Below are 57,671 nucleotides of genomic sequence, written 5' to 3' on the forward strand. Positions count from 1 at the left end.
CTGATAATACTGCACCTTTCAGGTGTGGAAACGTAGGTCTCTGCCAGCTCTTGAGTTTTGTTTTTACTTTTTACTAAGCCTTTATCTATAACAACTTTTCTCTTGTTATTGATATGGGCTTTTTTTTATCTACCCTTTCTTATCCCCTTTTACTTTATTTACTCTTTTACTTTTTTTATGCTTGTATGTTTGTTTTATTGTATTCTTTTAGTTATTCTTTTCAATGATTTTATTTGTTCTTATTTTTAAGATATTAGTTTTTTTCTTAGAATTTTGTAGTTGTTTAGTATAAGATTTAGAGAAAAAGAATTAATCTTTTTTCTCTAGTATTTCAATTGATACAATTTTATCATTTTGTTTAATATTATCAAGTGTTTCAAAACTTTTATTATCATTATCTTCTATTTCCCCAAATACTGTATGTACACCATTTAAGTGAGGACATTCATCAAAACATATAAAGAATTGACTTCCACCAGTATTAGGCCCAGCATGTGCCATTGATAAGCTACCTTTTTTATGTACTTGTTTATCTGTATCAGTTTCACATTCAATTGCCCAATCAGGACCACCTGTACCAGTACCATTAGGACATCCACCTTGTGCAACAAATCCTGGTATAACTCTATGGAAATTTAAACCATTATAAAAACCGTCTTTTGCAAGTGTAGCAAAGTTTGAAACAGTATTGGGAGTTTCATTTGTAAATAATTTTAACCAAATAATTCCATTTTCAGTTGTAACTTTAGCATATTTGAAAGTATCTAATACTTCTTGAGAATAATCGTATTGTTTAAGTTCTTTTTTGAATCCAAACATTTATTTCCTTTAATTTTTATTTGAAATTATATCTTTTTTTGGTGTAAGATAGTTTAAGTTAATTAAGTTTTTTACAATCTCTTTAAAAATTGGTACAGCAGATTGAGATGCGTAATAATAATACCAATGTTTACCAGTAGAGTTTGGTTTGAATACTGTTACCCCAATTGTATATGAGTGTTTTTTATAATCATTTGCAAATCCAAAAAAAGATGAAATATACTCTTTTTGATAATCTCCACCTCTTGCAATATTTGCAGTACCAGTTTTCCCTCCAATTATTAAGTTATCCATATTTGCAGCTTTTCCTGTACCATATTCTACAGTTTTTATTAACATCCTTTTTAATATATCAGCTGCATGTTTTGATATTACTTTTTCCTTTGAAATATCTTCTGGCATATATCTTTTATTATCCATTTCTAAATAAGAAACTATTTTAGGTGTAACTGTATATCCATCATTATTAAATGCACTATATGCTTTTAAGATTTGCATAAATGTAGCTGTCATTCCTTGTCCATATGAAACTGTAGCTTTATATACATTATCTTCATTTTTATCTTCACCTGCTGATAATTTGTATATTGGTGGTATCTTACCTTTTTTTTCATATGGTAAATCAATTCCGGTTTTTCTTGTAAAACCAAATCTTTTATAACCTTCGTAAATTTCTGCACCTTTTAATCTTTGAATTACTTGAAGTAATCCAATGTTACTTGAATACATGATTATATCATCCAAAGTTAAATAATGCTTTTTAAATTGATGATCATCTTTAATATAAAATCTATCAATTTTATATCTTCCTCTACGATATTCACCTTTTTTATTAGGTCTACCCTTATCATTATAAGCAAAAAATAACTCATCTCTTTTTACTCTATTTTTATCAAGAACTAAGGACATTGCAATAGGTTTTATAACTGATCCTGGCTCAAATTGGTATTCAATTGCACTTACATTTAAAGATGGAATATCTTTTTGTTTTATACTTTCTGGATTAAATCTATTTGAAGAAGCAAGAGATATAATTTTACCTGTTTTACTATCCATTATAGATACAATTATTTCTTTTGCACTTAATTTTTCTTTGTATCTATCTAAAATCATTTCTATATTTTTTTGTAATTTTAATGGAATATTTAATACAAGTTTTGCACCATCTTCTCTTTTTTTAATAATTGAATTTTTATCAAAAGATATATAAGATAATACATCCCTATTACCTTTTAAGATACCATCTTCGGTTTTATTTAATAAAGCATTATATTTTTTTTCTAAACCCTTGATACCTTTTACTTTTGTTTTACCATTATCTGATTCAAATTTTCTTATATATCCAATTACAGGAGTTAGTGTATTATTATAAGAATATATTCTTTTTTCACCACTTTCTATTACATTTAAACCTTGAAGAATCCTATTTCCACTTATTTCTCTTGCTTTAAATACTTTTAGTCTTCTTAGTTTAAATCCTAACTCTTTTAAGTTTTTAGCAGTTCTTGAGTCAATATTATATGATAATACTAAATATCCAGGATGGTATTTTATTGATTCATTTACTTTTCTTTTTAATTTGCTATAAGATATATTACTATAAATTGAAAAAAGTTTTAAAAATAATTCTTTTTTATTTAAATCTAAAAATCGCGTATCAATTGATGCCTTATATAGTTTTTTTGATGAAGCAATTTTAAAATTATCAGAACTAACTATATCACCTCTTACTGCAAGCTCTTTTTTTGTAGTTTTCAGTGAAGGCATTCTTCTATCTTTTGTCATAGTATTAGCAATTGAAAATACTAGTATTAGAAGGAATAGTAAGATTAATAAAAATAAAATTACAATTTTTTTTGTTTTATTAACATTTTCGATATTATTTGAAGTCATATTTATCCATTATATATTATAATAGGAAATGAATTTTAGCAGAAATAACATTAAACCCAAAGTTCAAATAAATAATAATGAGCCAGACTATATACTTTTTTTATTAGTTTCTATTCTAATTACAATTAGTGTTATGTTTTCGTATTCTCTTACTATTTATACTGTTCAATATTTTGAATATAATCAATTTCATTTTTTTGTAAGACAATTATTTGTAGGAGTATTATCCATACTTATTATGTGGGGATTTTCACAATTTAATCCTGAAAAGATTGTGGGTAGAATTAGTATGAGTTTATTTATCATATTTTTTATATTAATGGCAGTTATGCCATTTTTACCCACTAGTTTAGTTACGGAAAGTGGTGGTGCTAATAGATGGATTAGATTACCTGGTGTATCCTTATCTCCTGTGGAGTTTTTTAAAGTTGGATTTATATATTTTTTATCTTGGTCCTTTCATAGGCGTGTTATGGTAATGCCAAAAAAAATGACATTAAAAGAAGAATTACTTCTTTTAGCTCCATATTTTGGAACATTTCTTTTAGTTGTTTTTTTAGTTGCATTTTTACAAAAAGATTTGGGACAAGTTGTATTACTAGGTGTTATTTTGATTGTGCTTTTAGTTTTTGCAAATAGAAGTTTTAAAGTATTCTTATCTTTAGGTGCAGGTGCTCTTGTATCTTTTGTTATTTTAATTATTTCTGCACCACATAGAATAAATAGAATTTATTCTTGGTGGGCAATGAATCAAGATGGAATTTTAGCAATTATGCCAGAGTGGGTAGATAACTATTTAAGAATAGATGAATTACCAGAACCATATCAAGTGTCAAATTCATTAAATGCAATTCATAATGGAGGAATTTTTGGACAAGGAATATCTTTAGGAGATTTAAAACTAGGTTTTTTATCTGAAGTTCATACAGATTTTGTATTAGCTGGAATTACTGAAGAAATTGGATTAATTGGATTATTATTTATTTTAATAATTTTATTTTCTATTATATGGAGAATTTTTATTATAAGTAGAAGAGTAAATAATCCTATATATCATCTTTTTACATTAGGAATAGCATTGATGATTATAATTGCATTTTTAATAAATTCATATGGAATTTCAGGAATTATTCCAATAAAAGGTATTGCTGTACCATTTTTGAGTTATGGAGGTTCTTCTATGCTTTCAATGGCTATTGCAATAGGTTTAGTGTTATCAATTAGTAGAACAATTAGTAAGGAGAAATAAAAAGATGAAAGGTCGAGTAATAATAACCGGTGGAGGAACTGGTGGACATTTAAAAGTTGCAAAAGCTTTTATTGATGAGTTTTACAAAAGAGGAACTCCTACTATTTTTATTGGTTCTACATCTGGACAAGATAAAGCATGGTTTGAAAATGAAAAAAAATTAAAAAAAGCTATTTTTTTAGATACAAAAGGGGTAGTAAATAAAAATATTTTTGGAAAAGTTGGTTCTTTATTTAAAATTTTAAAAGAGACAAATCATTGTATGAACTTTATAGATGAAGCAGAGGTAAAAACAGTAATTTCAGTTGGTGGTTTTTCAGCAGCTCCTGCAACATTTGCAGCTATATTGTCATATGGGTGTAAATTGTATATTCATGAGCAAAATTCAAAGATGGGTAAATTAAATGAACTTACAAGTAAATTTGCAACTGAAGTTTTTAGCTCATATATAGAAGAATCAAAAGTAAAAGATTATCCAGTATCAGAAGAATTTTTTAATAATGCAAGAGTTAGAAATAAAATTGAAACTATAATATTTTTGGGTGGTTCTCAAGGTGCAATTGCTATAAATAATTTTGCATTAAGTGTTGCAAAAAAAATAAATGATTTAGGAATAAAGATTATTCATCAAACAGGTAAAAATGATTTAAGTAGAGTATCAGATGAGTATAAAAAGCTTAATATAGATGCAGATGTTTTTGATTTTACTGATAATATTGCAAGGAAAATGAGTGAAGCTGATTTTGCTATTAGTAGAAGTGGTGCATCAACACTATGGGAATTGACTGCCAATTCTTTACCTACACTTTTTGTACCTTATCCTCATGCAGCAAAAGATCATCAATATTATAATGCAAAATTTTTAAAAGACAAAAAATTATGTTTTGTTTGTAGGCAAAATAATTTAACACCACAAGTTATTGATAAAGTTTTAACTTGTGATGTTCATAGTATGAGTAAAGGCCTTGTTAATGCTATTAATTGTGATGCAATAGAATCTTTAGTTGATATTATTACTGAAAATAACCAACAGTAATATACCAAAAATTATTCTATAAATACCAAAACTTACGAAAGTAAATTTTTCTAAAAATTTTAGAAAAAGTTTTATTGTAAGAAAAGCTACAAAAAAAGCTACTACAAACCCTACAACTAAATTAGTAAAATTTGTTGTATGTAGTAGTTCTTCATGGTGTTTAAGTAAATCATACCCTGTTGTGGCACACATTACTGGAAATGCTAAAAGAAATGAAAATTCAGCACTGGCTTTTCTATTAAACCCAACTAACATAGCTCCAATAATGGTTGAACCTGCTCTACTTGTACCTGGAATTAAAGCAAAAATTTGTGCTAATCCAATAAAAAAAGCTTGTTTATATGATACATCATCTACTTTTGAAACTATATGTTTTTTTTCATCATAAAATTTTTCTACAATCAAAAATACAATTCCACCGATTATAAACATATATGCTACAACTGTTAAAGAGAATAACTCTTTTATTTGTGAAGAGAATATAAAACCAATAATTGCAATTGGTAAAAATGCAATAAAAATTTTTGTCCATAATGTTATGTGTTTGAAATTGAACTTATCTGGATAATTTAATATCACTGCAAGAATTGCTGCAAATTGTATAATGACTTCATATGCTTTATTTATTGACGTTTGTTCTACATTTAGAAAATGACTTGCAACTATTAAATGCCCTGTTGAAGAGATTGGTAAAAATTCTGTAAAGCCTTCAATTATACCAAGTATTATAGAATCGCCAGCTGTCATTATATTCCTTTTTGTTTAGCTAATTTAAAAAATTTCTTTAATGCTCTTTTCTCTTTGATATTAATATCATAATCTATACCTTTTAAATAATGTAAAATATCTTTTCTATTAATTCCAGATCGTCGTTCATATTGTTCTAAAATATATTGAGGAATTTTAATATGTCTTTTCTTGAAATCTTTCATTGTCTTTTTTAATAAAGTACCATTTTTATTATAAGCTAATCTTGCAAAAACAAAAGGTAAATTATATTTATCTTGCCAAGCTTTTGCTAAATCAATAAAACTATCTTTACTATTTTCATGGTAATATTTTAATGCTTTATCACCAATTATTACTTTTCCATTAAGACCTAAGACTTTTGCTAATGCATTTGATGTATCGCTTTGAAAATCTTTTTCATATTTTTCCCCTGGAACTATTATTACTGATTTTACTTCTTTTCTAGCTATAATTCCATAATCTAAGGCTTTTTCTCCTCTTGATGCAATTGAAGAAATAAATGCAGATTCAACTGATCTTTTTTTAAATTTTTTATTTATAGCCGATGGATAAGACTTTTTATATTCAATAATTGCCTTTAATTGATTTGATTTAATATTTTTTTTCATATATACAGTTACAGGCAATAAATTTATAAAATCTATTTTTGCAAACTTCATTTTATTATCCTAAAAATTAAATTATTTTTGATATAATATTAAAATATAGGTAAATAAGGGGTTAAAATGGTTGAAGTAGAATTTTTAGGACCAATAAATAAAGATAAATTAAATTTAGATATATCAAACTTATCTGAATTAAGTGAAATTTTAAAAGAAGATACTGAAATTATTTCATGGTTAGATAAATGTGCAGTTGCAGTAAATGATACATTAGTTTCAACAAAAGATGTAGAATTAAAAAGCGGAGATAAAATTTCATTACTACCTCCTGTATGTGGAGGATGATTAGTGAAAAAGTTACAATTGTTTGATGGTAGTTTACCAGTTGAGAAGATAACTAATGAGTGGTATCAAGAGTTTAGAAACTCAAATTATGGAGCAATAATAACTTTTGTTGGAGTTGTGCGAGATGAAGATAATATTGAAGGATTATCTTTTGATATTTATAAACCAATATTAGAATCTTGGTTTGAGTCATGGCAAAAGAAAGCAAATGATAATAATGCTATTGTGTTGATGGCTCATAGCAAAGGTGATGTATTAAATCATGAAAGTTCATATATTGCAGCAGTTTGTTCTCCAAAAAGAAGAGTTGCTTTAGAAATGATTGATGAATTTGTTGAAGACTTTAAAGCAAATGCACCAATTTGGAAATATGATATTAAAGATTCAAAAAGAGTCTATGCAGAAGATCGAAGTACGCCAATAAATGGTGCAGGGTTGTTAAAGTAAAACTTATTTAAATTAAATAATAAACTAGGGTTAAAAATGAGAGTTGATTTACATAATCATACAGTGCTCTGTAATCATGCAAAAGGAACAATTGAACAATATATTCAAAGAGCTATAGAATTAAATATTAATTACTATGGATTTACTGAGCATGCACCTATGGATTATGATTATAAATATAGAATGTCTATTAATGAAAAAGAGTTTTATGAAAGTACATTAAAATATTATAAGCAAAAGTATCAAGATAAAATTAATATATTAATTGGATATGAAGTAGATTTTATGCAAAGTGTAAAAATGCTTGATGGAATACTAAATGCAAATGTAGATTATTTAATAGGTTCTGTGCACTTTTTAGAAACTAAAAATGATGATACACCATGGGGATTTGATAATCCAGAATTTATAGGAAAATATAAAAACAAAAATATTGATGATATATGGATTGATTATTTTTATGCGATAGAAAAATTAGCAAAATTAAATAAATTTGATATTGTTGGGCATTTTGATTTAATTAAAGTGTTTAAATTTTTACCAAAAAAAGATATTAAATCTTTAGCAAAAAATGCATTGATACAAATAAAAAAATCAAATATGGTTGTAGAAATAAATTCAGCGGGTTTTAGAAAGCCAATTAAAGAGCAGTATCCTTCAAAAGATTTGTTAGAATTATGTTTTGAACTTGATATTCCAATTACATTTAGTTCAGATGCACATGCAATTGAACAAATAGGGTTTAAATACGAAGATACATTATTACTTGCAAAGCAAATAGGTTATAAAAAATGTGCAGTTTTTAAGAATAGACAGTTAGAATTTGTTGATATATATTAAAGTTTAAAAAATATCAAACTGTATATTTTTTATACAATTGATTTATTTTATTTTTTTAATATTCTGATACAATACATAAATAAAAATTTCAAGGAGTAATTGATATGGGTAAGTTTGTTAACGGAACAGATGAATTTTTTAAATATTGTGAAGAAAATGAAGTAGAATTTGTAGATTTTAGATTTTCTGATATGAAAGGTATGTGGCACCATTTAACATATACAATGGAAGCTGTAAGTGCAGATCAATTAGAAGGCGGTATGCCTTTTGATGGTTCATCAGTTGATGCATGGCAACCAATTAATAAATCTGATATGCTTTTAAAACCAGATGTTGATACAGCATTTTTAGATCCATTTACTGCAGACGTTACAATTATTGTAATTTGTGATGTATATGATATCTATAAAGGTGAGATGTATGAAAAATGTCCAAGATCTATTGCTAAAAAAGCATTATCTCATTTAAGTGAATCAGGACTTGGAGATGTTGCATATTTTGGACCAGAAAATGAATTCTTTATTTTTGATGATGTAAGAATTAAAGATGAAATTAATGAATCACACTATAGAGTTGATTCTGAAGAGGGTTGTTGGTCAGATGATAGATCTTCTGAAATGGGAAATACAGGACACAGACCAAGAACAAAAGGTGGTTATTTCCCAGTTCAACCAACAGATTCAATGGTTGATTTAAGAGCTGAAATGATGCACGTATTAAAACAAGTAGGTTTAAAAGTTGTTCTTGGACACCACGAAGTTGCACAAGCACAAGGTGAAATTGGTATCGTATTTGGTGACTTAATTGAAGCTGCTGATAATGTACAAAAATATAAATATGTAGTTAAAATGGTTGCACACTTAAATGGTAAATCTGCAACATTTATGCCAAAACCATTATTTGGTGATAATGGTAATGGTATGCATGTTCACCAATCAATCTGGAAAGATGGTAAAAACTTATTTTATAAAGAAGGTGAGTATGGAAACCTTTCTGAAATGGCAAGACACTATGTAGGTGGTATCTTTAAACACGCAAGAGCAGTTGCAGCGTTTACTAACCCATCAACTAACTCTTATAAAAGATTAATTCCAGGATTTGAAGCTCCTTCAATTTTAACTTATTCTTCTCAAAATAGATCTGCATCTTGTAGAATTCCTTATGGTGCAGGAGAAAAAGCAACTAGAGTTGAAATGAGATTCCCAGATTCAACTGCTTGTCCATATTTAGCATTTGCTGCAATGTTATGTGCTGGATTAGATGGAATTAAAAATAAATATGAACCTATTGGACCAATGGATGATGATTTATTTGAATTATCATTAGATGAAATTAGACAAAGAAAAATTCCTCAAATGCCACATACATTAAGAGGATCATTAGAAGCATTAATTAGAGATAATGAATTTTTACAACCAGTTTTCTCTCAAGAAATGATTGATACGTATCAACATTATAAATTTGAAACGCAAGTATGGCCAGATGAAGCAAGACCAACTGCATTTGAATTTAAATCAACTTACTCTTGTTAGTATAATCTAAATATAGAAATAAAAAAGGGGTTAAGAGTTTTATACTCTTAGCCCCTTTTTTTATATTAAATTTTAAAATATAGAATTTAAAATAATAAATAGAGTTTAATTAAAACTCTATTTGATTATCTTTTTGAATACTCAATGCATTTACAGGCAATTTTGAAGTGTTTGTATAGTACTCTTTTTTACCATTTATTATTGCACTTTTAACTCCTGAAGGAACTTCAAATTTTCTTTCAAGTTCAGGGTGAAGTTTTAAATAATTAGTATAAAAATATGAAAATGCTGGACCACCAGATCTACCACCAGTTTCAGTTCTTCTCATTGGTTTATTATTATCATTCCCAAACCATACTATAGTTTGAATAGTAGGAGAGAATCCGCAAAACCATGCATCAACATTACTATTTGTTGTCCCTGTTTTTCCCGCAATATCAATGTTTTTAACTTGTGCCATTCTTCCAGTTCCTCTTTTTACTACATCATGTAGTATATCTTTTATTAAAAAAGTTTGATCTTCATCTGTTATATATGTTCTTTTAGGTTCAAAATTTATTACACTTCCATTTCTATTTTCAATTGAATTTATAATATATGGTTCAACTCTTACTCCGTTATTTGAAATTATAGAATACTCTTCTGATAATTTTAAAGGAGAAATTGCAAAAGAACCAAGCGTTATTGAAAGGTCATATGGCATACCACTAAAACCAAATCTTTCTAAGTTTTTATAAACAACATCAATTCCTATGTCTGAAACTAAATTAATTGTCGCAAGATTTCTAGAGTGAACTAAAGCTTCTCTTAATGGAATTAATCCTTTATATTTACCACTATAATTTTTTGGTTGCCATTTTTTCTTTTCATCTGAATCTTTTATATCGTATTCATATGTTCTACTAATATCAGTTAATTGAGAAGCCGGTGAATAACCTAAATCTAAAGCTGTTAAATATATAAATGGTTTTATTGCAGAACCTGGTTGTCTTTTACTTTGAATTACTCTATTGAAATTTGACTTTTTATAGTCAATTCCACCAACTAAAGATAAAATTTTACCTGTTTTTGATTCTATTGAAATTAACGAACCATTTAATGTATTTACAAATCTATTAGGGTCTAATTCATTACCATCTTTGTCAAACTCTTTATCAATACCTCTTTTTTTATTTAACTTTTGGAAATATTGGTCTCTTTTTAGAATCTTTTTATATGCTAAATCTAACCCTTCTTTAGCTATTCTTTGTGCATCTAAGTCTACAGTTAAGTTGATTTTATATCCACCAGTTTTTAAATCTTTTATATCTTTTTTTAGTAATTTTGTTACATAATCAATAATATATGGTGCTTTATTTTTAGTCAATGTTTGATCGTATACTTTAGGTACATATTTCATTGATTCTTCATACTCTTTTTTATTTATCCAACCAAGAGTATTCATTCTTTTAATTACTTGATTTCCTCTTACTAATGCAAAGTTTAGATTTCTTGTTGGGTCATAAAAACTTGGTGCCCTTGGTAAACCAACTAACATTGCTATCTCTTTTAGATTTAATTCATATAAGTTTTTTTTGAAATATCCTAATGCTGCAGTTTTAATTCCATAATATCCATGCCCAAAATAGACTTGGTTTAGATATCTTTCTAATATTTGCTCTTTTGTTAGAATTGTTTCTAATCTTAAAGACAATAATGCTTCTTTAATTTTTCTTATTAGTTTCTTTTCTCTTGTAAGAACAAGTGTTTTCACAAGTTGTTGTGTTAATGTACTTGCACCTTCAACTAATGCACCTGCTTTAATATCTTTTATAATTGCTCTACTAATTGCGTCAGGATTTATACCTTTATGTTCAAAAAATTGAGTATCTTCAATTGCAACAAGTGCTTCAATAACTCGTGGTGGAATATTTTTATATTTTACATATAATCTATTCTCTTTTGAAAATGTATTTGCAATTAGTTTTCCATTCTTATCAAAAAACTGTGTTGTTAATCTTGGTTTATAATCTACAATTTTATCAAGTTCAAACCTAATTGAAGAGTATAAGTAGAGTAACCAACCAAGAAATGCTAAAGCTACAATAGTAAAAAATCCGAATATATATTTCATATTACTCCCTGAAGTTTCTATTTTTAAAATTTGATTCTATTAATATCTTTGAATAATCTTTTTTAGGATTATTTAAAATATCTGAAGTTTTTCCCTGTTCTATTATTTTACCTTTTTTTATAATAATTATATTTTCACAAACATTAATTATAGATTCTATGTCGTGTGTAACATATAAAATTAATATATTTAGTTCAGAAATTAAATCTTTAATTAGTTTTTTTATATTATTTTTATTAGTTTCGTCTAGTGCTGTTGTTGGTTCATCTAATAATAAAAGTTTCAAATCCTTACTTAATGTAATTGCAATAATTACTCTTTGTAATTGTCCTCCACTAAGTTGTGTAGGGAATCTATTTAAAACCCAATCTTCTAAACCAACTTTTTTTAACATTTTTATTTTTTTTTCATTAGAACAGAAAAATTGATTTTTTATTTTTGTCATTGGAGATAATGAAGTAAAAGGATTTTGAGGAATTAATCCTATATCATCTTTTGTTAAGTTTACTGATGATTCAATATCTATTTTTTTTGTTAAGTTTTTAGGTAATAAATCTAAAAGTGCTTTTAAAGTCAAAGATTTTCCACTACCACTTTCACCAATTATTGCAGTTGATGAGGTAATATTGAAATTTATATCTACTAAATTAGTATCATTTAAATCAATCTTTAATTTATTTATTTTTACACTATTAGACATATTTATTCTTAATTAAATTAATGGTTCATCCATTTGTTCAGGTATATCAATATTCATAAGTTTTAAAACTGTTGGAGCAATATTATTTAGTCCACCAGTTTTGACTTCTGATACTTTATCTGAAATAATGAAACAATAAACATCACCAACAGTATGATTAGTTAGTGTTTTTCCATTTTTATCTTTCATCTCTTCACAGTTTCCATGATCACTTGTTAGTATTAAGTTATATTTTAAATCTTTTGCTTTTTCTATAATTAATCCAAGTTCTTTATCTACTGCTTCAACAGCTTTAATTGCTGCATCAAAAACACCTGTATGTCCTACCATATCGCCATTTGCAAAATTGACAACTATAAAATCCTCTTCTTCTTCCATTGCTTTTCTTACAACAAAACCAACTTCTGCTGCACTCATTTCAGGTTTTAAATCATATGTTGCGACACTTGGAGAAGGAATTAAAACTCTTGTTTCATTTTCCACTGGTTCTTCAACTCCACCATTAAAGAAAAATGTAACATGTGCATATTTTTCTGTTTCTGCTGTGTGTAGTTGAGATAGCTCATTTTTAGCAATTACTTCTGCAAGGGTATTTTTGGGAGCATCTTTTGGAAATAGTATTGGAAGAGGTAAGTTTTTATCATATTCTGTCATTGTTGCAATATTTACATCTATATCTTTTGTTTCAAATTCATTAAATGCTTTATATGCATAAACTGAAGAAAGTTCTCTCATTCTATCACTTCTAAAATTACAAAAAATTATTGCATCGCTATTTTCCATTCCATTATAATCATTGAATGAAATTGGGTCTATAAATTCATCAAAAATTTCATTTTTATATGATTCCTCAATATATTCAAGTATAGTTTTATCAGTTTTATTATTAGCAAATGTCATAGCATCATAAGCTTTTTTTACTCTATCCCACCTACTATCTCTATCCATTGCATAATATCTTCCACTTATTGTTGCAATTTTTATAGTATTTGTACAAATGTCTAATAATTGTTTTATATATTTACTAGCACAATCAGGAGCTACATCTCTTCCATCTGTAATAACGTGAATAAATACTTCTTTTCCCATGGCTTCACAAATTTTAGCAATTGCAATAATGTGATTAATATGAGAATGAACACCACCATCACTTATTAATCCAATTAAATGTACTCTACTAGAATCTGTAACTGTATTTACAAGAACACTGTTTTCTTTAAGTTTTTCTTCTTTTATGGATAAGTTTATTTTTACTAAATCTTGATATAAAACTCTTCCACTTCCTATTGTCATGTGTCCTACTTCACTATTACCCATTTGTCCTTCTGGTAATCCAACAAAGCCTCCATATGTATGAATTAAAGAGTTAGGAACATTCTCAAATAAATAATCATATGTAGGTGTATTTGCTTGTGCAAATGCATTATATTCATTTGAACTATTATGTCCTATTCCATCTGTTATAATTAAAACAGTTTTTTCTACCATTTTTCTAACCTTTTTGTTTTCCAATAAAAATTTTATTTAAATATTTGGTAATTTATAATATAATCGGCCGATTATATCCAAACTAAGGTTTAAATTTGTTTTACTGGTTTTATAGACATCTAGATATTAATATATTTCAATATATATCAGTTCGTGCTGGTATTGGTTTTTTTATTTCATTCTCTCTTACAATGTATTTAATGCCAAAATTCATTAGATGGGCAAAAAATAAAAAAGCTTCTCAACCAATTTATGAATTAGCACCTGAAAGTCATAGAGTGAAAGTTGGTACTCCTACGATGGGAGGAGTTGTATTTGTTTTTTCTTCAATTATTGCAGCAGTCTTAACTATTAAACTAAATAATTTTTATGTTGTAGGTGGATTACTTACATTAGCTTTATTTAGTCTTATTGGAATTAAAGATGATTTTGCAAAAATTTCTAGCAATAAAAATGATGCAGGTTTAACTCCTAAAATGAAATTAATTATGCAAATTTTTTCTGCTGCTATTGTAGTTTTAACTCTTTATTTTTATGGACATACAACAGAAATATATACACCATTTTATAAATTACCAATATTTGATATTGGATTTTTTATAACATTGTTTTGGGTTTTGGTTATTGTTGCTGCATCTAATGCTGTTAATTTAACAGATGGTTTAGATGGATTAGCAACTGTACCTTCAATTATGGCATTTTGTACTCTTTCTATTATTCTATATATAACTGGTCATGCAATATTTTCATCTTATTTATTATTACCTAATTTAAAATTAACTGGTGAATTAGCAATTTTAGGAGCTTGTTTTGTAGGCTCATTAATTGGATTTTTATGGTTTAATTCTCACCCAGCACAAATATTTATGGGAGATAGTGGAAGTTTACCTGTTGGAGCATTTATGGGATACATGGCAATAGTAGGTAAATCTGAAATATTATTGATTTTGATTGGATTTATATTTGTACTTGAAACTGTATCTGTTATTTTACAAGTCGGATCATATAAATTAAGACAAAAAAGAGTTTTTTTAATGGCTCCTATTCACCACCATTTTGAAAAAAAAGGTTGGAAAGAAAATAAGATTATTGTTAGATTTTGGATTATAGCTTTTATGACAAATTTAATTGCATTGATGAGTTTAAAGGTAAGATAATGATTAGAGTATTAGGAAAAGGTTTAACAGCAAAAGCTTTAAAAGATTCTTTGGGTGATGTAGAATTATATGACGATGAAAATTTTGATGAGTATAATTTAAATAGTGATGAGGTAACAATAGTAAGTCCAGGAATACCTCCTTTTAATAATATGGTTAAAAATGCTAATAATTTGATGAGTGATTATGATTATTTTTCTTCATCAATGCCTTTTTCTATTTGGATTAGTGGAACAAATGGTAAGACAACAACAACACAAATGACTCAACATTTACTAGAAGAGTATGGAAGTGTGTGTGGAGGCAATATTGGTACACCAATTTCTAAATTAGATAAAAATTCAAAAATATGGATTTTAGAAACATCATCATTTACTCTTCATTATACAAATGTTGCAAGTCCAAACTTATATATTTTATTGCCAATTAGTGAAGATCATATAACTTGGCATAGCAGTTTTAAAGAGTATGAACTTTCAAAATTAAAACCTCTTAATCTTATGAAAGAGGGCGAAATTGCAATAGTTCCAAAAAAGTATGAAAATTATAAAACTAATGCTCATTTAATTACATATGAAAATAGTGATGATTTATGTAAAATATTTGAAATAGAAAAAAATAAAATTAATTTCAAAGAACCTTTTTTATTAGATGCAATATTAGCAATGAGTAGTAAAAAAATCATTTTTGATGAAATTGATTATAATAAGATAAATAGTTTTAAAGTAGATGCACACAAAGTAGAAGAAGTTAAAGATAATTTTGGAAGATTGTGGATAAATGATAGTAAAGCAACAAATGTTGATGCAACAATTAATGCTTTAGTTCCTTATAAAAAAAATAAAATACATTTAATACTTGGTGGAGATGATAAAGGAGCAAATCTCAATCCACTTTTTGAGGTATTAAAACAGTATAATGTAGAAATATATACAATTGGAACAAATAGTGATAAATTAGAACAACTTTGCAAAGAGTATAATCTAGAATGTAACAATTTAAAATATTTGAATAAAGCAGTAGAAAAAATAAGTTTAAAACACGATAAAAACGCTATTGCGATATTATCACCAGCAGCAGCATCACTTGACCAATATCCTTCATATGCACATAGGGGAAATGAATTTAAACAATTGATAAGCGGTTTAAGCTTAGATTAATAATGTTCTGTGTATAATTTCACTCCAATTTAGGAAATGGCTCGGTAGCTCAGTCGGTAGAGCAAAGGACTGAAAATCCTTGTGTCGGCAGTTCGATTCTGCCCCGCGCCACCATTAAATTTAGGACGCTGGTGTAGCTCAGCTTGGCTAGAGCAGCTGATTTGTAATCAGCAGGTCGGGGGTTCGAGTCCCTTCACCAGCTCCATTTATTTATTGTCGTGCGTAGTCTTTAAAAGATCAGCGCTTGACCAGATTAATAATTTTCAACGGTGAGGTTGGAGAGTGGTCAAATCCAGGAGACTGTAAATCTCCCGCCTATGGCTTCGAAGGTTCAAATCCTTCTCTCACCACCACGTAAATGATTGCGGGAATAGCTCAGTTGGCTAGAGCTTCTGCCTTCCAAGCAGATTGTCGCGAGTTCGAGTCTCGTTTCCCGCTCCATTTAATTATTTATTGATACTGGGAGCTGAGTTATAAGCACATGTATATAACTCTGATATTTATGTAATCTCCCTGTAATAATTTATTTGATACAATACGAATTTAAAATTCATACAGCTTAAGAATTTTGCTTGGCAAACTTAGGTATAATTCTTAAGCTGTATGCGATAATAATATTAAAACCCTCTGAATAGAGAAGCTATTAAGGCTTATCTACTCAGAGGGAATTTTTAAAATCTTTAAGGGGAATTTCAATGGCAAAAGAAAAGTTCGAACGAAGCAAGCCACATGTTAACATTGGTACAATTGGTCACGTTGACCACGGTAAAACTACATTAACAGCTGCAATTTCAGCAGTATTAGCAGTTAATGGTAGTGCTCAACTTATGGATTATGATCAAATCGATAATGCTCCAGAAGAAAGAGATAGAGGTATTACTATTGCTACTTCTCACATTGAGTACGAAACAGAAGCTAGACACTACGCTCACGTAGATTGTCCAGGTCACGCAGACTACGTTAAAAATATGATTACTGGTGCTGCACAAATGGATGGAGCAATCTTAGTTATTGCTGCTACAGATGGGCCAATGGCACAAACTAGAGAGCATATCTTATTATCTAAACAAGTAGGTGTTCCATATATCGTTGTATTTATGAACAAAGAAGATCAATTAGATGATGAAGATAAAGAAGAGATGTTAGAATTAGTTGAAATGGAAATCAGAGAGTTATTATCTGAATATGATTTCCCAGGTGATGATACTCCTATCGTTGCAGGTTCAGCATATCAAGCATTAGAAGAAGCAAAAGCTGGAAGTATTGGAGCATGGGGAGAAAAAATCCTTGCTTTAATGAATGAAGTAGATAACTATATTCCAACTCCAGAAAGAGATGTTGATCAAGATTTCTTAATGCCTGTAGAAGATGTATTCTCTATCCCAGGAAGAGGTACTGTTGTAACTGGTAGAATTGAAAAAGGTACTATCAAACTAGCAGAAGAAATTGAAATCGTAGGTATGAAAGATACTCAAAAAACTACTGTAACTGGTATTGAAATGTTCAGAAAAGAAATGGACCAAGGTCAAGCTGGTGATAACTGCGGTATTTTATTAAGAGGTATCAAAAAAGAAGATGTAGAAAGAGGACAAGTTCTTATTAAACCAGGAACAATTACTCCACATACAAAATTTAGAGGTGAAGTTTATATTCTTTCTAAAGAGGAAGGTGGTAGACATACTCCATTCTTCAGCGGATATAGACCACAATTTTATGTAAGAACAACAGACGTTACTGGTTCAGTTACATTACCAGAAGGTGTAGAAATGGTTATGCCTGGTGATAATGTAGAAATGACAGTTGAATTAGTTGCTCCAATCGCTCTAGAAAAAGGTACTAAGTTTGCTATTAGAGAAGGTGGTAGAACTGTAGGTGCTGGAGTTGTTGCAGAAATCATCGAGTAAGGATTGATTAATGGCAGCAGTTAGAATAAAAATTGGATTAAAATGCGAGGAGTGTGGTGATATTAACTACACTACTTGGAAAAACCCTAAAACTCACAGTGAAAAGTTTCAGGTTAAAAAATATAGTCCAAGATTAAAAAAACATACAATTCATAAAGAAGTTAAGTTAAAGTCTTAGTACTTTAACTTAACTCTTTTTCCTACAGGTCAGTAGCTCCAATGGTAGAGCGCCGGATTCCAAATCCGATGGTTGGGGGTTCGAATCCCTCCTGGCCTGCCATATAAATTTTTTTTAAAGATAGTAATTATTTACTTTTTTCAAAAAAATTTATAAGCTTAATAACATACTGGAGTCACTTGTGAATAAATTCAAAACTTATTATAAAAATGCTAAAGAAGAACTTTTTAAAGTTATATTTCCAATCAAAGAACAAATTAGAACTGCTTTCTTATCTGTTTTTGTAGTTGTTACTGTTATTACATTGTTTTTAGCATTAATTGATACAGTTATGTCTTTAAGTATATCTTCAGTAATGAATTAAGGATAATTATGGCACATAAATGGTACGCAATACAAACTCACTCAGGTAGTGAGTTGACAGTAAAAAAAGCATTAGAAAAACTTGCTGATGAAATGGGAGATGATAGAATTGCAGAAGTTCTTGTTCCTACAGAAGATTTAATTGAGATAAAAAAAAGTAAAAAAGTAATAGTTGAAAGACCACTTTATCCAGCTTATGCTTTTGCAAAACTTGATTTAGATACAGCATTATGGCATAGAATTCAATCAATGCCAAAAGTTGGTAGATTTATTGGTGAATCAAAAAAACCAACTCCATTAGCAGATAAAGATATTAATCTTATCTTAGAAAAAGTTAATAATAGATCTGCTGCGAAACCAAAAGTTTCATTTGATGAAGGTGAAATGGTTAGAATCAATGAAGGACCATTTGCTAACTTTAATGGTGTTGTTGAAGACTTTGATATGAGTGCAGGAATATTGAAATTAAATGTTTCTATATTTGGTAGAAATACACCTGTTGAGATCTCTTATACACAAGTAGAAAGAGTAATATAAATATAAGTTGTAGGCATTAGGCAATATCAACTTGCTTCTTTTATAGTTGTATTGCCTAATGCCTATGGTTATAATAAATTTAGAAAAGGAATTTTAGATGGCTAAAAAAGTAGAAGGTACACTTAAACTTCAAATACCAGCTGGAGCTGCAAATCCATCACCTCCTGTAGGACCTGCATTAGGTCAAAGAGGTATTAATATTATGGAATTTTGTAAAGCTTTTAACGAAAAAACAAAAGATAAATCAGGATTTACTATACCAGTAGAAATTACTGTATATTCTGATAAAAGTTTTACATTTGCATTAAAACAACCACCAATGACTGACTTAATTAAAAAAGTTTCAGGAATTAAAAAAGGTTCTGACAATCCACTTAAAAACAAAATTGGAAAGTTAACTAAAGAACAAGTTTTAGAAATTGTTGATATGAAAATTGCTGATTTAAACACAGATGATAAAGAGCAAGCATCTAAAATTGTTGCTGGTTCTGCAAGATCTATGGGTATTGAAGTAGAAGCATAATTTCTTAAAAGTCTAACCACCAGACTTCAAAAACAGGCGGTAGCAAAATAAATAAATTGCGGAGTAAAAAATGGCAAAAGTTTCAAAAAGATATAAAGCATTATCTGAAAAGATTGAAGATAAAAACTATTCGTTAGCGGAAGCTTGTTCTCATTTAAAAGAACTTAAATCTGCTAAATTTGATGAGAGTATTGAAGTAGCTCTTAACTTAAATGTTGACCCAAGACACGCTGATCAAATGATCAGAGGTGCAGTTGTTCTTCCTCATGGTACTGGTAAAACTGTAAGAGTAGCAGTTTTTGCAAAAGGTGCAAAAATGGATGAAGCAAAAGCAGCTGGTGCAGATATTGTTGGAAATGATGATTTAGCAGCAGATATTCAAGCTGGTAACATCAACTTCGATGTTTTAATTGCAACACCTGATTGTATGGGTATTGTAGGTAAAGTAGGTAGAATCCTTGGGCCAAAAGGTTTAATGCCGAATCCTAAAGTTGGTACTGTAACTATGGATGTAACAAAAGCTGTTAGTGATGCTAAAGGTGGTCAAGTTACATATAGGGTTGATAAAAAAGGTAATATGCAAGCAGCAGTTGGAAAAATTTCTTTTTCAGAAGATGCTATTAAAGAAAATATTATAGCATTTGTTTCAGCTATTAATAAAGCTAAACCAGCAAGTGCAAAAGGTAGATACATTGGAAATGCAGCAGTTTCATTAACAATGTCACCATCTGTTAAATTAGATACTACTGAATTAATGGATATCAAATAATTAAGTAAGGCTTTGCCTTATTTAATTAACATTCAATAGTAAGGATTTTTTAGTCCTTATGTTTGAGTGTTAATCAAAGCACTGACTTAAAACTGAAGACAGCCGGTTAAGAGCGCCTCCGTTCTTTGTAAAACCTGCTTAAGTTCATCATGTTTTGAAAGGAGGAATATAATAATGACTAAACAACAAAAATCTGAAGTTATTGATTTTTTAACTTCTGAATTTAAAGAGTCTCAAGCAATTGTAGTTTGTGATTATAAAGGTCTTACTCATAAACAGTTAGAATCTTTAAGAATCTCTGCAAAAGAAAATGGGGCTAAAGTTCAAGTGGCTAAAAATACTCTTGTAACTGTTGCAGTTAAAAATGCAGAGTTAGGAGATGTTGAATTATCAGGAACAAATATTTTCTTATGGTCTGAAGATCAAATTTCTGCTTGTAAAGTTGCAGATAAATTTGCTCAGGCTAATAGTGAAAAATTTGCTATTAAATCTGGTATTATTGAAGGTGAGATTGCAGATCTTGATAGAGTTAATGCATTCGCTAAATTACCATCTAGAGAAGAACTTCTTGGTATGCTTGCTGCTACATGGATGGCACCAGTTACTAACTTTACTATTGGGCTTGATGCTCTTAGAAAGAAAAAAGAAGAAGAGGCTGCGTAATTTAGATACGCATTTATTATAAAAAATTAAAAATAAATTAAGGAATATGAAATGGCAATTTCTAAAGAAGACGTATTAGAATACATCTCTGGTTTATCTGTATTAGAATTATCAGAATTAGTAAAAGAATTTGAAGAAAAATTTGGTGTATCTGCACAACCTGTTGCAGTTGCTGGTGGAGCAGTTGCTGGTGGAGCTGCTGAAGCTGCTGAAGAAAAAACTGAATTCAACGTTGTGTTAAAAGACGCTGGAGCTAAGAAAATTAACGTAATTAAAGTAATTAGAGCGTTAACTGGATTAGGATTAAAAGAAGCAAAAGCAATGGCTGAAGAAGCTGGTGCAGTTGTTAAAGAAGGTGCTTCAAAAGAAGACGCTGAAGCTGCAAAAGCTGAATTAGAAGGTGCTGGAGCTACTGTAGAATTAGCATAATTTTACGCACTACCTAGAATACGTATACAAGGCTCTTTGCCTTGTATAAGATTAGCATCTTTGAGGGCTAAGGTTAGAATTTTAAATAGAAATTTAACCTTATCCTTTAGGGATGCTTTTGCGCTTTATATAAAAAGCTAAAAAACTAAACCAAATTTATTAAGGTCGACAATGTTAAACTCTTTAAAATCTGGTAATAGACTTAGAGTTGATTTTGCAAAAAATCCACAACAAATAGAAATTCCAAATCTACTACAATTACAACAAAACTCTTATGAAAATTTCCTAATGATAGGGAAAGAAGAAAGAGTTGATGCAGGTATCGAGAAAGTTTTCAAATCAGTTTTCCCAATTCATGACTCACAAAATAGAGTAACTTTAGAATATATAGGTTCAGAAGTTGGAAAACCAAAATATGATGTTAGAGAGTCAATGGTAAGAGGTCTTACATACTCTATTCCTTTAAAAATCAATATTAGATTGACTTTATGGGAACTTGATGAAAAAACTGGTGAAAAAATCGGTGTTAAAGATATGAAAGAACAATCTTTATTCATCAGAGAAATTCCTTTAATGACTGACAGAACATCATTTATTGTTAATGGTGTTGAAAGAGTTGTTGTAAACCAATTACACAGATCTCCAGGTGTTATCTTCAAAGAAGAAGAGACTAATACTTCAGGTAATAAACTTATTTATACTGGTCAAATTATTCCAGATAGAGGTTCTTGGTTATATTTTGAATATGATGCTAAAGATGTATTATATGTAAGAATTAACAAAAGAAGAAAAGTTCCTGTTACAATTCTTTTTAGAGCATTAGGTTACTCTAAAGAAGATATTATTAAACTTTTTTATCCTGTTTTAAATATTAAAGTTAAAAATAATAAATTTTTAACAACATTTAATCCTGATGATTATGCAGGAAGATTAGAATTTGATTTAAAAGATGACAAAGGTAACTTAATCTTAGCAGCTGGAAAAAGACTTACTGCAAGAAAAGCAAAAGCTTTAGTTGAAGGTGGTCTTGATTTAGTTGAATATCCAATTGAATTATTAATGGATAGATATACAGCAAATACTATTTTTGATCCAGAATCTGGAGAAGTATTATTTGATGCACTTACAAATTTAGATGAATTAAAATTAAAAAAACTTTTAGATTTAGGTTTTGATTCTTTTGATATTGCAAATGACTTAGCAACAGGTGTTGATGATTCTATTATCAATGCATTTAAAGCTGATGCAGAGTCTTTAAAATTATTAAAACAAACAGAACAAATTGATGATGAAAATGATTTATCAGCAATTAGAATTTATAAAGTAATGAGACCAGGTGAACCTGTAACTAAAGAAGCTGCTAAAGAGTTTGTTAGAAAATTATTCTTTGATCCAGAAAGATATGATTTAACAAAAGTTGGTAGAATGAAAATGAACCATAAACTTGGTGTTACAGTTCCTGAATATGTTACAGTATTAACATATGAAGATATTATTAAAACTGTTCAATACTTAGTAAAAGTTAAATCTGGTCATGGTCATATTGATGATAGAGATCACTTAGGTAACAGAAGAATTAGAGCAATTGGTGAGCTTTTAGCAAATGAGTTACATTCTGGACTTATTAAAATGCAAAAAGCAATTAGAGATAAAATGACTACATTAAGTGGAACATTAGAAGATTTAATGCCACATGATTTAGTTAACTCTAAAATGATTACATCAACAATTACTGAGTTCTTTACGTCTGGGCAATTATCACAATTTATGGACCAAACTAATCCATTATCAGAAGTTACTCATAAAAGAAGACTTTCTGCACTTGGTGAAGGTGGTTTAGTAAAAGAAAGAGCTGGATTTGAAGTAAGAGACGTTCACCCAACACACTATGGTAGAATTTGTCCAGTTGAAACTCCAGAGGGTCAAAATATTGGTCTTATTAATACTTTATCTACATATGCTAAAGTAAATGATTTAGGATTTATTGAAGCTCCATATAAAAAAGTTAAAGATGGTGTAGTTACAAATGAAATTATTTATATGACTGCAACATTAGAAGAGGGACTTGTAATTGCACCAGGTTCAACTAAAGTTGATGAGAATGGTAAAATTATTGAGCCATTAATTGAAGCAAGACAAGATGGTGAAATTTTACTTATAGAAAAAAGTAAAGTAGATTACATTGATATCTCTTCTCAAATGGTAATGGGTGTTGCTGCATCACTTATTCCTTTCTTAGAGCATGATGATGCCAACAGAGCACTTATGGGATCAAATATGATGAGACAAGCTGTTCCATTGTTAAGACCAAATGCTCCAATTGTTGGTACTGGATTAGAAAAAACTGTAGCAAGAGATGCATGGGAAGCAATTAAAGCAAATAGAGCTGGTATTGTTGAAAAAGCTGATGCTAAGAATGTATATATTAGAGGTGAAGATAATAGTGGTGCATTTATTGATCACTATGAAATTAGTAAAAATGTAAGAACTAATAATAATACGTCTTTTGGACAAAGAGTTGCAGTTAAAGCTGGTGACAAAATTGAAAAAGGTCAAGTAATTGCAGATGGTCCTTCTATGGATAAAGGTGAGTTAGCTGTTGGTGTTAATGCAATGGTTGCATTTATGCCTTGGAATGGTTATAACTACGAAGATGCGATTGTTTTATCTAGAAGATTAATTAAAGAAGATGCATTTACTTCTGTTCATGTTTATGAAAAAGAAGTTGAATGTAGAGAGCTTAAACATGGTAATGAAGAGATAACAAGAGATTTACCTGGTGTAAAAGAAGAATCAATTTCTCACTTAGATGCATCTGGTATTGTTAAAGTTGGTACTCATGTTCAACCAGGAATGATTTTAGTAGGTAAAGTTACACCAAAAGGTGAAATTAAGCCAACTCCAGAAGAGAGATTATTAAGAGCAATTTTTGGTGAAAAAGCTGGGCACGTAATTAATAAATCATTATATTGTCCAACTTCAATGGAAGGTATTGTTGTTGATGTAAAAGTATTCACTAAAAAAGGATACGAAAAAGATGAAAGAGCAGTAGCAGAAATTGAATCTGAGAAAAATGAACTTGATGTAAAACATCACGATAAACTTTTAATGTTAGATAGAGAAGAGATCTTAAAAATCAATGATCTATTATCTAAATCAGCATTAGATAAAGATGTAGAAGTTGATGGTGTAACTTATAAAAAAGGTGATAATATACCTTTAGATGTTTTATCTAATGTAAATAGATTTGCAATGAAAAAAGTAGTTGCATCATATGATAAAGATGTTCAAACAGAATACAATGATATTAAAGAGCATTTTATTAAACAAAAATCTACATTAAGAGAAGAGCATGAAGAAAAACTTCAAGTTCTAGAGCATGATGATATTTTACCTAGTGGTGTAATTAAACAAGTTAAAGTTTATGTAGCAACTAAGAGAAAAATTAAAGTTGGGGATAAAATGGCTGGTAGACACGGTAACAAAGGTATCGTTTCTAATATAGTTCCTCAAGTAGATATGCCTTATTTAGAAGATGGTACAACAGTTGATGTTATACTTAACCCATTAGGGGTACCTTCAAGGATGAATATCGGGCAAATTCTAGAAGTACATTTAGGATTAGCTGGTAGAAAATTAGGACTTCAAATTCAAGAAATATTTGATGCTAAGAAAGATGAATTTATTACTGAACTTAGAACAAAAATGACTGAAATTGCAGAAGTTGCAAAATTAATGAATGGGAAAGAATTTATGGATTCTTTAACAGATGAGCAACTTATTGATTATGCACAAGACTGGTCAAAAGGTGTAAGATTTGCTACTCAAGTATTTGATGGTGCAAAAGAAGCAGAATTTGAAAGATTATTCGAATTAGCTAAAATTGATAGTGATGGAAAAACTGCACTTTATGATGGTAAAACTGGTGAAAAAATGAAAGAGAGAGTTAACGTAGGTTATATGTATATGCTTAAACTTCATCACTTAGTTGATGAAAAAGTTCACGCAAGATCTACTGGACCTTACTCACTAGTTACACAACAACCAGTTGGTGGTAAAGCACTATTTGGTGGACAAAGATTTGGGGAAATGGAAGTTTGGGCACTTGAAGCTTATGGTGCAACAAATGTATTAAAAGAGATGCTAACAACAAAATCAGATGATGTTGAAGGTAGAACAAGAGCTTATAGAGCAATAGCAAATGGTGAAAATGTTCCTAGTTCAGGAGTTCCTGAAACATTCTTCGTATTAACTAAAGAGCTAAAAGCTTTAGGTTTAGACGTTGATATTTTTGAAGAGGTAGAAGAGAATGAGTAAAACTGAAAAAGTATTAGAACCTATCGAAGTAAAAGAGTTAGAAAGACCACAAGATTTTTCTGCTTTTCAATTAAGACTTGCAAGTCCAGAGAAAATTCTTTCTTGGTCTTCAGGTGAAGTGAAAAAGCCAGAAACAATAAATTATAGAACTTTAAAACCAGAAAGAGATGGTCTTTTTTGTGCAAAAATATTTGGACCTATTAAAGATTATGAATGTCTTTGTGGTAAATATAAAAAAATGAGATATAAAGGTGTCGTTTGTGAAAAATGTGGTGTTGAAGTAACATCATCAAAAGTAAGAAGACACAGAATGGGTCATATTGATTTAGTATCTCCTGTTGCACATATCTGGATGGTATCTTCTCTTCCAACAAGAATAGGTACATTACTTGGAGTTAAATTAAAAGACTTAGAAAGAGTATTATATTATGAAGCATATATTGTAAGTGAGCCAGGTGATGCTTACTATGATAATGAAAAAACTAAAAAAGTTCTAAAATATGATATTTTAAATGAAGAACAATATAGAACTATTTCTGATTTATTTGACCACACTGGGTTTGAAGCTAATATGGGTGGACAAGTAGTTAGAGATTTATTAGAAACTTTAGACTTATTTGAATTATTAGATAGTTTAAAAAATGAAATGTCTGGAACAAAATCAGAAGCAAAAAGAAAAACTATAATTAAAAGATTAAAAGTTGTAGAAAACTTTATTAATTCTGGAAATAGACCAGAATGGATGATGTTAACTCAACTTCCAGTTCTTCCTCCAGATTTAAGACCATTGGTTTCACTTGATGGTGGTAAGTTTGCAGTTTCTGATGTTAATGATCTTTATAGAAGAGTTATTAATAGAAATAACAGACTTAAAAGATTAACAGAACTTGATGCTCCTGAAATCATTATTAGAAATGAAAAAAGAATGCTTCAAGAAGCAGTAGATGCTTTATTTGATAATGGTAAAACTGCAAATGCAGTTAAAGGTGCAAATAAAAGACCTTTAAAATCATTATCTGAAATTATTAAAGGTAAACAAGGAAGATTTAGACAAAACTTACTTGGTAAAAGGGTTGACTTCTCAGGTAGATCTGTAATTGTTGTTGGACCTTCTTTAAATATGGATCAATGTGGTATTCCTAAAAAAATGGCTTTAGAGTTATTTAAACCACACTTGATGGCTAAATTAGAAGAAAAAGGTTATGCAACAACTTTAAAATCTGCAAAAAGATTAATTGAAAGTCAAACTAATGAAGTATGGGAATGTTTATCTGAAATTGTAAAAGAGTATCCAATTTTATTAAATAGAGCACCAACTCTTCATAAATTATCAATTCAAGGTTTCCATCCTGTATTAATTGATGGAAAAGCTATTCAGTTACACCCATTAGTTTGTGCTGCATTTAACGCCGATTTTGATGGTGACCAAATGGCAGTTCACGTACCATTATCTCAAGAAGCAATTGCAGAAGCTAAGATTTTAATGATGTCATCTATGAATATCTTATTACCTGCTTCTGGTAGAGCAATTGCAGTTCCATCACAAGATATGATTTTAGGTATTTATTATCTATCATTAGAAAAAGATGGTGTAAAAGGTGAGCATAAATTAATTACTGATATAAATGAAGCAAAAATTGCCCTAGAAATGGGACAAGTTGATATTCATGCAAAAATTAGAACTAAATTAGATAATAAAGTTATCCATACAACAATTGGTAGACTTATTATAAAAGAGATTTTACCTGAATTTGTTCCTGAAAATTTATGGAATAAAATTTTAAAGAAAAAAGATATTGGTGGATTAGTTGATTATATTTATAAACATGGTGGATATAATGTTACACCTAGATTTTTAGATAACCTTAAAAACTTAGGTTTTAGATATGCAACAGATGCTGGTATTTCTGTATCAATTGATGATATTAGAGTTCCAAAATCAAAACCTGGACTTGTAGCAAAATCTAAAAAAGAAGTTATTGAAGTTCAAAAACAATTCTCTCAAGGTTTATTAACTGAGCAAGAAAGATATAATAAAATTATTGATATCTGGACTGAAATTAATAATACACTTGGTACAGAGATGATGGATATGATCCAAAACGATAAAAATGGATTTAATTCAATTTATATGATGGCCGATTCAGGAGCTAGGGGTTCTGCTGCTCAAATTAGACAACTTGCAGGTATGAGGGGTCTGATGGCTAAACCAGATGGTTCTATTATTGAAACACCAATTATTTCAAACTTTAGAGAAGGTCTAAATGTACTTGAGTACTTTATTTCTACTCACGGAGCTAGAAAAGGTCTTGCCGATACTGCACTTAAAACTGCAAATGCGGGTTACTTAACAAGAAAATTAATTGATGTATCTCAAAATGTGAGAATTACTACTGAAGATTGTGGTACACATGAAGGTATTAGAATTACTGATTTATCATCAGGTAATGAATTAATTGAGTCATTAGAAGAAAGAATTACAGGTAGAGTAATTGCTGAAGATATTATTGACCCAATTTCAAATGAGATTTTATTTACTGAAGGAACTTTAATTACTGAAGAAGATGCAAAAGTTGTTGCTGAAGCTGAAGTAAAATCTGTTGTAATTAGAACACCATTAACTTGTAAAGTTGAGCATGGTTTATGTTCAAAATGTTATGGTCTAAACCTTGGTGAACAAAGAAAAGCAACTCCTGGTGAAGCAGTTGGTGTTGTTGCTGCTCAATCAATTGGTGAGCCTGGAACTCAGCTTACACTTAGAACTTTCCACGTTGGTGGTACTGCAAGTGCAACTCAAACAGAAAGAGAACTAAGAGTAGATAAAGAAGGTTTCATTAGATATTACAATATCAAAACATATATTGATAGAGAAGGTAATGCAATTGTAGCTAATAGAAGAAATGCAGGTATTTTATTAGTTGAACCAAAAATTAATGCACCATTTAAAGGTAAAGTTACTGTTGATACTATTCACGAAGAGACAGTTTTAACTATATCAAATGGAAAAGAAGAGAAAAAATATTACTTAAGAAAAACTGATGTTGCAAAAGCAAATGAACTTGCAGGTGTATCTGGTAAAATTGATGGTAAATTATATCTTCCTTATTCTGATGGTGATGAAGTTGAAGAAAATGAATCAATTGTTGAAATGATTAAAGATGGATGGAATGTTCCTAACAGAATCCCATTTGCATCAGTATTAAAAGTTCAAGATGGTGCACCTATTACATCTCACCTTACAGCAAAAGCTAAAGGTAATGTAAGATATTACAAATTAAAAGGTGATTATTTAGAAAGAAGAGAAGATATAAAAGCTGGTGAAGTTGTAAAAGACAAAGGTTTATTCTCAGTTATTGTTGATAATGAAGGAAGAGAAGCTCTAAGACATTATGTATCAAGAGGTTCTGTAATTCAATATGATAATAATACTCCTGTTGATAAAGATACAGTTATTGCTCTTCCTGCGACTGATGAACAAGTTGTTATTGCAGAATGGGATCCATATGCAAATCCATCTATTGCTGAAGAACCTGGTATTATCTCATTTGAAGATATTATTCCTGGTGTTACTGTTTCCGAGCAATATGATGAATTAACAGGTACATCAAAATTAGTTGTTAATGAATATATTCCTGCAGGTTATAAACCTACAATTATTCTTACAACAGATAAAAAAGAGTTACTAAGATATGCACTTGAACCAAAAACTTCATTAAATGTTAGTGAAGGTCAAAAAGTTGAAGTTGCAGATGTATTAGGTAAAACACCAAAAGCAACTCAGAAATCAAAAGATATTACTGGAGGTCTTCCAAGAGTATCTGAATTATTTGAAGCTAGAAGACCTAAAAATATCGCAGTACTTGCATCATTTGATGGTATGGTTTCATTTGGTAAACCACTTAGAAATAAACAAAGAATCATCATAACTGGTGAAAATGGTTCTAAATCTGAATATTTAGTTGAAAAATCTAAACAGATTTTAGTTCACGAAGGTGAGTTTGTTCATGCTGGTGAGGCATTAACAGAAGGACAATTAGCATCTCATGATATTCTAAGAATTTTAGGTGAAAAAGCACTTCATGGATTTATAGTTTCTGAAGTACAACAAGTATATAGATCTCAAGGGGTTAATATTGCTGATAAACATATTGAAGTTATTTTATCGCAAATGTTAAGACAAGTATCTATTCTTGATGGTGGAGATACTAAATTCATCATAGGTGATATGGTATCTAAGAAAAGATTTAAACAAGAGAATGATAAAATCATTAAACTTGGTGGAGAGCCAGCAATTGCAGAACCATTATTACTTGGTATTACAAGAGCAGCTGTTACATCTGATTCTATTATCTCAGCAGCATCATTCCAAGAGACTACAAAAGTTCTTACAGAAGCAGCAATCTCTGCTAAAATGGATATGCTAGAAGACTTAAAAGAAAATGTTGTAATTGGTAGAACAATTCCAGTTGGAACAGGACTTTATAAAGATAAGAAAGTTAAATTTTCTTATGGAGAAAGTAATAAGTAAGGATTTAGTCCTTACTTAAACTTATCATGGATATACTATCGCTTTTTTTTATTTTTATTGCTGTTGAATTATTTGAAACCAATTGGCAAAAATCAGATACAATCTATGGATTACTCAATAACAATTTAAATATTTTTAATAAAAGCATCTTTTTTTACTTCTTATTAAATGCAAGTTTTATTTACTCTATTTTTTTAACTATTTATTTAAACAATTACAATTTACTTATGTTAAGTATAGTTGCTATAAAATTTTTTGATATTTCATTTAAAATATCAATACTACAAAAAATAAACAATGGATTGTCTTTTGAAGAGATAATGCCAAATGTACAAATCTCATATTTACTTAGATATTTTAATGTATTTGCATATCCTATAACATTCTTATTTGCTAATAACTTTTTTCAATACTGATAATTATTATCTTAAGTCTTTTTATGTTATATTTCCAATATGAATATGAAAGAATTTAAAAATATAATAATAGAAGCTGATTATTATACAAAATATGAAGCAATAATAGATATTAATACAACTGATGTTTATGCTTATGAAGCATTGTCCAAATTTGAAATTGACAACAAAATTATTACAACAGAAGAGATATTTCGTTACTTACACCATAATAATGAACTTTTTTATAAATTAGAGAAAAGAAATAAACAATTACAAATTCAAAATTTCAATATGAATACAAAACTATTTCTTAATTTTGATGCAGATATCTGTGTTAGTGAAGAACAAGAAAAATATTGGGAAAATTTTTTAATTAAAAATAAAAATAGTATTGTTGTTGAAATAACTGAAAATGGAAGTGATGATGAAACTAGTGCAAAAATCATGAGGAATTTCTCTACATGGTTAAGTGATAAATCAATCGATACTGCACTTGATGATTTTGGTCAAGATGGTTCTATGTTCTCTTTTTTTATGATGAATGGCAGTAAGTACATTAAAATAGATAAATCATTTTTACAACAAATAAAATCAAATAGAAATTTTATATATTATTTAAAAGGTGTTCTTCATACAATAAAACTCAATGGACAAAAAAGTATAATTGAAGGTGTAGAAACAAAACAGGATTTAGAAATTGCAAAGAGTTTAGGTTGTGATTATGTGCAAGGATACTATTTTGATGAGTATAAAATAATAAAATAGTATAATTTTAAATTATATCAATATTATCTTATTATGATATAATTTAATAATATAAATATAATAAAGGACTAAAATGCAATATTTAGTAATTGCTTATGATAATGATAATGCTTTAGAAAAAAGACTTGAAGTAAGAGATGCACATATGCAAGGCGCAAAGAAATTAATGGCTGAAGGTAAAATAATTAATGCAGGTGCATTGATAGAAGAAGATAAAATGGTAGGATCTACACTATATGTAGATTTTGAGACAGATGATGAATTGAATGAATGGTTAGAAAATGAGCCATATGTAAAAAATGATGTATGGAATATGGATGAATTCCAAATCGTTCCTGTGAAACTACTTCCTAAAGATTAACAAAACTTCTCAAAACTAGCCTATAAATCGAACTTTTATGGGTTTTAGTTTTGCAAAACCTTCCTAAAATTTTCCAAATTTTTTAGAATAATTACAGTATTTTTACGGTACCAAGAAACTTTTAGAAAGTCAGTACCGTAATAAAATGGCAAGAACTGTTAAACCCCTGAATGATACGCAACTTAAAAATGCTAAAGTTACAGAAGTGATATAAGTACTATATTTATCTTTAAACTACTTCCTTATGTATTTGTTAGAAGTGAAAATATAATATTAATGAGATGGAATGAATTAAATTTAGAAGAGGGTTATTGGGCTATACCAAAAGAAAAGATGAAAATGAATATAGAATTTGTTTGTCCATTGCCCATCAAGCTATTAAGCTTATGAAAGAAATAGAGCCATATTTAAGAAATAGGAGTGAATTTGTATTCCCTTCTCCACAAAAGAGTGATAAGGTGTATCAGGTGTAACCCTAAGTGATACATTAGTAAGACTTGGATATCAAAATAGACATACAGAACATGGTTTTCATTCTGATATTATAGAAGCATGTTTAGCTCATAAAGAGAGAAATAGAGTAAAAGCTTCATATAATGGAGAATCAAAGTTTAAATATTTTGAAGAGAAGAGGGAGCTTATTCAATGGCATGCTAATTGGTTGGATAATATTCTTGATCAATATTAATTTATGATCCTTTTTTACTTAATATTATATAGAATAACTTCAAAGTTTAATTAGAATCCTTTTTTTGCAATATGATGTCAAAAAAGCTTCTTTAAATACTAATAAAGGTTAATAAACTTGACTTTTTTGCAAAAATATGTCAAAATATGACAATTGATTAATAAAAAGGTTAAATCTATGCTAATTGAGTTTAAAGTTAAAAATTATCGTTCTATAAAAGAAGAACAAACATTGTCAATGGTAAAGTCAAGTGCTAAAGAGTTAGAAGATACTAATACATTTCCTACGCCAGAAAAGAAGAAACAAATAAAACTGCTTAATAGTGCAACTATTTATGGCCCTAATGCATCTGGGAAAAGTAATTTATTAAAAGCTATGAAAGCTATGCAAAGATTAGTTTTAGATTCTGGCTCAAAGATAAAAAGAGGAACAAAATTACCAATTATACCTTTTTTATTAGATGAAGAGACAAAAAATGAACCAACAGAATTTGAAGTAGTATTTATCTCTAAAAATGTTAGATATCAATATGGATTTATGTTAAATAGTGAAATGATATTAGAAGAGTGGCTTTATGCCTTTCCCGAAGGAGTTTCTCAAACTTGGTTTGAAAGAGAATATAAAGAGAATGAAAAAGATACAAATTGGTATTTTGGTTCAAAGTTTTCAGGAAATAAAAAAATATGGAGTGAATCTACTCGTAAAAATGCATTATTCTTATCAACTGCAATACAATTAAATAGTGAACAGTTAAAACCAGTTTACGATTGGTTTAATGATATTTTATATGTTCTAGCGACTACTGTAAGTCTTGATCCAGGATTTACATATGAATTGTATGATAAAGATAAGTATAAAAAACTTATCAATGAGTTTCTTAATATAGCAGATTTAGATATCGAGGGATTAAATATTACAGAAGAAGATTTTGATTCATCAATATTACCATCAGATATGCCTGAAGACATTAGAGATAAAATATGTGAAGATATGAAAGATAAAAAAATGCTTGATGTAGCTTCTGTACATAAAAGTATACAGGGAAAAGATATTTATTTTGATTTTGAAGATGAATCAGATGGTACAAAAAAGTTTTTAGCTTTTATTGGTCCTTGGATTGATTCTTTAGAAAGTGGAAATGTTTTAGTAATTGATGAACTTAATGATAACTTTCACCCTTTAATGGTTAAATTTTTAATAGAATTATTCCATAACAAAGAAATAAATACAAGCAATGCACAGTTAATCTTTACGTCTCATGATACTTCTGTTATGACACAAGATATTTTTAGACGTGATCAAATTTGGTTCTGCGAAAAGAATAATAAAGCAAGTGAATATTTTTCATTAATTGAGTTTAAACCAAGAAAAGGTGTTACTGATATTGAAAAAAGTTATTTTAGTGGTCGATATGGAGCATTACCATACTTTAAGAGTATCGTAAATTCTATGAAGGCTAAGACTGATGGGGAGTAGAAAAAGAAATGTAGGGACAAGAAATAAGCAAATTCGTTACACGGGGGATACTGTGTTGATAGTTTGTGAAGGGAAAGAAACAGAGCCAAATTATTTAGAAGAGTTGAAGCACCATTTTTCTTTAAACCAAGCTGCAGTTGTTGTTGACCCTACATCTGGTTCAGCACCAAATTCTCTAGTAAAGCATGCAAAAGATGAAATAAAAAAAGCTTGTAAACTTGGAAACCCTTATGCAAAAGTTTATTGTGTTATTGATAAAGATCAGCATCCAACTTATGCAGCGGCTTTAGAAGATATAAAAAATTTTAACGAAAGTACACGGAAAGAATGTGATACTGTATTATGCGCAATTACTTCTGTGCCATGTTTTGAATATTGGATTTTAATGCATTATGTACAAACTACAAAAAGTTTTGGTACTGGAGGAAGTAGTCCTTGCGGACAGCTTATAAGTACAGAATTAAAAAGACATATCCCGGGATATGAAAAAGCAAATAGAGCGTTAACAAAAATACTAATAGCACAAAAGCTTACAACTGCTAGAGTAAATAGTGCAGTAACATATAATGCAGCAAAAAGTGCAGGTACAGATGACCCTTCTTCTAAAATGCATTTATTGGTAGATGAGTTAGAATATTTAAAACAAAATAAGCATTTTGGAGAAGATAGAAAAAGGTGCCCTCTATGAGATATTTGATATTTAATACAATTTAGTTTTGTATTTATGAGATGATTGAGAAAAAGTAGCTATAGAATATATTACATTTTGCAATATATTCTATGGTTATTAAAAAAAATACTAGAATTAACCATGTTAAATAATGGAGAGTTCTCTAAATATAATTTGATATAAGGAGTATTATGAAATAAGAGCGAGTTGTTGATTTAAGTACTTAAGATTATTGTTTTAAGCATATAACCTGATTGCCGTCAGGTTAGTTTCTATGCTTTTCTATAAATTAAGTGTTACTAAAATTGGTTGTATTAGTACAATTAATCTATACGAAGTTTCAAAATGATTATAGTTTAATGTACATAAAATTAAAATAAATGAGATCTTTAATCTATTATTTTATTCAATATATCCTTTTTAGTAACACCTATGAAAAGGAAAAAATACATGAGTAAAACTCAAACAAATGCTTTACCTATGAAAATAGTTGAAGAACTTACTAAAGGGTTGGATATTTCTGATTCTATGTTTAAAGAAGCAGAGAAAAAGTATTATGCAGTTGCAAAATACTTAGGAGAATCTACAAATCCACTATTACAAGGTGTAGATATATATCTGCAAGGTTCTATGAAATTAAGAACAGTTGTAAAACCTCATAAAAAGGATGAGTTTGATATAGACCTAGTAATACTTTTACCTAATGTAAACTCAAGTCATAATTCTGACATGATTCATAAATTAATTGGTGATAGATTAAAAGAAGATAAATCTCCATACAAAGATATTTGTGAATCTAAAAATAGATGTTGGACAATCAATTATAAAACTAGATTTCATCTAGATATCACTCCTGCAATTAATAATGCTTTTGTAGAAGCAGAAGTATTTCACTATACAGATACTGCAGAATTAGTTCCTGATAAAAAGTTAAAAGAATGGAAAGATAGTAATCCAAAGGGATTAGCTAAATGGTTTTCTGATATTGCTAAGTTAATGCCTATCTTTGTTTTAAAAAGGTTTGTAGCATTTGATTCTGCTCTTTCAGTAAAAGCTATTAATGAGCGTTATACAGTTGAAGATATCCCAGATAATAATGAGTTTAAGGGATTATTGAGAAGAACAATACAACTTTTGAAAAAACATAGAGACTATTATTTTATAGAAAGAAAAGAATCTCCAGAAGAGTATAAACCAATCTCTATATTAATTACAACATTAGCTACAAAGTCTTATGAAAAAATTGTACTTGATAGAGTAGAGTATAGCTGTCCATTTGAAATGATGAAAGATATTGTCGGTCAGATGCATCTGTTTATAAATAAAGAAAATGGATTTAAGGTTGCTAATCCAACAAATGAAAATGAGAATTTTGCAGAAAAGTGGAATGATGATATTGAATATGCTAAAGCATTTGAACAATGGCAAAAAACAGTATTTGAAGAACTTGATGAACTTCAGAAACAAAGTGGTATTGATACGATTGGAAGAGTTCTTGAAAAATCTTATGGGAAAGATTCTTCAAATAGAGTTATTGAATCTTTCAATAAAGAAGTAAAGGATGGTAGAGATATTGGAAAGATTGCTACTGGTATTCTTACTGCAACTGAAGCTACTGCTACAGTAAAAGAAAATAAGTTCTTTGGAGTGCATTAATGGGAGTTGGTAAATTTGGTCATAAAGGTACCCTCTTAGCTAAGCAAAGGTTTACTTTTTTATTAAACTATTTGGATAGAACTGGAATAAAATACTTTAGCAAAGGAGAGGTACAAAAGAAAGTAGGGATAACTAGAAAATTATCAATTATTAATTGGGTAGAGTTTGACTTGCAACCCACACCATTAAGTAGAGTTTATAAAATCTTACTTGTCTATATTGAAGGTTACAGCCCTTATGCTTATGTATTAACCCCTTCATTAAACAAGTTAAAAAAAGATAATACGCTAATCCCTCATCTATACGATCACGAGAGGTATCAATTGTGTTTACACTATCCCCATTCAAATGAGTACAGTCAATATGAAGAGATTGGACAGCAATATGTGCCTTGGATTATTCACTGGTTGTACTATTTTGAAGAATGGCTTTATACTGGAGAATGGAAAGGTGGAGGTGTAGAACCTGGAGATGAAATAGATAGAGAATTGAATCCTAAATATAAAAGGGAAGCTACTGTTAGTTCAAAACAGAAAGATACAAAGAAAGTTGTAAGTGCAGTAGATGAAGCAGATAAAATATATGATAGACGATTAAAGAAGTTGTTAAAGGATCTTGAAAATGAAGTTGCTTAACAAAATTGTAGATTATGCATTTCAATACTTAATGACTAGAAAACTGAGTGTATATAAAGTTGGATTATCTTTAGTTGCCTTTGGAGCTTTGTTTTTTGCAACAGGCACGTTTGACTTTAATACAGAAGATTTTTCTGTTAAATGGGATAATGCAAGTTCAATAGTTGAATATCTGGTTGGTTCTTTTTTAATTATTTCAGGTGTAGTTTTAATATTTAAGAAAAATATAGAAGACTCAAGGATTGCTTCTAAGAAAGAAAATTTCTTATATTATATTAGTGATTCGGAGCTTGATTCAGAAGAAAGTTTTAACAAAAGCTTTCTTCCTGAAGAGGGAAGAACTAATTTGTCAAAAGTTGAAAGAAAAATTAATACATATAAAAAAGATGATGTAATTAATAGTTATCTTAATGATAAAAAGTTTGAAATAAAGCCGAGAAGTAAAAATAAGAATGTAGAGAATACTTATATTGCTGGTCTTGGTGGATTTCCTCATTTATATCTAATTGGAAGTAACTTTGGTAATGCTTATTCATCAAAGGTTTCAGTTTTTGATTTTAATAGAGATAATCATACTTGGTATATTCCAAATCAAGGTGGAACTAAAACAAAGTATAAAGTTAATTTTGAAGATATTACTGTTCAAGAAAAAGTTAATGAATTGAAATACAATGGCAAAGCTGAAGTAGGAATTGCCATATCTAACTCTTTTACAATTGAAAAGGATAGTATCCCTGAAGAATTAGTTGATGATACTTTATTTCTAGTCTTGGAAGATTCATTAGGTATAAATAATGTTGAAGGGCAAATTACTCAAGAATCTCTTTTAGAACAATTGACAAATATAATGGGTGAGCTAAGTAATAAGAAAAGTAAGATTCATTTATTTGTATCAGCAAGAGCATCATTTTGTATAAATTTAGGAACTTATTATATGCCTAAGACTTATCCTACTATTGTATTGCATAATTATAATAAAAATATAAGAGAAAGAGATTGGTGTCTAGAGTTAGTAAATGGAAGAATTAAGGGAGAGATTAAAAGTGAAAGATAGGTTAATTAAAAGTTTTAGAATTATTAGCAAAAAAGATATTATAGGTTATACTCTTTTTATTATGGGAATGTTTTTCATTCTAATAGTACTTATAGGAGGTTATACTGTTAGGTTTAGTCCATTATCTTATGTCATTATTTTTGTAATCACAATGATATTTATTATTTTGCTAAATTTTTTGAAAATGCAGAATTGGATGAAATTAAATTATTTTAATCTTTTGCTTTATTTTAAATTTATGTTAGTAGTATTTTGTATTTTAATTATACAGTTTACTTTTAAAATTGATTATAAAACAGCATTAGAAAACTTTTTAACCGTAATTTTAATATTTTCACTAATCACATTTAGTTATTTTTTGATATTTGCTAGAAAAAATGAAAGAAAAAATATTTTATCAATCTATAGAGTCTATTATTCTATTGTAGTAATGTTGGCATTAATGATTTATTTTACATACAAAGATGCAATAACTTTTTACTCTGATTATTATAAAAATAAAATTGCATATGATTTAACTTCAAATGAAGTTGATAACAGTTTTTCAAAGTATCAAGAATTTTTTGATAAAAATATTATTGTATTTGAAGAAACAGAAATTAAAAATAAAGAAACGGGAAAAACAACTGATAGGAAAACTATTTTTTTTATTAATATTGCTTCTACAGTTATGGTACTAATAACAATATTTTCTTTTACATGGTTTGTGTACGAGATTAATCTAAAGAGATATTTTAAAAGAAAAAGAAATTTAAAAAAAAGAGAAAAGATTGATTCACAAATTTAGAAGTTGTTAGGAACTTTTATTAGTAAATTATTGAGCGTGAATTATAGAAAGGAAAATTCATGGAAATATCTTCACATTACTATGCATTACTTGCATTATGTAGAATTAGAGGTGCAAAAAAAGAAATTGCACATAAAATAGCTTATGCTTCACAATTTGTTGATGATGCAAAAATCAACTGTTTAAGTGCAAATCGTTCCAGTAAAGTTACTTCCTAAAGATTAATAAAAGTCCATTAAAGGACTTTTATTTTAAAAAGAGTATTGAATATTAAGTCTTCCTACAGTTCCAGTTCCTTCACCTTTTGTTCTTAGTGTTCCGTATCTTAAATATGAAACAAGGTTTTTAGACATTTTGTATTTAACTTGTCCAAAAATATTTGTTAAATCTTTTGCATCTTTTCTTGAATCTGAACCATAATTTGCAGTAGAGTAATATATCCCCAAGTTAGTTTTTGAAGTTACATTTGCATTTGTACTTATATAAAAATATTTTGCATCTGCATCATTTGATGCTGTTATTCTCCATGCATAATCCATATTTGTTTTGGCACTAGTGTCAACTGAAACATTTCCACCTTCTTTATTTGTTTCTCCATACGCTGTAAATAATGAATAAATTCCTTTTTTTCCAATAAGTCCTATTTGCCAAAGAGAGTTCTTTTTATCACTATTATCTAAATCTAAAGAGCTATATCTAGCAAAAGGAGAAATAGAAATATCACTAACTTTAAAATTACTATTTAATCCAATAGAGTAACTATCATAAGTATCTTCCAAATCTGAATAAGATATATCAAAATCTACAAAAGGCAATTTTAAATATGCACTTACCAATGCTAAATCTTCTGAACCATTAATTCCTTTTATTCCATTCCATGTACTGATTTCTGCTTGATTGAAATTTGTTTGATTAAAATATCCTGCACTTAAAGTTAATATATCTTTATTGTAAACTGCATATATTCCAGTACCTGTATTTTCATCTCCCATTGCATCTCTTGGAGTTGTCCAAGGTGAATAAATAGCTTGTTTACCAAAAGTAATAGATAAATCTTTTATACCTGTATAAAGAAAATTTACTTCTGATAAATTTATATTAGTATTTTCATCTGCTTGATTTCCTGTATTAATAGAAAATCTTTGTGCTAAAAATCTTGTATTTAATTTAACATCTGCATTTATTTTTTTTGATATATTTAAAGCTGCTTTGTAAAAGTTCTGAGTTTTACCTGCTTTCTTATCTGTTTCATAATCATTATATCTATAAGATAATGTTCCAGAAATATTCACATCTTTTATGAAATTCTCAAGTTCTTGAGCATAAATATTTGTTTGTGAGCATAGGACAATTGTAGTTAATGTTAGTAAAATTTTGTTTTTTTTCATATCCTCTCTTTATATAATAATTTTTTTTAGTATAGATATATTTTTATGAAATATAATTAAAAATAATGTTATCTTATGTATTTTTGGATTTGTTTTTTAGTATTTGTTAAATTAGCAGTATATGAAATATAATACTGCTAATTTGTGTTTATAACACTTTTTTTAAATACTCTTTTATTTTATCTGGGTCTGATGAGTGTTGTATTTTTGCTACAAATTTACCTTTTTTATCAAATAAATATATATACGCAGTATGAGAAACTGAATAACCCATTGCAGAGTTTTTAAGAGGTAGTTTTTTATAGTAAGAGCCATATTTGCTTGTTATGTCATCAATATTTTCTTTATTTGAAGTAGCACCTATAAAGTTTGGATGGAAATATTTTGCATACTCATTTAAATTTTTTAGTTTATCTCTATTGGGATCTACACTTATAAATAATCCTACAAAGTTTTTAGTTTTTTCTTTTTTAAAACTATTTAATGCAGCAGCTAAGCTACTTAATGAAGTAGGGCATACATCAGGACAATATGTATATCCGAAGTACACTGCAAATGCTTTTCCTTTTAGACTATCTTTTGTTATATCTCCATTTATTGTGCTTACTTTAAAGTCATATTTTTTATGCTCTTTATATTCATCTAAAAATGGTTTTAATATTACTATTATAACAGCTGCTATTATAATTATTATGGATATTTTTGTAATTTTTTTCATCATATACCTGTCTTAAATTTAAATCTTGCACCAATACTTTTACTTAATTTATCTATTTTTATATCGGCATTCCACTTCATATCTCCTACTGGACAAGTAGGTAGTGTACCAATTGTCTCATAATTTCCATTTCCTAAGTTTTTTAAATGAAGATTGAATTCACCCATAAACATATTTGTAGCATATATATTTAATGTTAGGTCTTTTAAGTTTGGGTTATTACTTTTAATTGAAAATTTAAGAGGTTTCATTAATGGAATTGATTTTGGATTTATTGATAATTCAAAAGTTGTTCCATCTTGAATTTTGATACTACAACTTTGTTTATGCAAGTCGCATTTGGTATCTTGAGTAATATATTTTGTTTCACCTTTTAGTGATTGATATAATGCATTAAAGTCAATTAAAAAATAACCAAGAACAATAGCAGTTATTCCTGCTATTGCAAATATAATACTTTTTATTTCATTTTTTTGAATAGGCATAATTTTTTAGTTTTTATGTTGCATATTATGATGTTTCATTTTCATACCACCCATAACAGTTTTAATTTTTGCACTTACTTTTTGGCTTTTACCATTTGAAAATTCAAGAGTTAAATCAACATTTTCTCCTACTTTTAAAGGGTGTTTTAAACCTATAAGCATAATATGAAAACCACCAGGTTTAAGTGTTGTTTCTCCTTTTGCTGCAATATCAATTTTAGGAACTTGATACATTTTCATAATTCCATTTTTCATTTGGTGGGTATGTAATTCTACAACTTTTGAAACATTACTTTTAGCTTTTAATAAAGCTATATTCTCATCAGAACTATTTTTTATAGTCATAAATGCTGCTGAATTTTGTAATCCAGGAGGAGTAGCTCTTACATAAGCATCTTCAATTTTTAAATCTGAAGCAAAAATTGCAGATATACTTAATAGTACAAATAAAGTAATTTTTTTCATTGTTATCCTTTTTTATTTGTACTATTTTATAATATGTATGTTAATTAAATGTTAAATTTATCTTTTTACTTCAGTATTTGCAAGTCTTTCATAATATTTAACTAAAGCACTATGATCTAAATTATCTTCACCTTGAACTTTCATCGCTTGCATTATTTCCATAACTGCAGCTGTCAGTTGTGAGGGTGCACCAATTTCATGTGCTGTATCAAGTGCATTTTGTAAGTCTTTTATATGAAGATTAATTTTGAAGCCAGGATCAAATTTTCTATCCATAATAAGTGGAGCTTTTGCATCTAGAACAGTACTTCCAGCAAGTCCTCCTTTAATTGCATTATATACAAGTTCTGGCTCAACGCCAGCTTTTGTGGATAATACTAATGCCTCACTCATTGCTGCAATATTTAAAGCAACTATTATTTGATTTGCAAGTTTTGTAGTATTCCCAGCTCCTACTTTTCCAGTATATACAACAGAATTAGACATAGCTTTTAATAAATCATAATATTTATCAAATATCTCTTTTTTCCCACCAACCATAACTGATAGTGTTCCTTCAATAGCTTTTGGTTCACCACCACTTACTGGTGCATCTAAAAATTCTACATCTTTTTTTTCAAGTTCTTTTGAAATTTCTTGAGAAGCTAAAGGAGCAATAGAACTCATATCAATAACCGTAGTGCCTGCTTTTACTGTATTTATTATTCCATTTTCTCCTAAAACTACTTCTTTAACTTGTGGAGAATTTGGTAGCATAGTAATAATTACATCACAAGCACTTGCAACTTCTTTTGCATTATTGGCTGCTTTTGCACCTGCTTTTACAAGTTCATCAACAGAAGATTTACTTCTATTTGTTACTACAATATCATAATTCGCTTTTAACAAATTTTTTGCCATAGGTTTCCCCATGATTCCTAATCCTATAAAACCAACTTTCATATATTTATCCTTCATAAGAGTTATTTATAATATAAACAGTTTAACTTAAATTAGATTATTGATAAATAAATTAATATTGAAGATTTAACCCAATGAACATTTCATGCAATTATTAATATCATTACAAGTGGCACATGCTGGGGCCGTTTTTCCTATGCAGTTATATAAATAACGTTTCCACCTCATAGTTTCAGGTTTTAACTTTGCTAAAGTAGTAAAGTTATGTGTCATGAGTTTACCCATTTCCCTACGATTTTTTAAACCCAAATCTGAATATAGGTGTCCCATTTTTATTGATGTTTTAGCAATCCAAGGAGCTAATGCATTTTTAGCATAAGAATTATGTGCATGTTTTTGCAACAACTCTAAAATTTCACTTTCCATAATTTCTAATTCATTCATAACTTTCTCCTAATATATCAAGATAGTTTAAATTCAAATTTTCAGGTATTTTAATTTTATTATTGTGTTTTATATATAAAGTTTTTAGGTTATTTAATTTATATATTTTATTTGGAAGAGCCTTTAGTTTGTTATCTTCTAAATCTAACTCTTCAAGTTTAATTAGTTTATCAATATCTTCAGGTAAGTTAGTTAAACAATTTGTACTTACACTCAAAATAATTAGATTATTTAAATTCAAAATGGAGTTTGGTAACTCTTTTAAAAAATTTTCATCAAGTATTAATACTTCAAGTTTACATAATTTTTTGAAATTAATATCTATTTTCTTAAGATTATTATTTGTTAGGTTTAGTTTTGTAAGAGATTTTAGTTCTTCAATTAATTCTATATTCTCTAATTTATTTTCTTCTAAAAGTAGTGTTTTTAACTCTTTTAATTTAGAAAATGATTTTGGTAAATTGGTTAATTTATTAAATGATAAATCAAGATAATATAACTCATTCATCTTTTCAAATATATTAGGGATTTTCTTTATTTCATTTGTATCAAATGATAAATATAATAGTTTGTCAAGTTTTTTCAAATCTTTTGGAATATGTTTTATTTTATTTGCTGCAAGAGTCAATCTTGTTAAATTTGTCAATAAACATAGTTCTTTTGGAATCTTTTTTATTCTATTACCATTTAGATTTAAAATTAAAAGATTTGATAATTTTGATATAGATACAGGAATATCTTCAATCAAATTATTTTCACACTGTAGGTTTTTTAACTTTTGCAACTCTCCAATAGAAGAGGGCAATGATTTGATTCTATTATTTGATAGTTTTAGTACTGATAAGTTTTTTAATATGCAAATACTTTCTGGAATATTTTTGATTTTTTGTTTACTTAAATCTAAAATAGTTATTTTTTCAAAATTATCTATACATATTAAATTTTCAAAATTATTTGATTTTATCCATTTGATAAAATCATTTTTATAATCTTGCATATCAATCCTTTAATCTTTCATTTGCTGCATCAATTAAAAATGAAATTTCTTCATAATCAATTTGCCCAAATTTAACCATATTAAAAAGACTCATTAATGCTTTTCTACAGCAAGTCTTATTACAACCAGTAACCAGTTTTTTAGCTTTTTTATATGGAAGTTCCGTATTTTTAAAAATTTCAATAGCCTCTTGAATAGTTTTTTCACCACATTCACAAATTCTTTTGTTTTTTAAATCTTCCATAACTAAACTTATTTTAAATATGGATGTTCTTCTTTAAATTTATTAACATCATCCATTGCAACTAATATCTCTTCACTAAGTTTAGGTAGTTTGTCATAATCTTGCCAAATTGTATCTTCCACAATATCATGTACTGTTCCTGCAAGCTCTACGACTTTTCTTTTATACTTAGCTAATTTTTTTTTGTTTTGTTTTTGTTCTGGTGTTAAATCACTCATATTTATTCCTTTAAATTGCGTATATAGTTTCAAATTTGATATTTGGTTCTTCATTTAAATACATAAATGAAAACTTCATGTCTTTTTTAAATTTATAATTTTCATAAAGTTGTATTATCTCTTCATCATCACAATAAGCATAAGCAAAAATTTTCTTTAACCCTCTGTAATATAATACACCTCTTAAAAGTTTTTCAGCATCTAAAAATGATTGTTTTTTAATCACCCATGGAGAAATTCTTATAAATTTTTTGTTTACTGAGTAAGAGTTCATAAAAGCTTCTTGTGTACAAAGTTTTAGTGAACTATCAAACATAGTATTTTTCAATAAGTATGATTGTCTATTTTGTGAAAATGTAATTTTGTCTAATTTAACAGATATTTCATCATAGTTTTGTTCATTAATCTGTTTTGCAATAGAGTTTGAAAAGTTAAAAGCAACTGGTTGTGAAGTATGAATATATCTTGCAAAAGAACATTGTTTTTTAAATCCTAATGTTTCAAGTTCATATGAAATCTCATCTTCAACTAATATATATACATTTTCATCTTCAATATTTTTAAGTAATAAACTAACAAGTCTTCTTGCAATATCTTTATTTAAATCAATTACTTTAAGCATATTAATATATAAATAATTATCAAAAACATATGCACTTAATACTCCAATTATCTCTTGCTTCTCATATGCAGCAAAACAAAATTGAGGAAAACTATCATATGTGTTTTTTAATAATGATAATTCAAAAAAATCATCACTATTTGCTAAATTTGATATATTATTTTCAAAGTTATTTCTTAAATATCCAATAAACATAGGTATAACTCTCTTAGCTCATTGTTTTTTAATACTTTTTTTCTTTTTGTAACTATTTGTCTTACTTGTGGCAATAATTTTTCTAAAATATCTTTATTTGCTTCAATTCCTAAAGTTTTTAGATGATACATTAGTGTTGAGGTACCAGAGTGCTTACCTATGGGATAATCTCTTTTTAATCCCACATCAATTGGTGAAAATGGTTCATAGCAAAGATTTGATTTTATCATTGCATTAACGTGTATTCCAGATTCGTGTGAAAAGATATTTTTGCCTATAATTGGTAAGTTTGTATCTACTCTTCTATTTGAAGCACTACTTACTGTTTTGATAAGATCTTTTAAATCCTTAGAATTGATTGTAACTTCTTTTTTTAGAAGTGTTTTTAAACTCATTAATACTTGTTCAAAAGAAGCATTTCCTGCTCTTTCTCCTAATCCAATTACTGTTGTATTTGCACTAATAGCACCTGCTTCAAATCCACTAATTGCATTTGCAGTTGCCATTCCAAAGTCATTGTGAGTATGCATTTCTATATCAAGTAAATTATAATTTGATAACTCTTTTATATTTTTATATGTAGTATGAGGGGTTAATATTCCCACTGTATCACAATATCTAAATCTATTGGCACCTAAAGATTTTCCAAGTTCCATTATCTCTTTTAAAAAACAGTTATTTGCTCTACTTGAATCTTCTCCTCCAATACAAACAAAAAGGTTCTCTTTCTTTGCTTGTATTATTACATTTTCAAGTTGCTTTAAAAGTCTATTCTTATCACCTTTAAATTTAACATCGATTAAAATATCTGATACAGGAATAGATAAATCTACAGCTTTTAAACCACATTTTAATGAAGCTTCTAAATCTTTTAATGTAGCTCTATTCCAACTCATAATTTGCATTGGTAAATTTAAAGCAAGTATCTCTTTTATATCTTCTTGCTCTTTTTTACCCATTGCAGGGATACCAACTTCTAACTCATCAGCACCTACTTTATAAAGTTTTTGGGCAATTTCTAGTTTCTCTTTTGTGTTAAAGGCAACATAAGCAGCTTGTTCACCATCTCTTAAAGTTGTATCATTTACTATTAACATCTTCTTGCCTTTTAAAATTAATATTTATAAAATATGCAAGAAGTGTTCCTTTAATTTACTTCCAACTCTTTTTGTGAAAAGAAGTGTTTTTTAGTAGCTTCGAAAACTGATTTTTCTATTGGTTGTAAAGCATAAGAATCATCAGTAATTAAATCTATTTTTCTTAATTCATCTTGTGGGCACTCTCCAATTTTTTCTGTAAGTAATAAGTCTACATCTTTAAGAGTATTTTTTATCTCTTCAATTGGATATGAACCATCGCAATCTTCTGGTCCTTTACAATAAGCATTTTCTACTTTTCTATGCATTACAAATTTAATAGCTTTATCTCCAGCTTCATATATTAAAAATTCTGTTGCACTACCAAAGTGAAGATTTATTGTACCTTCTCCTGCTGTTGTAACTGCAATTAGTTTTGTTTGATTATTTGAACTTAACTGTTCTTTTGAAGCTTGTTCTATTTTTACTCTTTCATTTGCACCTTCAAGTGCTTTTCTCCAATTTTCAATTAGTTCATGTCTTTGTTTTCTAGCTTTTATATTATAAATATCTTCTAATTCTTCCCATGATTTTGTTTTAAATACATCATCTGTGTATTCATTTGATCTATCTTCACCAATAAGTCCTACTGCATCAGCTCTACATTGTCTACAGTGTGCCATTAGTTTCATGTCCATTCCACATGCTTCTTGTGCTTGCATTACTTCTTGATCTGTTGCACTTTTTTGGCCATTTAGTCCATAATAAGTTCCAAATTCAGGTTTAGATAATAAAGGCATAATATTGTGTAAAAATACATTTAACTCTTTTAGTTTTTTTGCTACATTTGCTACTTCTTTATCATTTACTCCAGGAATTAATACAGAGTTGGCTTTTACTAAAATACCTCTTTGTGTAAGCATTTTTATACCTTTTAGTTGTTGTTCTAAAAGAATTTTGGCTGCTTGTTTACCAAAGATTTTTTTATGATTCCAATGTACCCAAGGATATATTTTACTTCCAATTTCACCTGTTTGATCTACGCTATTTATTGTAACAGTTACATGATCAACATTATATTTTACAATTTCATCAACAAACTCTGGAAGTCTTAATCCATTTGTAGATATACAAAGTTTTAAATCAGGAGCTTTTTCTTGAAGAAGTTTAAAAGTTTCAAATGTTTTTTTAGGATTTGCTAATGCATCACCTGGTCCTGCGATTCCTACAACTGAAAGTTGTTGAATTTTTCCGCCAACGAATAATACTTTTTTTACTGCATCTTGTGGATTTAATTTAGAAGAAGTAACTCCAGGTCTTGATTCATTTGAACAATCAAACTTTCTATTACAATAATTACATTGAATATTACAAGCAGGTGCAACTGCTATGTGGATTCTTGCATAATGTTGATGAGCACCTTCGCTATAACAAGGATGGTTATTGATTTTATCCATTATATTTTGTTCTAAATTTTCTTGTGTACTACTTGATGTACAAGAACAACTCATAGTCTCTCCTTTTTAATGTTGACATATATTTTATTTGTATGTATTAATGCATTTTGTGTTCCGTAGACTTAAAATAGGGGGCTATAAACAAGTGGTATAAATTAATTAGTGATGAGTATAACTTTTATAGTTTTAGTCAAATAAACTGTTATTTTATACTCATCACGAATTGATTTTTAATTCATTGTCATTTCTATAATTTTTCCATTTAGTATATGAGAAAACTCTACACCAAAATCATAACAATCTTGAAGTTCTTCTTCTGTAGGGATTAATTTTATCTTTATATTTTCTATAGGAGGTACTCTAAAATTTAGTGATTTTAATCTATGTATAATCATATCAACGGCTTCTCCACTCCAACCATAACTTCCAAAAGCTGAGCCTAATTTACCTTTTTTTTCTAATAACATCATACAAGATAGTAGTTCCCATACTGGCTTAGGTGCATCTGCATTAATAGTTGGGCTTCCTATTAAAATTCCATCACTATCTTCTAAAATATTAATCATATTAGATTCTTCAATTGATGCTAAATCATAAACATTAGCAATTATGCCATCAACACTTTCTGCACCTTCATATATAGCTTCAGCCATATCTTGAGTATTTTTATAGCTTGTTAGATAAAAAATTGATAAAGTTTTTTTACCATTTGAACTTAATTTATAACTATTTTGACTCCATTTTCTATAATAATCAATATATTTTTTTGGATTATCTCTTAAAATAGGACCATGTAATGTTGCAATAAGATCAATTTCAAGTTTATCATATAGTGTAATAGCATTTAATACATATGATTTAAATGGTCGCATTATATGATCATAATAGTATTTAAATGAATAATGAAAATCTCCAACTAAATCATTAAATAATCTTCTATCATGATAATGACTTCCAAAAACATCTCCAGAGAAAAGAAGTTTATTCTCTTGTACGTATGAACTCATTGTTTCTGGCCAATGTAGATAAGGAGTTGTTAAAAACTTAATTGTTTTATCTCCCATTTTCAAAGATTTATTAGTCCATACAGTTTCAAAATCTATATTTTCATTATGTGTAATTGCTTTTAACATTGCAGTTGCTTGTGGTGAAATTAATACTTTTGCTTGAGGGGCTCTTTTTATTAATTCTGGAATTGATCCTGCATGATCAGGTTCTAAATGATGTGATATTACATATTTTATTTCATTATATGTGCAAAGTTTTTCTACTTTTTGAAAAAAAATATCTTGAAACTCTAATTTTACACCATCTAATATAACAACACCTTCATTTGTTTTGATTAAATATGCATTATAAGAAGATCCATTTGCAGTTTTCATAATTATATCAAATGTTCTAATATTTGGATCAAAAACACCTATAAAGAATATATTTGGTGCTATTTCAATTGGTTCTTCATTTGTTTTATTCATACTATTTTGCAATTATTCTTCTCATCCAAATTGGAGGATTTTCTTGCATTTTTATTAATTTATTTAAAGCATCTTCAATTTTTTCATTTTCATTTGCTGCTTTAATTGGGAAAATTTTAGAATCTTTTACAAGTAATGAAGCTTTTGGACCAATTTGCTCTACATATAAAATATCACTATTATCTAAACATTGAATTTTATATGATAATTTATCTAGTTCATTATCTATTTTATCTTTAGAATTTATTGCTTTTATAAATTTATATGAGTTATTATTTATTTCATATATAAAAAACTTTTTGCACCAACCAAAATGTTCATTTATATAAATATTATCTTTTGAAGCAAATGCAATTTTCATAATATATCCTTACAGTTTACACTTTATATTTATGAATGATGCAATTACTATTCCAAAGAAAATATATAACTATTCTTCTTTGTTTGTTACTTGAGTATTTAACTCTTTTTGTGTTACTAGCTCTTTATTTCTAAACTCTTTTTCATCTGCATTTTTTACAATTAGTTTTGCAATACTATCTGTAACTTTGGAAACTTCATATGTTTCAGTTGCAACAGCTGCATATTGTTGTGTTTGAGAATCTATTTGTGTTACTGCATCGTTAATGTGTTCTATATTTGTAAGTTGTTCTTTACTTACATTTTCTATATCATTTATTAATATTGCTGTTTGAGAAATACTCTCATTTAATTGTGTGTATCCTTCAATCATATTTGAAGCTATATTTTTACCTTCATTTGCTTTAAAAGTAGCATTTTCGACTATATCTTTTATCTCTTTTGCCGCTTGAGCACTTCTTGATGCTAAGTTTCTCACTTCTTGTGCCACAACAGCAAAACCTTTACCTGCTTCACCAGCAGTGGCAGCTTCTACTGCAGCATTTAGTGATAGAATATTTGTTTGAAATGCAATCTTATCTATTACTAATATTGCTTCATTTATAGTAGATACTTGATTATTAATATCTATCATTGCTTCAGAAGTTTTATTAGCAAGAGTTTCTCCATTTTTTGCAGATTGAGTAACTTCATTTGAAAGTTTTGCCATTTTATCAATATTCGAAGTATTACTTCTTATATTTGTAGTAATCTCTTCTAAAGTTGCAGAAGTCTCTTCTAAAGTTGCTGCTACACTATTAGAACTTTGATTAAGTGTATCTACATTTGCAAGTAAAATATCAGAACTTTTATCTAATGTAAGTCCATTTGATTTATTTTCAATTAGCATTTTTGTTGTAGCTTCACCTAAATTATTTACACCTTGTGCAAGTTTTAAAAGCTGTTTTTTTAATCCTGTCTCATCAATAGAATCTAAATAGTTGTAGTTTGTATATTTATCTAAAGTAATTAAAACATTATTAACATTATCTTCAAAGTTTTCAGCCATTTCATTTATTACATCTTTTAGGTGCGTTAATATAGGATTTGAAACATTAGATTTTAACCTTTGAGATAAATCTCCTTGTTCAAAGTTATTTAGAACTTCAATGGCTTCATCTATAAGAACTCTATCTTCTTCTAAAGATTTTTTTGTTTTTATGATATTCTCATTTACTATTTTTGCCATTTGTCCAAATTCATCTTTATTATTCTGTTCTAATAACTCTACTTCTGTTGTATTTTGATTTAAATAATCAAAAAATGACAATAATCCTTTTTTAAAGTTATTAATTGATTTTATAATTGTTCTTGATATAAAAAATGAAACTAAACCAAAAGTAATGAATGAAAAGATTGCTAATGATATTAAAATTATATTTAATCTAAATGACCAACTTTTTTTTGCTTCTATTGCGTGATCATGAATTCTATTTAGTCCATTTTCGATAAATAAAACTAAATTATTCATTTTTTCTAACATTGATTGAGTCTCATTTGTTTCTGTTGTATTTCCACTATATAAATTATCAATTCTTGCAGTAGAGTATTTTTTATATAAATCAAGATAGCTATTTATATTTTCTAAAGTTTTATTTATTGTTTCAATATCCTCTTTTTTTAGCATATTTTGATGATTTTTTAAGCTGTTTACATCTTTAAAAAGTTTTTTAAACTCATCAGATACGATTAGTGCAAAATCTTCATCTAGTTCTGCAACAAACTGCTTAAATGATATTCTTGCATGTAGAACTTTTATGATTGTTTCATCTGTTTTTATCGCAATTTCAACTGAATTATTTGCTTTTTTATTAAAAAAATTAATTGTAGCTGCTGAAATAATAAGAATTGAAAAAAAGATAATAGGAAATATTAGTAGTTTTTTATTTGTAGAGAGTGAAGTCATAATCCAAATCCTTAGAAAAAATTATTGAACTTTACTCTCTTTTATTTACAATATGGTTACATGTTAAAATCAAGAATAAACTTATAAAATGATGATTTTTATTTTTTCATCTATGATTTTTTTCATTGTTTTTGAAATCATTTCATATGTTCCTGTTGAAGCAATAGAACAACCTACACAAGCTCCTTGATAAGCAAGTCTTAACTCAATATCAGGATTATTTATATAATCAATTAATACAATATTTCCCCCATCTTTTAGTAAGATTGGTTTGATAAATCTATCAAGTGAATCTTTGATTTTTGTTAACTGTTCATCTTTTGTAAGAGTTCTAAACTCTTCATTTATTTTCATTTCATTACTTGTTTTTTCTTCTTTTCCTGTAAGTTGAATTTTTGCTAATGTATGACCATTATTTGCAGCTTTTATCATACACTCAAATCCCTCTTTTATATTACTTATTTTATTTCTATCTTGAAGTAAAATTAGTGCTAATCTAAATGCTGCTTGTGTATGATTTTTTTCTACTGCTTTTCTAAAGTATTTAGTAGCTTTTTTTATATCTTCATCAACACCGATTTTTGTTTGGTACATTAATGCAAGATTAAAATTAGCAGATGCATTATCATAACTACTCGCTTTTTCAAACCACTGTTTAGCCAAAGTGTAGTCTTTACAAACACCTTCTCCTTTTAAATACATCAAACCAATATTTGTCATAGCTTGATCATTATTTTTTTCACTCTCTTGTTGCCAAATATTAAGAGCTGTTTCGAAGTCTTTGTTTTTATATGCATTTAAAGCTTCTTGATGTTTCATTTAATATCCTTATTTTTTACTGCATCCACAAGTACAAGCTGAACTATTACCTGAATCAAGTAATAAATTACAATTGTTTTTTGTAACAAGTTTTGTATTATTATTTGAAAATTTTTTATAAATTTCATCAATTGTTAAATTTTGTTTTTCACATGTATAGACTTTGATATTTTTTTTATCTAAAGTTTTAAAAACTCCATCTCCCATATGATAAAAAATTGTACTAGTAACATTTAAATCATCTAAGAAGTTTGCTGTTTCTATTCCATTACCACTTCCTCTATTTTGGCAGAAACTAACATCTCCAGATTTAGAATCTACAAGTGCGAAAAAATTTGCATTTCCAAAATATTGTGAAATAGTATTAGAATCTTTACTATCTATTGGTATTGCTATCATTATCATCTCCTTTTTAAAGACAATATGCAAAAACTATTCCTTTTGTATCAAATTTTTTCTTTATGGAATAGTTTTTGCATCATAATTTACATCTAATAAAAAGGATGCTTAGATGGTTAATAAGAAATTAATTAGAGAACTTCTAAATGAGAGTTCTTGTACTCATAATAAAACAAAAAAATCATCATGTGACAAGCCCAAGCCAGGTGCAACATCAGGTGGTTGTGCTTTTGAAGGTTCACAAATTTCATTATTTCCATTTGCAGATGTTGTTCATTTGGTACATTCTCCAGCAACATGTATTGGTGCATCATGGGAAACAAGACAGACTTTGACTTCTTATGAAAAACAAAATAATACTCTTACTGGTTACACAACAGATGTCAATACTAATGATGTAATCTTTGGAGGAACTAAAAAGTTAGAAGACTCTATTGAGTATATAGTTAAACATAAAAATCCCAAATCTATTTTTGTATATGAAACTTGTGTTACAGCAATGATTGGTGATGATATGGATAATGTCTGTTCTAGAATGGAAGAAAAACATAAAATACCTGTAGTTGTAATTCACTCTCCTGGATTTGTTGGAGGGAAAAATTTAGGGTCAAGACTTGGTGCTGAGTCTGTTTTTCATCAATTAATTGGGACAAAAGAACCAAAAGAGATTCATCCTTTTGGTATTAATTTAATTGGTGAATATAATGTAACAGGAGATATGTGGCAATATATTTCTATTTTAGAAAAAATAGGGATTAAAATTATTTCTACTTTAGCTGGAGATGGAAGAGTGGAAAATATTCAAATGGCACATAGGGCAAAATTAAATGTAATTGTATGTGCTAAATCTTTAATAAGTCTTACAAGAAAAATGCAAGAAAAATATCAAATTCCATATGTAAGCGTATCTTTTTATGGAAAAAGAGATACATCAAATGCAATTAGAAGTATTGTAAATGCTTTTGGAGATGAGAATTTAAGTAAAAAAGCAGAAGAAATAATAAAAGCAGAAGAGAGTAAATTAGAAGAGAAACTAATACCTTATAAAAAGTTATTTAAAGGTAAAAAAGCCATTTTAAATACGGGAGGTAATAAATCTTGGTCTATTGCTAGTGCTTTGCAAGATATAGGACTTGAAGTAGTTGCAACAAGTGTTAAAAAAGCAACTTTAGAAGATAAAGAGATTGCTTCAAAATATGTTGATATTTTGATGACAAATCCAGGTGTTGAACAAGCAAAACTAATTGATGAACACAATGTTGATATTTTACTTGCAGGAGGAAGAAGTTTATATACAGCAATTAAGAAAAAAGTTGCTTTTGTAGATGTAAATCAAGAAAAAAAAGTAAGTTATGGTGCATATAATGGTCTTATTAATTTGGCAAAAGATGTCTCATATGCAGTAAATAATAGAGTTTTTAAAATTGTAGGAAGTCCTGAACCTTGGAATTAATTATAAAAAAACTTTTAATTATATTAAATATTTAATTTTATCTAAAATTAAGAAAGTTTAAAATAAAATATTTTTATAGTTTAACTAAAATTCTAAAAAAGGATTTATTATGATTATTTCATCATCACATAGTTTCTCAAATCTTAATTTGACTACACCTACATCGAATTTGATGAAAAAACATATTTCATCAAATATAGTAAGCGAATCTTCTAAAACACAAAAAGAAGATAAAACTGATTCCATAGTTCCTAAAAAAATTGAAGGAGATTACTCTACATATAGTATAAGAGAGTTAAGTCAATTATCTTATAGTGAATTAAAAGAACACTATAATGAGATAAAAAAAGTTCTAGAAGAGAAATTAAAAGCAGCAAAAGATGTTTTTTATTCTGATTCTTTTAAAAATTATCAAAAAAGACTTGCTTTAACTATGCCATATACACAACTAGTAAATAATAAGGATATTGAAGTTTATTCTCAAGAACAGTCTAAATTTTTAAATGAAGAGAAAATTACTAATAAAATGCTTGATAAAGAGTATGGTCAAATAACATATGAAAATGTACAAGCACAAGAGTTACTTAATTTTAAAGATAAATTTAAAATTGTTAATTTCTTTGATAATGATGAAATAAATAAAGCTATTTTTGATAAATATCAAGATAATGCTCAAATTTATTATGAAGAACCAGAAATAACTATTGCAAGTGGAGCTAATGGATTTCTTTCAGCTGATGCTAATATCATACAAGGAACAGATTTAAATAAAATTCTTAACTCAATAAAAAATGCAAAAGAGTTTATAGCAGAACATGGTAGGATAAGAGAAAATAATAATCCTCATGTTGATTATAGTAAAGGGTACTATATTCATGGAGACAAAATAACTATTGCAGGAAAAACTTTTAGTTTGGATGATGTACATAAGTCTGCATATGGATATAAAAGTGAAGAAAAAATACCAAATGAAACTGATTATTCAAGTTATACAATAAAAGAATTAAGACAATTACCATTTGAAGAAGTAAAACAAAATTATGATGAAATATTAAAGGTAGTAAAAGATGCATTTAAAAATGGTAATGATCTTAGTGAGGAAGAAAAAAGAGATCTTCTTGCTTTAAAAGTACAACTTGATGCAGTACATTATACAGATAACGATGATATAAATCTAGCTTATTATAATAGATTAAAAAGTTTAGATGATCCAAAAGTTTTAGTATGGAGTAATTCTGAAATAATAAAAAAAATGGATGATTTACAAAAAGGTTATATAGATTCATTAATAATTAATAATAGTACATTTTCGTCAAATGAAATAAATGCAAAACAAAAAGAAGAAGATAAAAAAGAGGATACTAAAATAAAAGAACATGAAAAAGAAAAAAGTCAAGTAGATTTAGATTCTTTAATAAATAATGTTTCAAGAATGGCATTTAAAGTAAGTAATACTTCAGAAAATACTTATAATAAAGAGTTAATTGAATCATATTCAAAATTTATAACACAATATAATGAAGTTAAAGATTCATTTGTTTAAACAATATTCAAGGAATAGTTTTTGCATTCAAAATAAAAGATATTTTATAGGAGCATAAAAACTATGGAAGAAGAAATAAGAGATAGATATGTGACTTTTGACAATATAGATTGTTATAAAGATGCAGCAAATGTATTAGATGCATTATATGAACTTTTTGAACAAAATCCTGAATGTAAAAATAGTTTTTGGGATAGATTTGATAGTTTTATTCCTAAAAACTATCATGAAATATTAGCAAAAGAGAATGAAAAAGACATTTTATATCATATTTGTTCAAATGTATTTTATATTTCTGATTTATTTGAAGAGTATGATTTTGAAAAAGGAATAAATCTTCTAGATAGAGTTGAATTTGATTGTTGCTAATAAATACTTTTTTAATCACTAACATTTTAATATAACATAAAAAATATAGTGGAACACTTTTTGCATATATTTATAAAATATACCATAAGGAATCAATTATGGAAGCATTAAGTGCAAAACCACTTCAATTAAATCCAATAAAATTATCTCAACCAATGGGTGCAATGTTGTGCTTTTTAGGTATTAAAAATTGTATGCCTTTAATGCATGGCGCACAAGGTTGTGCCTCTTTTTCTAAAGTTTTTTTCACAAGACATTTTAATGATCCAATTGCTGTTCAAACAACAGCAGTAAATGATATTACAGCAGTAATTGATGGTGGAGATTATGCAATAAGTGAGAGTATAAAAAATATTACAAAAAAAGTAAAACCTGATTTAGTTGGTCTATTCACAACTGGATTAACTGAAACAAAAGGTGATGATATAAAAGGTGCTACTTTATTACTAAAAGATATCCAACAAATGGTTTATGCAAATACTCCTGATTTTGAAGGTTCAATTGAAAGTGGATTTGCTAAAAGCATTGAAGCAATAATCACTCAACTAGTAAATAAAACATCTTATATTGATAATAATAAAGCCTTGATAATTCCAAATGTTAATTTAAAACCAATTGAAATAGAAAAGATAAAAGATACTCTTTCTTTGTTTGGTTATGAAGTTTATTCATTACCTGATTTAAGTGATAGTTTGGATGGACATTTAGGACTAAAGCAAGGTGCATTAACTTCTGGTGGTATTAGTGTTGAAGAGATTAAAAATTTAGCATTATCTTCTCTTGTAATAACTATTGGTAATAGTGTTAAAAAAGCAGGTGAATTAATGCAAGAAAAAAATGAAAATATTAATTTACTTCATTTTGATAGCCTTTGTGGTATTCAAGCAACTGATGATTTTTATAAACAATTATGCAATATAAAAGAGCTTACATCTCCTCATCCTAGTATTGTGCGATGGAGAAAAAGATTACAAGATGCATTATTAGATACACATTTTGCTATTGGAAGTAGCTCTTTTGTATTAGCTTTAGAACCAGACCAATGTGTAAGTATTGCAAATACTATTACTGAAGCAGGTGCAAATATCAAAGCAATTATAACAACTCATAAAGATGAAGTATTAGAAAAATTAGATTGTCCTAATATTTTAGTTGGAGATTTTGAAGATGTGGAAAGATATCTATTAAAAAGTGATGTTCTAATTTCAAATTTTCATGGATTAAGATATACAAAAAAACATAATAAAGCACTTCTTTTAAGAGGTTT

Annotated in this window: 56 protein-coding genes and 5 tRNA genes (1 of these 61 running past the window's edge); 37 read left to right on the forward strand and 24 right to left on the reverse strand. The window is 28.0% G+C overall.

The genetic code is table 11. The features are described 5' to 3' along the window. Window positions 1-309: 309 nt before the first annotated feature. Together CRU93_RS01275 and CRU93_RS01280 are read right to left on the reverse strand one after the other, a co-directional pair. The gene (locus CRU93_RS01275; protein ID WP_129102377.1) at window positions 310-819 is read right to left on the reverse strand and encodes a peptidylprolyl isomerase; all 510 of its coding nucleotides are present in this window, start codon (window positions 817-819) and stop codon (window positions 310-312) included. Between the two features lie 9 nt (window positions 820-828). Then, window positions 829-2,712 carry a penicillin-binding protein 2 gene (locus tag CRU93_RS01280; RefSeq protein ID WP_129102378.1) on the reverse strand — a complete coding sequence of 628 codons (1,884 nt, stop codon included), beginning with the start codon at window positions 2,710-2,712 and terminating at the stop codon, window positions 829-831. A gap of 28 nt (window positions 2,713-2,740) precedes the next feature. Between CRU93_RS01280 and CRU93_RS01285 the strand changes: the two genes are divergently transcribed. Further along, window positions 2,741-3,961 carry an FtsW/RodA/SpoVE family cell cycle protein gene (locus CRU93_RS01285; RefSeq protein WP_129102379.1) on the forward strand — a complete coding sequence of 407 codons (1,221 nt, stop codon included), beginning with the start codon at window positions 2,741-2,743 and terminating at the stop codon, window positions 3,959-3,961. Between the two features lie 4 nt (window positions 3,962-3,965). Beyond that, window positions 3,966-4,997, forward strand: coding sequence for an undecaprenyldiphospho-muramoylpentapeptide beta-N-acetylglucosaminyltransferase (murG, locus tag CRU93_RS01290; protein WP_129102380.1), 1,032 nt, complete (start codon window positions 3,966-3,968; stop codon window positions 4,995-4,997). Here murG and CRU93_RS01295 read toward each other — a convergent pair. After that, on the reverse strand, window positions 4,962-5,744 hold the full coding sequence (locus CRU93_RS01295; RefSeq protein WP_129102381.1) for an undecaprenyl-diphosphate phosphatase: 783 nt from the start codon (window positions 5,742-5,744) through the stop codon (window positions 4,962-4,964). The genes murG and CRU93_RS01295 overlap by 36 nt on opposite strands. Further along, a complete protein-coding gene (locus CRU93_RS01300; RefSeq protein ID WP_129102382.1) occupies window positions 5,744-6,406 on the reverse strand; it encodes an MqnA/MqnD/SBP family protein in 663 nt (220 codons plus the stop codon). The genes CRU93_RS01295 and CRU93_RS01300 overlap by 1 nt, the downstream gene beginning before the upstream one ends. 66 nt (window positions 6,407-6,472) lie before the next feature. Between CRU93_RS01300 and CRU93_RS01305 the strand changes: the two genes are divergently transcribed. The 4 genes from CRU93_RS01305 to glnA all read left to right on the forward strand — a co-directional run bounded on the left by CRU93_RS01305 (window position 6,473) and on the right by glnA (window position 9,513). Continuing rightward, window positions 6,473-6,694, forward strand: a complete 222-nt coding sequence (locus CRU93_RS01305; RefSeq protein ID WP_129102383.1) for a MoaD/ThiS family protein — start codon at window positions 6,473-6,475, stop codon at window positions 6,692-6,694. 3 nt (window positions 6,695-6,697) lie between these two features. Continuing rightward, the gene (locus CRU93_RS01310; RefSeq protein WP_129102384.1) at window positions 6,698-7,141 is read left to right on the forward strand and encodes a molybdenum cofactor biosynthesis protein MoaE; all 444 of its coding nucleotides are present in this window, start codon (window positions 6,698-6,700) and stop codon (window positions 7,139-7,141) included. A gap of 36 nt (window positions 7,142-7,177) precedes the next feature. Then, entirely contained in the window at window positions 7,178-7,981 is an 804-nt protein-coding gene (locus tag CRU93_RS01315; RefSeq protein WP_129102385.1) for a histidinol-phosphatase, read from the forward strand. Between the two features lie 104 nt (window positions 7,982-8,085). Continuing rightward, a complete protein-coding gene (gene glnA, locus CRU93_RS01320; protein ID WP_129102386.1) occupies window positions 8,086-9,513 on the forward strand; it encodes a type I glutamate--ammonia ligase in 1,428 nt (475 codons plus the stop codon). Between the two features lie 109 nt (window positions 9,514-9,622). Here glnA and CRU93_RS01325 read toward each other — a convergent pair whose 3' ends face one another. Genes CRU93_RS01325 through gpmI form a run of 3 tightly spaced genes read right to left on the reverse strand, consistent with a single transcriptional unit; the run spans window position 9,623 to window position 13,814 of the window. Continuing rightward, entirely contained in the window at window positions 9,623-11,626 is a 2,004-nt protein-coding gene (locus tag CRU93_RS01325) for a penicillin-binding protein 1A (protein ID WP_129102387.1), read from the reverse strand. Between the two features lies 1 nt (window position 11,627). After that, on the reverse strand, window positions 11,628-12,326 hold the full coding sequence (locus CRU93_RS01330; RefSeq protein WP_129102388.1) for an ATP-binding cassette domain-containing protein: 699 nt from the start codon (window positions 12,324-12,326) through the stop codon (window positions 11,628-11,630). A gap of 12 nt (window positions 12,327-12,338) precedes the next feature. Further along, window positions 12,339-13,814 carry a 2,3-bisphosphoglycerate-independent phosphoglycerate mutase gene (gene gpmI, locus CRU93_RS01335; protein ID WP_129102389.1) on the reverse strand — a complete coding sequence of 492 codons (1,476 nt, stop codon included), beginning with the start codon at window positions 13,812-13,814 and terminating at the stop codon, window positions 12,339-12,341. Between the two features lie 95 nt (window positions 13,815-13,909). Here gpmI and mraY point away from each other — a divergent pair, with 95 nt between their 5' ends. The 27 genes from mraY (at window position 13,910) to CRU93_RS14100 (ending at window position 39,050) form a co-directional block, all read left to right on the forward strand. After that, entirely contained in the window at window positions 13,910-14,971 is a 1,062-nt protein-coding gene (gene mraY / locus CRU93_RS01340; protein WP_129102390.1) for a phospho-N-acetylmuramoyl-pentapeptide-transferase, read from the forward strand. Beyond that, a complete protein-coding gene (murD, locus tag CRU93_RS01345; protein ID WP_129102391.1) occupies window positions 14,971-16,131 on the forward strand; it encodes a UDP-N-acetylmuramoyl-L-alanine--D-glutamate ligase in 1,161 nt (386 codons plus the stop codon). Before mraY ends, murD begins: the two co-directional genes overlap by 1 nt. 38 nt (window positions 16,132-16,169) lie before the next feature. Next, window positions 16,170-16,245: transfer RNA gene (locus tag CRU93_RS01350), tRNA-Phe, on the forward strand. Window positions 16,246-16,258: 13 nt separating this feature from the next. Continuing rightward, window positions 16,259-16,336 (forward strand) — tRNA-Thr (locus CRU93_RS01355). 63 nt (window positions 16,337-16,399) lie between these two features. Continuing rightward, a tRNA-Tyr gene (locus CRU93_RS01360) sits at window positions 16,400-16,484 on the forward strand. Between the two features lie 11 nt (window positions 16,485-16,495). Then, window positions 16,496-16,572, forward strand: a tRNA-Gly gene (locus CRU93_RS01365). Between the two features lie 254 nt (window positions 16,573-16,826). After that, entirely contained in the window at window positions 16,827-18,035 is a 1,209-nt protein-coding gene (gene tuf / locus CRU93_RS01370) for an elongation factor Tu (protein WP_129102392.1), read from the forward strand. 10 nt (window positions 18,036-18,045) lie between these two features. Beyond that, complete coding sequence (gene rpmG / locus CRU93_RS01375) at window positions 18,046-18,213, forward strand: 50S ribosomal protein L33 (RefSeq protein WP_129102393.1); 168 nt, start codon at window positions 18,046-18,048, stop codon at window positions 18,211-18,213. 26 nt (window positions 18,214-18,239) lie between these two features. Further along, window positions 18,240-18,315, forward strand: a tRNA-Trp gene (locus CRU93_RS01380). A 79-nt stretch (window positions 18,316-18,394) separates the two neighbouring features. Beyond that, the gene (gene secE / locus CRU93_RS01385) at window positions 18,395-18,577 is read left to right on the forward strand and encodes a preprotein translocase subunit SecE (RefSeq protein WP_099343443.1); all 183 of its coding nucleotides are present in this window, start codon (window positions 18,395-18,397) and stop codon (window positions 18,575-18,577) included. 8 nt (window positions 18,578-18,585) lie between these two features. Next, window positions 18,586-19,113, forward strand: coding sequence for a transcription termination/antitermination protein NusG (nusG, locus tag CRU93_RS01390; protein WP_129102394.1), 528 nt, complete (start codon window positions 18,586-18,588; stop codon window positions 19,111-19,113). Between the two features lie 97 nt (window positions 19,114-19,210). Then, a complete protein-coding gene (gene rplK, locus CRU93_RS01395) occupies window positions 19,211-19,636 on the forward strand; it encodes a 50S ribosomal protein L11 (protein ID WP_129102395.1) in 426 nt (141 codons plus the stop codon). 70 nt (window positions 19,637-19,706) lie between these two features. Continuing rightward, a complete protein-coding gene (rplA, locus tag CRU93_RS01400) occupies window positions 19,707-20,405 on the forward strand; it encodes a 50S ribosomal protein L1 (protein ID WP_129102396.1) in 699 nt (232 codons plus the stop codon). 174 nt (window positions 20,406-20,579) lie between these two features. Further along, window positions 20,580-21,068: a 50S ribosomal protein L10 gene (gene rplJ / locus CRU93_RS01405; protein WP_129102397.1), complete on the forward strand. Its 489-nt coding sequence runs from the start codon at window positions 20,580-20,582 to the stop codon at window positions 21,066-21,068. A gap of 51 nt (window positions 21,069-21,119) precedes the next feature. Then, on the forward strand, window positions 21,120-21,497 hold the full coding sequence (gene rplL, locus CRU93_RS01410) for a 50S ribosomal protein L7/L12 (protein WP_129102398.1): 378 nt from the start codon (window positions 21,120-21,122) through the stop codon (window positions 21,495-21,497). Window positions 21,498-21,668: 171 nt separating this feature from the next. Next, the gene (rpoB, locus tag CRU93_RS01415) at window positions 21,669-25,814 is read left to right on the forward strand and encodes a DNA-directed RNA polymerase subunit beta (RefSeq protein WP_129102399.1); all 4,146 of its coding nucleotides are present in this window, start codon (window positions 21,669-21,671) and stop codon (window positions 25,812-25,814) included. Beyond that, window positions 25,807-30,342 carry a DNA-directed RNA polymerase subunit beta' gene (gene rpoC, locus CRU93_RS01420; protein WP_129102400.1) on the forward strand — a complete coding sequence of 1,512 codons (4,536 nt, stop codon included), beginning with the start codon at window positions 25,807-25,809 and terminating at the stop codon, window positions 30,340-30,342. Before rpoB ends, rpoC begins: the two co-directional genes overlap by 8 nt. Before the next feature lie 227 nt (window positions 30,343-30,569). Then, window positions 30,570-30,758 (forward strand): hypothetical protein, encoded by a 189-nt coding sequence (locus CRU93_RS14280; RefSeq protein WP_258238788.1) that lies wholly within the window; start codon window positions 30,570-30,572, stop codon window positions 30,756-30,758. Window positions 30,759-30,797: 39 nt separating this feature from the next. Continuing rightward, window positions 30,798-31,505, forward strand: coding sequence for an EAL domain-containing protein (locus CRU93_RS01430; protein WP_129102402.1), 708 nt, complete (start codon window positions 30,798-30,800; stop codon window positions 31,503-31,505). A gap of 73 nt (window positions 31,506-31,578) precedes the next feature. After that, window positions 31,579-31,866, forward strand: a complete 288-nt coding sequence (locus tag CRU93_RS01435; RefSeq protein WP_129102403.1) for a YciI family protein — start codon at window positions 31,579-31,581, stop codon at window positions 31,864-31,866. A gap of 865 nt (window positions 31,867-32,731) precedes the next feature. Then, window positions 32,732-34,030 (forward strand): ATP/GTP-binding protein, encoded by a 1,299-nt coding sequence (locus CRU93_RS01440; RefSeq protein ID WP_129102404.1) that lies wholly within the window; start codon window positions 32,732-32,734, stop codon window positions 34,028-34,030. After that, the gene (locus tag CRU93_RS01445) at window positions 34,020-34,718 is read left to right on the forward strand and encodes an RloB family protein (protein WP_129102405.1); all 699 of its coding nucleotides are present in this window, start codon (window positions 34,020-34,022) and stop codon (window positions 34,716-34,718) included. Before CRU93_RS01440 ends, CRU93_RS01445 begins: the two co-directional genes overlap by 11 nt. Window positions 34,719-35,150: 432 nt before the next feature. Further along, window positions 35,151-36,356, forward strand: a complete 1,206-nt coding sequence (locus CRU93_RS01450; protein ID WP_129102406.1) for a nucleotidyltransferase — start codon at window positions 35,151-35,153, stop codon at window positions 36,354-36,356. Next, window positions 36,356-36,991, forward strand: a complete 636-nt coding sequence (locus tag CRU93_RS01455; protein ID WP_129102407.1) for a hypothetical protein — start codon at window positions 36,356-36,358, stop codon at window positions 36,989-36,991. The genes CRU93_RS01450 and CRU93_RS01455 overlap by 1 nt, the downstream gene beginning before the upstream one ends. Further along, entirely contained in the window at window positions 36,978-38,045 is a 1,068-nt protein-coding gene (locus CRU93_RS01460) for an SAVED domain-containing protein (RefSeq protein WP_129102408.1), read from the forward strand. The genes CRU93_RS01455 and CRU93_RS01460 overlap by 14 nt, the downstream gene beginning before the upstream one ends. 238 nt (window positions 38,046-38,283) lie before the next feature. Next, entirely contained in the window at window positions 38,284-38,832 is a 549-nt protein-coding gene (locus CRU93_RS01465) for a hypothetical protein (protein ID WP_164967599.1), read from the forward strand. Between the two features lie 59 nt (window positions 38,833-38,891). Further along, a complete protein-coding gene (locus CRU93_RS14100) occupies window positions 38,892-39,050 on the forward strand; it encodes a DUF6765 family protein (protein ID WP_164967600.1) in 159 nt (52 codons plus the stop codon). 33 nt (window positions 39,051-39,083) lie between these two features. Here the strand turns inward: CRU93_RS14100 and CRU93_RS01470 are convergent, their stop codons facing one another. The 17 genes from CRU93_RS01470 to CRU93_RS01550 form a co-directional block, all read right to left on the reverse strand. Next, window positions 39,084-40,220: a major outer membrane protein gene (locus tag CRU93_RS01470; RefSeq protein WP_129102410.1), complete on the reverse strand. Its 1,137-nt coding sequence runs from the start codon at window positions 40,218-40,220 to the stop codon at window positions 39,084-39,086. A gap of 148 nt (window positions 40,221-40,368) precedes the next feature. Further along, window positions 40,369-40,938 (reverse strand): SCO family protein, encoded by a 570-nt coding sequence (locus CRU93_RS01475; RefSeq protein WP_164967601.1) that lies wholly within the window; start codon window positions 40,936-40,938, stop codon window positions 40,369-40,371. After that, on the reverse strand, window positions 40,938-41,423 hold the full coding sequence (locus tag CRU93_RS01480; protein ID WP_129102412.1) for a hypothetical protein: 486 nt from the start codon (window positions 41,421-41,423) through the stop codon (window positions 40,938-40,940). The genes CRU93_RS01475 and CRU93_RS01480 overlap by 1 nt, the downstream gene beginning before the upstream one ends. Before the next feature lie 6 nt (window positions 41,424-41,429). Next, on the reverse strand, window positions 41,430-41,888 hold the full coding sequence (locus CRU93_RS01485; protein WP_129102413.1) for a copper chaperone PCu(A)C: 459 nt from the start codon (window positions 41,886-41,888) through the stop codon (window positions 41,430-41,432). Window positions 41,889-41,945: 57 nt separating this feature from the next. After that, entirely contained in the window at window positions 41,946-42,830 is an 885-nt protein-coding gene (gene garR, locus CRU93_RS01490) for a 2-hydroxy-3-oxopropionate reductase (protein WP_129102414.1), read from the reverse strand. Between the two features lie 84 nt (window positions 42,831-42,914). Next, window positions 42,915-43,232 (reverse strand): nitrogen fixation protein NifQ, encoded by a 318-nt coding sequence (locus tag CRU93_RS01495; protein WP_129102415.1) that lies wholly within the window; start codon window positions 43,230-43,232, stop codon window positions 42,915-42,917. Further along, on the reverse strand, window positions 43,225-44,229 hold the full coding sequence (locus tag CRU93_RS01500; RefSeq protein ID WP_129102416.1) for a leucine-rich repeat domain-containing protein: 1,005 nt from the start codon (window positions 44,227-44,229) through the stop codon (window positions 43,225-43,227). Before CRU93_RS01500 ends, CRU93_RS01495 begins: the two co-directional genes overlap by 8 nt. 1 nt (window position 44,230) lies before the next feature. Further along, window positions 44,231-44,473, reverse strand: coding sequence for a hypothetical protein (locus CRU93_RS01505; protein WP_129102417.1), 243 nt, complete (start codon window positions 44,471-44,473; stop codon window positions 44,231-44,233). Window positions 44,474-44,481: 8 nt separating this feature from the next. Beyond that, the gene (locus CRU93_RS01510; protein WP_129102418.1) at window positions 44,482-44,691 is read right to left on the reverse strand and encodes a CCE_0567 family metalloprotein; all 210 of its coding nucleotides are present in this window, start codon (window positions 44,689-44,691) and stop codon (window positions 44,482-44,484) included. 10 nt (window positions 44,692-44,701) lie between these two features. Next, entirely contained in the window at window positions 44,702-45,508 is an 807-nt protein-coding gene (locus CRU93_RS01515) for a hypothetical protein (RefSeq protein WP_129102419.1), read from the reverse strand. Beyond that, entirely contained in the window at window positions 45,490-46,605 is a 1,116-nt protein-coding gene (gene nifV, locus CRU93_RS01520) for a homocitrate synthase (protein ID WP_129102420.1), read from the reverse strand. Before nifV ends, CRU93_RS01515 begins: the two co-directional genes overlap by 19 nt. A gap of 50 nt (window positions 46,606-46,655) precedes the next feature. Then, window positions 46,656-48,095: a nitrogenase cofactor biosynthesis protein NifB gene (gene nifB / locus CRU93_RS01525; RefSeq protein WP_129102421.1), complete on the reverse strand. Its 1,440-nt coding sequence runs from the start codon at window positions 48,093-48,095 to the stop codon at window positions 46,656-46,658. Window positions 48,096-48,271: 176 nt separating this feature from the next. Next, entirely contained in the window at window positions 48,272-49,528 is a 1,257-nt protein-coding gene (locus CRU93_RS01530) for an FprA family A-type flavoprotein (protein ID WP_258238789.1), read from the reverse strand. Further along, complete coding sequence (locus tag CRU93_RS01535) at window positions 49,518-49,877, reverse strand: NifB/NifX family molybdenum-iron cluster-binding protein (RefSeq protein WP_129102422.1); 360 nt, start codon at window positions 49,875-49,877, stop codon at window positions 49,518-49,520. Before CRU93_RS01535 ends, CRU93_RS01530 begins: the two co-directional genes overlap by 11 nt. Window positions 49,878-49,946: 69 nt before the next feature. After that, complete coding sequence (locus CRU93_RS01540) at window positions 49,947-51,821, reverse strand: methyl-accepting chemotaxis protein (protein WP_129102423.1); 1,875 nt, start codon at window positions 51,819-51,821, stop codon at window positions 49,947-49,949. Window positions 51,822-51,902: 81 nt separating this feature from the next. Continuing rightward, the gene (locus CRU93_RS01545) at window positions 51,903-52,640 is read right to left on the reverse strand and encodes a NifU family protein (RefSeq protein ID WP_129102424.1); all 738 of its coding nucleotides are present in this window, start codon (window positions 52,638-52,640) and stop codon (window positions 51,903-51,905) included. 9 nt (window positions 52,641-52,649) lie between these two features. After that, window positions 52,650-53,039 carry a NifB/NifX family molybdenum-iron cluster-binding protein gene (locus tag CRU93_RS01550; RefSeq protein ID WP_129102425.1) on the reverse strand — a complete coding sequence of 130 codons (390 nt, stop codon included), beginning with the start codon at window positions 53,037-53,039 and terminating at the stop codon, window positions 52,650-52,652. 112 nt (window positions 53,040-53,151) lie between these two features. Here CRU93_RS01550 and CRU93_RS01555 point away from each other — a divergent pair, with 112 nt between their 5' ends. The 4 genes from CRU93_RS01555 to nifN form a co-directional block, all read left to right on the forward strand. Then, complete coding sequence (locus CRU93_RS01555; protein WP_129102426.1) at window positions 53,152-54,492, forward strand: nitrogenase component 1; 1,341 nt, start codon at window positions 53,152-53,154, stop codon at window positions 54,490-54,492. 109 nt (window positions 54,493-54,601) lie between these two features. Beyond that, window positions 54,602-56,035, forward strand: a complete 1,434-nt coding sequence (locus CRU93_RS01560) for a hypothetical protein (RefSeq protein ID WP_129102427.1) — start codon at window positions 54,602-54,604, stop codon at window positions 56,033-56,035. Between the two features lie 63 nt (window positions 56,036-56,098). Beyond that, window positions 56,099-56,404, forward strand: a complete 306-nt coding sequence (cowN, locus tag CRU93_RS01565) for a N(2)-fixation sustaining protein CowN (protein ID WP_129102428.1) — start codon at window positions 56,099-56,101, stop codon at window positions 56,402-56,404. 98 nt (window positions 56,405-56,502) lie between these two features. Then, window positions 56,503-57,671, forward strand: the 5' portion of a protein-coding gene (gene nifN, locus CRU93_RS01570; protein ID WP_129102429.1) for a nitrogenase iron-molybdenum cofactor biosynthesis protein NifN. It continues 112 nt past the right edge of the window; only the first 1,169 of its 1,281 coding nucleotides appear in the window; the start codon lies at window positions 56,503-56,505; its stop codon lies beyond the right edge, outside the window.

The sequence above is a fragment of the Arcobacter sp. CECT 8985 genome, assembly GCF_004116495.1.
In the GTDB taxonomy this organism is placed as follows: domain Bacteria; phylum Campylobacterota; class Campylobacteria; order Campylobacterales; family Arcobacteraceae; genus Malaciobacter.

Excerpts from the sequence above, each read along its gene's own strand:
- nifB (WP_129102421.1), bottom strand. The coding sequence starts at position 48,095 with ATGAGTTGTTCTTGTACATCAAGTAGTACACAAGAAAATTTAGAACAA.
- CRU93_RS01295 (WP_129102381.1), bottom strand. The coding sequence starts at position 5,744 with ATGACAGCTGGCGATTCTATAATACTTGGTATAATTGAAGGCTTTACA.
- rplK (WP_129102395.1), top strand. The coding sequence starts at position 19,211 with ATGGCTAAAAAAGTAGAAGGTACACTTAAACTTCAAATACCAGCTGGA.
- CRU93_RS01470 (WP_129102410.1), bottom strand. The coding sequence starts at position 40,220 with ATGAAAAAAAACAAAATTTTACTAACATTAACTACAATTGTCCTATGC.
- rpmG (WP_129102393.1), top strand. The coding sequence starts at position 18,046 with ATGGCAGCAGTTAGAATAAAAATTGGATTAAAATGCGAGGAGTGTGGT.
- CRU93_RS01540 (WP_129102423.1), bottom strand. The coding sequence starts at position 51,821 with ATGACTTCACTCTCTACAAATAAAAAACTACTAATATTTCCTATTATC.
- CRU93_RS01555 (WP_129102426.1), top strand. The coding sequence starts at position 53,152 with ATGGTTAATAAGAAATTAATTAGAGAACTTCTAAATGAGAGTTCTTGT.
- garR (WP_129102414.1), bottom strand. The coding sequence starts at position 42,830 with ATGAAAGTTGGTTTTATAGGATTAGGAATCATGGGGAAACCTATGGCA.
- CRU93_RS01495 (WP_129102415.1), bottom strand. The coding sequence starts at position 43,232 with ATGAATGAATTAGAAATTATGGAAAGTGAAATTTTAGAGTTGTTGCAA.
- CRU93_RS01545 (WP_129102424.1), bottom strand. The coding sequence starts at position 52,640 with ATGAAACATCAAGAAGCTTTAAATGCATATAAAAACAAAGACTTCGAA.
- glnA (WP_129102386.1), top strand. The coding sequence starts at position 8,086 with ATGGGTAAGTTTGTTAACGGAACAGATGAATTTTTTAAATATTGTGAA.
- CRU93_RS01455 (WP_129102407.1), top strand. The coding sequence starts at position 36,356 with ATGGGAGTTGGTAAATTTGGTCATAAAGGTACCCTCTTAGCTAAGCAA.
- CRU93_RS01300 (WP_129102382.1), bottom strand. The coding sequence starts at position 6,406 with ATGAAGTTTGCAAAAATAGATTTTATAAATTTATTGCCTGTAACTGTA.
- CRU93_RS01315 (WP_129102385.1), top strand. The coding sequence starts at position 7,178 with ATGAGAGTTGATTTACATAATCATACAGTGCTCTGTAATCATGCAAAA.
- CRU93_RS01465 (WP_164967599.1), top strand. The coding sequence starts at position 38,284 with ATGTTAGTAGTATTTTGTATTTTAATTATACAGTTTACTTTTAAAATT.
- murG (WP_129102380.1), top strand. The coding sequence starts at position 3,966 with ATGAAAGGTCGAGTAATAATAACCGGTGGAGGAACTGGTGGACATTTA.
- CRU93_RS14280 (WP_258238788.1), top strand. The coding sequence starts at position 30,570 with ATGTTAAGTATAGTTGCTATAAAATTTTTTGATATTTCATTTAAAATA.
- CRU93_RS01510 (WP_129102418.1), bottom strand. The coding sequence starts at position 44,691 with ATGAGTGATTTAACACCAGAACAAAAACAAAACAAAAAAAAATTAGCT.
- CRU93_RS01330 (WP_129102388.1), bottom strand. The coding sequence starts at position 12,326 with ATGTCTAATAGTGTAAAAATAAATAAATTAAAGATTGATTTAAATGAT.
- rpoC (WP_129102400.1), top strand. The coding sequence starts at position 25,807 with ATGAGTAAAACTGAAAAAGTATTAGAACCTATCGAAGTAAAAGAGTTA.
- tuf (WP_129102392.1), top strand. The coding sequence starts at position 16,827 with ATGGCAAAAGAAAAGTTCGAACGAAGCAAGCCACATGTTAACATTGGT.
- CRU93_RS01325 (WP_129102387.1), bottom strand. The coding sequence starts at position 11,626 with ATGAAATATATATTCGGATTTTTTACTATTGTAGCTTTAGCATTTCTT.
- CRU93_RS01515 (WP_129102419.1), bottom strand. The coding sequence starts at position 45,508 with ATGTTTATTGGATATTTAAGAAATAACTTTGAAAATAATATATCAAAT.
- CRU93_RS01480 (WP_129102412.1), bottom strand. The coding sequence starts at position 41,423 with ATGCCTATTCAAAAAAATGAAATAAAAAGTATTATATTTGCAATAGCA.
- murD (WP_129102391.1), top strand. The coding sequence starts at position 14,971 with ATGATTAGAGTATTAGGAAAAGGTTTAACAGCAAAAGCTTTAAAAGAT.
- CRU93_RS01440 (WP_129102404.1), top strand. The coding sequence starts at position 32,732 with ATGCTAATTGAGTTTAAAGTTAAAAATTATCGTTCTATAAAAGAAGAA.
- CRU93_RS14100 (WP_164967600.1), top strand. The coding sequence starts at position 38,892 with ATGGAAATATCTTCACATTACTATGCATTACTTGCATTATGTAGAATT.
- nifV (WP_129102420.1), bottom strand. The coding sequence starts at position 46,605 with ATGTTAATAGTAAATGATACAACTTTAAGAGATGGTGAACAAGCTGCT.
- CRU93_RS01430 (WP_129102402.1), top strand. The coding sequence starts at position 30,798 with ATGAATATGAAAGAATTTAAAAATATAATAATAGAAGCTGATTATTAT.
- CRU93_RS01305 (WP_129102383.1), top strand. The coding sequence starts at position 6,473 with ATGGTTGAAGTAGAATTTTTAGGACCAATAAATAAAGATAAATTAAAT.
- CRU93_RS01460 (WP_129102408.1), top strand. The coding sequence starts at position 36,978 with ATGAAGTTGCTTAACAAAATTGTAGATTATGCATTTCAATACTTAATG.
- CRU93_RS01485 (WP_129102413.1), bottom strand. The coding sequence starts at position 41,888 with ATGAAAAAAATTACTTTATTTGTACTATTAAGTATATCTGCAATTTTT.
- CRU93_RS01450 (WP_129102406.1), top strand. The coding sequence starts at position 35,151 with ATGAGTAAAACTCAAACAAATGCTTTACCTATGAAAATAGTTGAAGAA.
- CRU93_RS01445 (WP_129102405.1), top strand. The coding sequence starts at position 34,020 with ATGGGGAGTAGAAAAAGAAATGTAGGGACAAGAAATAAGCAAATTCGT.
- nusG (WP_129102394.1), top strand. The coding sequence starts at position 18,586 with ATGGCACATAAATGGTACGCAATACAAACTCACTCAGGTAGTGAGTTG.
- rplJ (WP_129102397.1), top strand. The coding sequence starts at position 20,580 with ATGACTAAACAACAAAAATCTGAAGTTATTGATTTTTTAACTTCTGAA.
- rpoB (WP_129102399.1), top strand. The coding sequence starts at position 21,669 with ATGTTAAACTCTTTAAAATCTGGTAATAGACTTAGAGTTGATTTTGCA.
- CRU93_RS01560 (WP_129102427.1), top strand. The coding sequence starts at position 54,602 with ATGATTATTTCATCATCACATAGTTTCTCAAATCTTAATTTGACTACA.
- CRU93_RS01275 (WP_129102377.1), bottom strand. The coding sequence starts at position 819 with ATGTTTGGATTCAAAAAAGAACTTAAACAATACGATTATTCTCAAGAA.
- cowN (WP_129102428.1), top strand. The coding sequence starts at position 56,099 with ATGGAAGAAGAAATAAGAGATAGATATGTGACTTTTGACAATATAGAT.
- CRU93_RS01505 (WP_129102417.1), bottom strand. The coding sequence starts at position 44,473 with ATGGAAGATTTAAAAAACAAAAGAATTTGTGAATGTGGTGAAAAAACT.
- CRU93_RS01285 (WP_129102379.1), top strand. The coding sequence starts at position 2,741 with ATGAATTTTAGCAGAAATAACATTAAACCCAAAGTTCAAATAAATAAT.
- CRU93_RS01535 (WP_129102422.1), bottom strand. The coding sequence starts at position 49,877 with ATGAAAATTGCATTTGCTTCAAAAGATAATATTTATATAAATGAACAT.
- CRU93_RS01280 (WP_129102378.1), bottom strand. The coding sequence starts at position 2,712 with ATGACTTCAAATAATATCGAAAATGTTAATAAAACAAAAAAAATTGTA.
- rplL (WP_129102398.1), top strand. The coding sequence starts at position 21,120 with ATGGCAATTTCTAAAGAAGACGTATTAGAATACATCTCTGGTTTATCT.
- gpmI (WP_129102389.1), bottom strand. The coding sequence starts at position 13,814 with ATGGTAGAAAAAACTGTTTTAATTATAACAGATGGAATAGGACATAAT.
- CRU93_RS01435 (WP_129102403.1), top strand. The coding sequence starts at position 31,579 with ATGCAATATTTAGTAATTGCTTATGATAATGATAATGCTTTAGAAAAA.
- CRU93_RS01475 (WP_164967601.1), bottom strand. The coding sequence starts at position 40,938 with ATGAAAAAAATTACAAAAATATCCATAATAATTATAATAGCAGCTGTT.
- rplA (WP_129102396.1), top strand. The coding sequence starts at position 19,707 with ATGGCAAAAGTTTCAAAAAGATATAAAGCATTATCTGAAAAGATTGAA.
- CRU93_RS01550 (WP_129102425.1), bottom strand. The coding sequence starts at position 53,039 with ATGATAGCAATACCAATAGATAGTAAAGATTCTAATACTATTTCACAA.
- CRU93_RS01500 (WP_129102416.1), bottom strand. The coding sequence starts at position 44,229 with ATGCAAGATTATAAAAATGATTTTATCAAATGGATAAAATCAAATAAT.